Genomic DNA, 57,371 nt, shown 5'->3' with positions numbered 1-57,371 from the left:
CTCCAAAAGGCCAAGGGGGTGTTCGAGGACGCGGCGACGGAGCGGGACGAACTCGTGCAGGATCTGGAAGCGCTCGACCGTGACCTGCTGCCCACCTCCATGACGAAAAGTCTCGAATCCAGCTGGCAGGCCTCGGCCGACGCCGATCGTGCCTACGCGCGGCTGGCCGGCGAAATGATGAGCGGCTGCACGCCCAAGGCCGTGCTGTCCTCGTCGCAGTGGCAGGAGGCATCCCATGCGAACACACAGGCGACGCGCGCAAAGAAGGATTTCGTCTCCGCCTGGAACCCGATGGCTGAGGAGCATGGGCTGACCACGATGTCCTGGGACGAGTTGTGACCGCGCCCTGTACTGTCCGACGGCTCTCGACCGGCGCCGCGCCGCCAGGCACCTGCTAATACCCGGAGCTGCTCAGCCGTTTCAGTTCATCCGGCCGGTCGATAGTCAGCTTGTTGCGTCCCGTCGTCACCCATCCGCGCCCACGCCACTGCTCAAAGACACGGCTGACCGTCCGCCGGGAGCTGAGGACGAGTCCGGCGAAGTCGTCCTGGGACAGCGGCAGGGTGATGAGGACGGATCCATTCCCCTCGGGGCGCCCGTACTCCCCACCGAGCTCCAGCAGCAGTGCGGCAAGCCTGGCCTGGACGGCTTCGGAACCGGCGGCGGCCCGGTGTCCGTCCGCCTCGCGCAGGCGCTCGGAGAGCACCTGCTGGAGCGCGAACGCGATGACAGGCGTGGACCGGGCGGCGGCACGGAACAGGGACGAGGGGATCATCAGGGCCTCGACCCGAGTCAGCGAGGTGAGTGTGGCGGAGCGCGGTCCGCCGTCCAGTGCGGCCTGCTCGCCCAGCAGGTCCCCGGCGTTGCGGATGGCGAGCACAGCCTGGTAGCCCCCGGCGGAGTTGGCGGCAACCTTGGCGCAGCCGCGCCGGACAACGAGCAAATGGTCAGTGAGGTCGTACTGCCGCAGCAGGGTGTCCTTGGGCGGGAAGGCAACCATGCTGCCGATGTCGCGCAGTTGGACCCTGGCGGCGTCGTCAAGCAGCGACCAGAAGGGCATCCGGCGCGGGCGGTGGTGGGGTGCGCTGTCCACAAAGGCCGTTTCAGGCGAGAGCGACAACGACGGCGACCGACAGACTACCGATGACGGCCAGCAGCAGCGATTGCTGGACACGCCTGTGCTTCGTCCAGGCGATCGCGCTCATGACAACGAGCTGGCGGCTGAGGGTGGGCAAAGGATCGGCGCGGGCGAGCCGCTGGGCGAGGTCGTCGGGGGTCCAGTGGCGCAGATGGCCGTAGAAGAGGAACTCGTCCTCGCCAGGGTTGGGCGAGCGGCCCTGGCCGTTGTGGCGAGGGATGACGACGAGAACGGCGAGGACCGCAGAGAGCCCGATGAGGGCTACTCCCAGCCAGAGGATGACCTCGGCGACGCCGGTCACGCGGTCGAGGGAGCGGCCACTGCCGGACAGCGCGGCAATTCCGGCGAGGGCGGCGGACTCCATGGCCAGGGCGAAGGACGCCTTGGCATCCACCGTGCGGGTCGACTCGTGGAGCGAGGCGTGGATCTGCCAGGCGATCTTCGCCGCCTCAGCCCGGGACTCTTCCCGCGACACTGGAGCACCCCCCGATTCTCGACACCCCCGCCACTATAGCCACGGCCAGGCCGGGCCAGCATTCCATCCACCATGTCAATTGCCGCTGGTCCAGACGGAATTGAAGTGAAACGTCCGGGGATTGACCAAGACTCCGGACTGTCCCGACCGAACCCGGAACGATTCAGCGGCCGGCATGTGACGGTCCCCGCCCACCGAGGGCCTGCTCATCTCGCTCTCCCACCGGCCGTACGTGCGCGAGCCGCGGCTGTCCCGGCCGGCCCGCCGCACGCCGAGCGCGGTGGGGCTTCAGGGGGGCTATTGCCTTGAACATCCGCCCCCTCCACGTCGGACGTGCTCCGCCGGGTCCGGGAGAGAGCCCATGTGCGATGCAGGTCCTGTCCGGCGGATCACTCGAATATTGAGATGCGGGCCTGCCGGGGCGGACATAGGGTCGATGCCCGTGGAACCGCTCAGCGAGAAACAGATCCGCTCATCCTTCGTGAATTGCACCAAGGGTGAGGCGGCGCGGCTGCGGCTGCCGCTCGACTTCGCCGAACTGCCCTGGGAGGACCTGGACTTCTTGGGATGGGTGGATCCGGGAGCGCCGCTGCGGGCACACCTCGTGGTGCCACGGGCACAGGGTCCGCTGGGGATATCTCTGCGCGTACCCTCCGTGAGGCGAACCAGCGCCGTGAAGTCCAGCATGTGCCAGATCTGTCTGACAAATCACGCCTCCTCCGGGGTCACCCTGCTCGCTGCCCCCTTGGCGGGCGCCCGGGGCCGCGAGGGCAACACGGTCGGTATATACATCTGCGCGGACCTCGCCTGCCCCCTGTATCTGCGGGGCAAGCGGCAGCCGAAGCTGCGTTCCGGGCGGTACGAGGAGTCCCTGACGCTGGACGAGCGCCTCGAGCGCATGGCGGGCAACCTGGATGCCTTCACGGCCAAGGTCACCGACACGTGAGCCTGGCGAGCACAGCCTGTCACCCCGTAAGGAAGCGGAAACGTCCGACGGGGGGTGGAAGGCTGTCGACCTCACCGGAGCACCCGGCGGACCCAGCAGAGCCTGCGCGAGGCCCTCTCCATCCCCGACGCCGCCGCGGAACGCCTGTCTCCGCTCCGGCCGGTACACCCAGGGTCGCCGCCCACCCTCGTCATGCACGGCACCGAGGACCGCGTCGTACCCATCGACCGGGGACGCCGCTTCCGCGACCGGATGACCGCCGAGGGTAACCACTGCGGCCTCATGGAGTACGTCCCTGCCGCCTGCGTCGGCATAAGCACGCTCGACAGCGAGAGCCCGAGATGCACCTTTAGCACGCAAATGCGAATCTGGTACTGGCCCATCGTCCGGTATCCGCTACAGGAGGCACGATCGTGGGCAAGAAGCAGAGTCGGCAGAACCGAGGTGCCCGCACCGGCGGCCACGAACGCAGCGCTGCTCCGGAGACGAAGGAACAGCCGACGCAGCCAACGGCTGCCCGGGACACGGTGCACTCGATCTCAGAACAGGTCTCCCACCGGAAGCAGCGGAGGTTCGGCCACAACTGACCCTCGTCGATCTACGACAACCGCCCTCTGTGGTGGCAACCCCGACGCGGGGTTGCCACCACAGAGGGCGGTTGTCGTCAGGGCCTACGGTCGGCCGTCCGCCGGCCCGGAGCGGTCCCGGAACAGTTCTTGATGGCTTCTTCATAGGTCCTTCATGGGCGCGGTCCTACATTCGTCGCCGTCCGGCCGGAGCGGGAGCCGGGCGACGGCCAATGTGCGAGGAGCCCACGAGCATGAGTTCGCGTCGGTGGTACGGGGGAAGGCTGCTGATCGGGGTGGTGTCGGTGGCGACGTTGACCGTGACCGGCTGCGGAGGCGGCGGAAACAGCGGGAACGAGGTCGCCTCGGCGTCGAACGGCAAGAGCCGCGCTACGGCCTCCAAGAGCAGTTCCAGCGAGCTGGCCGACTATGTCGAGGGGCAGCGGAAGTGGGTCGAATGCCTGCGCCACGAGGGGTTCGACATCTCCGATCCCGACTCCAAGGGCAAGGTCGAGTTCGGCGAAAATTCCAAGTGGAAGCGGATCCGAAAGCCCTCAAGGCTCAGGAGAAGTGCGCCGGCCTCAGTCTGCCCATCCCTGAGAGCGTCCTCGAGGAGCAGCGGCCCGAACTCTCCGAGGAGGAGATCGGGAAGAACCGGCAGTACGCGAAGTGCATGCAGGAGCACGGGGCGCCCGACTTCCCCGACACCGGTGCCGACGGCCACTTCCAGGAATCCCCCTGGGACTCGGCGTCGGCGGGTGCCGAGCGGGCCGCGCGCGCGTGCGCCCCGATCATCGGTATCCCGGACGACGCACCCTCACCCAAGGGCTGATGGAACCGGGCGCCGTGAACGTCGTGAAGGGCATGGGCAATCAGCCGACAGCAGTGGGGGCAGACGTGACGGAGAGGGGCGCGGACGACCGGGGGGTCGGACGGCGCGGGCGCGGACCCGTCATCCTGGGGTCCGGGATTCTGTTGGTCGCCGCGGTCGGCGTGGTCGGAGCCCTGGGGCTGGGCGGGGGCGGCGCGGGTGCTGACGGTGCGGGCGGTCGGGGGACCGGCGGCCAGGCCGTGCGGGTCGCTCGGGGCACGCTGACCGACCAGACCGAGATCGATGGCCGCCTCGGGCACGGGCCTGAGGTTCCGTTCCAGATCAAGGCGAGCGGAACGGTGACCTGGCTGCCCGAATCGGACAAGATCGTGCGGCGCGGCGAGACGGTGCTGCGTGTCGACGACCGCCCGGTGGTGCTGCTGTACGACAGCCTGCCCATGTATCGCGGCCTGGGCATGACGGAAGCTGAAGGTGCGGCCGCCGGAAGCACCGCCGGCTCGGTGCGCCCGGCCGCCTTCGACCGGCGCAGCAGCGCCCTGACCCGAGCTGTCAGCTCCCTGGGGCTGTACGGCTTGGCCATGTAGTCGTCGGCTCCCAGGTCCAGCCCCAGGAGCATGTCCTCCTCCGTGGTGCGTGCCGTGAGCAGCAGGATGGGGACCTGGGATTCGGCACGCAGGATCCGGCATACGTCGAGGCCGTCGACGTTCGGCATCATCACATCGAGCACGATGAGGTCGGGCCGGGAGGACCTTGCCCGGTCGATCGCCGAGCGGCCGTCGGCGACGATCTGGACCTCGTTCCCCTCACGCTCCAGATAGATGCCTATCAACCGCGCCTGCTTCACGTCGTCCTCGGCAACCAGTATGCGTGCGCTCAACGAGACTCCTCGTCCGGGCTCCGTCGTGACATGGGCACCAGTATCCGTATGAGCCGCTGCCGCGGAGCCGGACTCCGGCAGCAGATACCGGATCGCCCCCTACGTCTGATGGCCTGTCATGCGCCACCTCTCGCTGGCCCGTTCAGGCACCTACGACCAGTCGCGCGGGGGCCGGGCCCCGCACCACAGGGGCCGTGGCACGGGGCCCCACCGCCACCCGAACACACAGGTCTCGCACCGAGATTCAGGCACCCCGAGAGGTTTATCTACGCGCGGAGCTATCGCGACCGAACGATCATTCAGGCATATCAGACCAGTTCTCACGCAGCTATTACCGGCGAGTACCAACAGCTGCTAGAAACGTGGCGCTCACTCAACCCCCCACCCACCCCCCACACTTCGGAGGGCTGACAGCCATGTCAGTACGGAGATTCTGGACGTCCGCATCCACTCTGGTCCTCGCCGCCGTGGCCGCTCTGGGCGTCGCCCAGCCGGCCTCGGCATCCTCGGCCGCCGCCGGCGGGTACGTCGCACTCGGCGACTCGTACTCGTCCGGCGTCGGCGCGGGGAGCTATCTCTCCGACAGCGGCGACTGCCGCCGCAGCACCAAGGCCTACCCCTACCTCTGGGCAGCTGCGAACTCACCTTCCTCTTTCGCCTTCGTCGCCTGTTCGGGCGCCACGACGAGTTCGGTGGCCGGCAGCCAGCTGGGCGCACTGAGCTCGTCCACCGGCCTGGTCAGCGTCACGGCGGGCGGCAACGACGCCGGCTTCGCCGATGTCATGCAGGACTGCGTGCTGTCCAGCGAGGCCACCTGCCTGAGCAGCGTGAGCTCGGCCGTGTCGCAGATGCAGAACTCACTTCCGTCCGGCCTGCGTTCGCTCTACGGATCCATCCGGTCACGGGCCCCGCAGGCACATGTCGTGGTGCTGGGATACCCGCGCTTCTACCAGCTGAGCGGCAGCTGCATCGCCGGGCTCTCGGAGAAGGAGCGGGCGGCCATCAACAACGCGTCCGACGTCCTGAACGGTGTCATCGCCAAGCAGGCGGCCGACGCCGGGTTCACGTTCTCCAGCGTGGTGGACGAGTTCACCGGGCATGAGCTGTGCTCCGGTGACGCATGGCTCAACAGTGTGACGCTCCCCGTCTACAACTCGTACCACCCCAAGGCCGCCGGACAGTCGGGCGGCTATCTTCCGGCCTTCCGCTCGGCCGCGTAGGACGCGGACGACGGAGGTACAGAAGCGCGGCGGGCCGCCGGGGTGTTCCGGCCGCCCACCGCGCTTCTGTTGCGTTCAGGCACGGGCATATTGCCTCAGGCGCGGGCGACGTCGCTTCAGACGCGGGCGTGTCGCTTCAGGCGCGGGCAGCGGCGGGCCGCCGGTGCAGGGCGAGGGCGGTCGCAGCGGCGACTACGGCGGTGGCTGCGGCCACCCACCAGCCGTGCCGGAATGCGTCGAGCGCCTCGGCCGGTCCGTCAGGGGCGCCGAGCAGCGTGACCATCAGGGCGACACCCAACACCGAACCGGTCTGGCGTGCCATCGTGGTGACCGCTGATCCGGTGGCGAAACGGGTGGGCGGGAGAGCCGCAGCGGCCGCGCCGACCAGGGTGGGGAGGGCGAAGCCGACGCCGATGCCGGTGATCATCATGCCGGGGAGGAAACCGCTCGCGTAGTGCGGAGCCGTATCGAGCGCGACGGCCCACCAGGCCAGCCCGACAGCGAACAGCAGGCAGCCGAGTGCGGCGGTGCGGCCCGCTCCGATGCGGCTGACGACCGGACCCGAGAGGACGGCGAGCGCGGGTACGACCAACGGCCCCGGTGCGATGGCGAGTCCGGTACGGATCGCCGAATACCCCCACACCTGCTGGCACCAGAGCACCGACGTCAGCAGCATCGCCGCGAACGCGGCGGTGAAGAGCAGAGCTGCGAGGGTGGCCGTCGCGAAGGCCCGGGTACGCAGCATCGGCAGTTCGACGACCGGGGCCGGGTGCCGGGCGGAGCGCAGCCAGAAGCCCGCGGTGAGGACGGCGGTCGCAACCAGCGTGCCAAGGACACCCGGCGAACTCCAGCCCCAGGCATCGGCCTTGACCAGGGCGAGCGCCAGTGCGCCGATGGCGAGGGTGAGCAGAACGGCACCGAAGAGGTCCGGGAAGGGACCCGCGCGGTGTGGGCGGGCATCGGGCAGCCACCGGGCGCCCGCGATCAGGCCGATCGCACCGACCGGCACATTGACGAGGAAGACCCAGCGCCAGTCCGCTTCCACGAGTACGCCACCGACCACCGGCCCCAGACCGGCCGCGATGCCGCCGATCGCCGCCCAACTGCGGATGGCCCGGGGGCGGCGCTCTGCCGGAGTGTTGACGAGCAGCAGGGCGAGCGACGTCGGCATGAGGGCGGCGGCTCCGACGGCCTGCAGGACGCGGGCGGCCACCAGCCAGCCGACGTCGGGGGCGACTGCGCAGAGCGCGGAGGCGGCGGTGAAGACCGCAAGACCGAGAAGGAAGCCTCGGCGGTGTCCGTACCGGTCGGCGAGCCGGCCCGCGACGACGAGCAGAGCGGCGAAGACGATCGCGTACGCGTTGAGCACCCAGGACAGCGAGGCGAGCGAGCTGCCGTCGAAGGCGTCGCCGAGGGCGGGGACCGCGACATTGACGATGAACAGGTCGAGATTCACGACGAAGACACCGGCCGAAATGATCCAGACGGTGGCACGGGAGGAGGCCGGGGCAGCCGCGCGGTCAGTCGCGGAGGCAACCACAGAAGGGGGTGAGTTTGATTCTCCAACTCTCATGACGGCAAGGTAGCGCCAGTGAGTTTGAGATGGCAACCTTGTAGTGATGAGTACTGCACAGGAACCCCACGCCCCCACCGTCCCGGCGTTCTCGCTGCCCGGCCGGCCGTGCTCGGCCGCCGCCGCACTGCATGTGGTGGGTGAGAAATGGGCGCTGCTCGCGGTGCGCGAGATCTTCTTCGGCAACCACCGGTTCGAGGCGATCGCCCGCAACACCGGCGCGCCCCGGGACCGCCTCGCGGCCCGGCTGCGCTCACTGGAGCAGGCAGGGGTGGTCGAGCGACGGCCCTACAACGAACGGCCGCCGCGCTACGAGTACCACCTGACCGAGTCCGGTCGTGATCTCGCTCCGGTGATCCGGGCCCTGCTGGACTGGGGCGACCGGTGGGTGCTGGAGGAGCAGCCGGTGGTCATGATCCATGAACCGGCGGCGGAGGCCGGTCGCGAGGACTCGCACGCGCACGATCTCGATGCGACGTGGATCTGCCGCACGTGCGGCGAAGAGGTCGTGATGAACACGCTGACGATCGATGTCCGCGCCCCCGGGTGGGACCGCGAGGGGCCCAAGGAATCACGCCCGACCGGCGATTGAGGGCGAGGGGGCCGAAAGCAAGGGTGAGGCAAGGACGAAGGCAGAGGCGACGGGGCGACCGGAGGACCCGCGGCCCGGCTGACGCCCACCGCCGCCATCACGTCCCCCGTACCCCGTTCGTCCCCCGCCCCCGTCCGATCGGTCTCAGTACCGCTCGACGAGGTGCTCCCGGCCCGCCGGGGGCTCGTACGGCTCGGGCCGGAAGTCGGTGATCTCGCTGATCCGCCCCTCCGCGTCGAACGTGAAGAAGTGGATGGCGTGCAACTCCTGCGGGCCGACCGTGAAAAGCGTCCGGACAGCGACCTGCCGCCCCTCCTGGTCGGCCACGACCCGTTCGACGCGGACGTGCCGGTCCCCCGGGTACTCACGGTTGAACCGCACGTACCGCTCCTTCCCGCGGACGCGTTCGCGAGTCTGCGGCAGGTCGTACAGCACCTCGTCGGCGAGCGTCGTGGCGAAGGTGTCCCAGTCGCGGTTGTCGGCCGCGGTCCAGTACGTCTTCACCGCGGTGCGCAGATCAGCAGTCGTGGTCATGGTTCGAGTCTGAACCTCACCACTGACAATGGGCCTCGGGTGTCGGCCTTCGGTCAGGAGCCGGCCGGGCGCGACGCCTTGACCGAGTACATCAGCGGGATGCGTGGACGGTCGGCGGGGAAGCGGTAGAAGCCGTCGCCGTGCCGCTCCAGCGCCGGGAAACGGGCGAAGAGCGAGACGTCGTGCTCGTGCAGGAAATCGATCCGCAGCCCGGCGGCGGCCAGCGCCGACACCACGTCGCCGATCGGGTGCTGCCATTCGACGCTGCGGTTGTGGACGGTCGGAGCGTCGAAGTCCGCGTACGTGCCCGGCGTCTCGTCCACCCATGCGTCGCGGCTGAAGTAGTCGTGGACGACCTTCGCGCCGGTCGAGTCGTCGAGGCAGTCCGTGAGCGGATGGAACTCCGCGAGGTAGAGGAAGCCGCCGGGCGCCACGAGCGATGCGGCGGTCTCGGCCCAGCGCCGGGTGTCGGGCAGCCAGTTCAGCGCGCCGACGCCGGTGTAGACGATGTCGTACGACGAGTCCGGGACGGCCTGCGCGGCGTCATGGACATCGGCGGCGACGAACGCCGCCCGGTCCTGGGTGAACCCCAGCTCGCGGGCCAGGCCGCGCGCGGTCTCCACGGCCGGTTCGGAGAAGTCCAGACCGACGACGTGTGCGGCGCCGTGCCGGGCCCAGGAGAGGGTGTCGACCCCGATGTGGCACTGCAGATGCAGCAACGACTTGCCCGTGACGTCCCCGACCTCGGCGAGTTCGAAGTCGCGCAGGGCGTCCTTGCCGGCGCGGAAGGAATCCAGGTCGTAGAAGTCGCTCCCGGCGTGGATGGGAACCCGCTCGTCCCAGTGCGCGCGGTTGGCCTCGTGCCAGTCGGCAGGGGTCGGTGCATTCATGCCCGGGAGGTTATCCACAGGCTGTGGGCGATGCGAACGAATTGTCGGCGTTCCGGCGCAGAATGGGGGGCATGACTGAGATCACTGGCTCGACGGCCCCCACCGCACCGGCGGCGACCGATTCCGCTCCGGCGACCGCTTCCGTACCGGAGTGGGAGCAGCGTTTCCGGGCGCCGCGGGTGTCATTGCCCGACTGGGCGGAGGATGCGCCGGACCACGCGCTGTTCGTCTCCAATGCCACGGGGACGTACGAGCTGTACGCATGGGACCGCGCGACCGGCAAGCAGCGCCAGGTGACCGACCGGCCGAACGGGACGACTGACGGCGTGCTGACACCGGACGGCGAGTCGATCTGGTGGTTCAGCGACACCGACGGGGACGAGTTCGGCGTGTGGATGCGCCAGCCGTTCCACGGCGGCGAGGGCGAGGAGGCGGTGGACCAGCCGGCGGCACCCGGTCTCGGTGCCTCGTACCCGGCCGGGCTCGCGATCGGGCGTGACGGTACGGCGGTGGTCGGCCGTTCGACCGACGAGGACGGGACGACGATCCATGTCGTACGGCCCGGGGCCGCGCCCGTCGAGATCTACCGCCACCGCGAGTCGGCGGGCGTCGGTGACCTGTCGTACGACGGGACGCTGATCGCCCTGGAGCACACCGAGCACGGCGATGCGATGCACTCCGCGCTGCGCGTGGTGCGGCCCGACGGGTCGACGGTCGCCGAGCTGGACGACACCGAGGGCGGTACGAAGGAGCTGGGCCTGTCCGTGCTGGGCTTCGCCCCCGTCGCGGGGGACACGAGGCTGCTGGTCGGGCATCAGCGGCGGGGCCGCTGGGAGCCGATGATCTGGGATCCGATGACGGGCACGGAGACGGACCTCGCGATCGACCTGCCCGGTGATGTGGGCGCCGAGTGGTATCCGGACGCCTCCGCGCTGCTGATCGTGCATGGCTTCGAGGCCCGCAGCGACCTGTGGCGGTACGAGCCGGGGGCGGGCAGCGCTCCCGTCCGGGTGGATACCCCCGCGGGTTCGGTGTCGGGAGCCACGGCCCGGCCCGACGGCACGGTGGAGTACCTGTGGTCGTCGGCCGCGCAGCCGCCCGTCATCCGGTCCACCTCGGGTGCGGTGGTGCTCGATCCGCCCGGCTTGAAGGCGCCGGCGTCCGTGCCGGTGGAGGACGTGTGGGTGGACGGGCCCGGGGGCCGCGTCCACGCTCTCGTGCAGCGGCCGGCCGCCCCGGCGGAGGGCCCGTTTCCCACCGTCTTCGAGATCCACGGCGGCCCGACCTGGCACGACAGCGACGCCTTCGCCTCCGGCCCCGCCGCCTGGGTGGACCACGGCTACGCGGTCGTCCGGGTCAACTACCGGGGCTCCACCGGATACGGCCGCGCCTGGACGGACGCGCTCAAGCACCGGGTTGGTCTGATCGAGCTGGAGGACATCGCCGCGGTACGGGAGTGGGCGGTGAAGTCGGGGCTCGCGGACCCGGCGAAGCTGGTCCTGGCCGGTGGCTCCTGGGGCGGCTATCTGACTCTGCTCGGCCTCGGTACGCAGCCGGACGACTGGGCCCTGGGCCTGGCGGCGGTCCCGGTCGCCGACTACGTCACGGCGTATCACGACGAGATGGAGGACCTGAAGGCGATGGACCGCACACTGCTGGGCGGCACGCCGGAGGAGGTTCCCGAGCGCTTCGAGGCCTCGTCCCCGCTGACGTACGTCGACGCCGTGCGGGCGCCGGTCTACATCTCGGCGGGCGTCAACGACCCGCGCTGCCCGATCCGCCAGGTCGAGAATTACGTGGACCGGCTGAAGGGCCGTGACGCGGTGCACGAGGTCTACCAGTACGACGCGGGACACGGTTCGCTCGTCGTGGAGGAGCGGATCAAGCAGATCCGGCTGGAACTCGACTTCGCCCAGCGCCACCTGGCCCCGGGCAGCGCCCCCGCCTCTTCGAGCCTGTCCGGCGAATAGGGGCGTCTGTCCCCACCTGCACGGATCCCGCATGAAACCGCCGGACCCACGGTCATCGTGAACCCCATCGTGAACCCGTCCGGAGACCGAGGACGAATAGGTGACCGAGGACGAAGAAGTGACCGGCGAGCAACGCGGCGGGGCGCCGAGCCGGACGCCGCCGACGGCCGGCAGCCCCGTCGGCACCGAGGCCGTGCCCCACCTGGCTTCGTTCGCTTTCAGGAGCAGCCTTTGTCCACCAGTTCGGGAGGTGAGGGCAAGCCGGAGCGTCCGCGATGTTCACGAGAAATGGTTCTGCACACATTCCGTGACGCGGGCACTGTGCGTGACGGTCGGGGGCCGTGTCGGCTTTCGGGTCGTCCGCCCCGGCCGCCGTCCGTGGGCCGTGCGGGTCATCGAGTGCCGCCGTTCGACGGACGCGGCGGTCGGGTCCGATGGGGCGGTCGTCCGGCTGGGACACCTTCCTTGCGGGCGTGCCGGGGGATACGCCCCGGCACGAAGAGGAACCCGGTGTCGTGCGGGTTCCGAACCGCTTGCCCGTCGTTCACCCGGGTGGTTTCAGGAAGGACCCTCGACGTGTCTGGTCCCGTTGTCCTAATCACGGGCGCGCTTACCGGTATCGGCCGCGCCACCGCCTTCGCTTACGCCCGTCAAGGCGCGAACCTTGTGGTCTCCGGCCGCCACGAGGACGTGGGTGAGCAGCTTGCCGTGGAGCTCTCCGACCTCGGCGCCCCGGCCGAGTTCGTGCGTGCCGACGTCCGCTTCGACGCCGAGGTGAAGGACCTCGTCGACCGTGCGGTGGCACGGTTCGGGCGGATCGATGTCGCCTTCAACAACGCCGGCACCGAGGGAACACCCGGCCCTGTCACCGAAGTGACCGACGAGGCTTACCAGGCCACCTTCGATACCAACGTCAAGGGAACGCTGCTGTGCCTGAAGCACGAGTTCCGGGTCATGAGGGAACAGGCCGGCGGCAGCATCGTCAACGTCAGCTCCAGCTTCGGCCTGATGGGTTATCCCGGGGCGACCTTGTACGTGGGGAGCAAACACGCCGTCGTCGGCATCACCAAGGCGGCCGCACTCGAAGGCGCCGCCCACGGTATCCGGGTCAACGCGGTTGCGCCCGGCTACACCCGGACCGCTATGTACGAGCGGTTCACCGGCGACGACACGGCTCGTGCCGAGGTCGATTCGGTGCTGCCCATGCACCGGGCGGGTGCCCCTGAGGAGATCGCCGAGGCCGTCCAGTTCCTGGGTTCGGACAAGGCGAGCTACGTCACCGGGCACATCCTCCTTGTCGACGGCGGCCTCATGGCGGGCGGGCCCCTGTTCCCGAGCTCGTGAATCGCGAGGTCGGCGCAGGCCGTGTCGGCCTCGGTGGCGCGGTGCCCGCTTGACGGGATGTTCCGGGGCAGTGTGAGCCGGCGATGACTGCACCGCGGCGCCGCCCGACGCCGAACCGGGTGTCCGAGGGCGCGTCGTGCGCAACCCCTCTACAGCTGACTTCACGACTCGTGAACAAGCCACCCACCCGCACCCCGCTCCGAGCGACCGGAGCGGGGACCGTACCGTGGAGGGGTGTACCGGTTCCTGCTGACCCCGCGATGGTGGGGAATCAACCTCTTCGTCGTGCTGGCCATCCCGTTCTGCATCTTCATGGGCACCTGGCAGCTCGGCCGCTTCGAGGACCGCGTGCAGACGCACGACGCCGCCGAGAAGCAGCCCGCCCCGGGCACGAGGGCCGCCAAGCCGATCGACGACCTCCTGCCCGTCGACACCGTGACCTCGGGCCGCCCCGCCACCGCCACCGGCCGGTACGCCGACCAGTTCCTGGTACCCGGCCGGGAGTTGGACGACAAGAGCGGCTTCTATGTCCTGAACATGCTCCGCACGGACAGCGGCAAGGCCCTGCCGGTGGTACGCGGCTGGCTCCCCGGCAAGCCCGGCCACACCGCCGTGCCCGCCGCACCGACCGGCGAGGTCACTGTGACCGGCGACCTCCAGGCGTCCGAGAACGCCGGCACCGCGGGCGTCGACGCGGCGGGCGGGCTCCCGGACGGTCAGCTAGGCATGATCAGCGCCGCGTCCCTGGTCAACCTCGTCCCGTACGACGTCTACGACGCATGGGTGACGCTCCAGGACGCCGGCTCCAGCGGCGCGCTGCGTCCCGTACCGGCCGCCGTACCGCAGGGCACCGGGCTCGATCTGAAAGCCTTCCAGAACCTCGGCTACACCGGCGAGTGGTTCGTCTTCGCCGGGTTCGTGCTCTTCATGTGGTTCCGGCTGGTCCGCCGCGAGGCCGAAGCGACGCGGGACCTGAAACTGGGCCTCGTCGACGGCGCGGATTCGAATGCGGACACGGATGCAGATGCAGATGCAGATGCAGATACGGGCAAGGATGCGGGCACGAACACCGGCTCCACCGATCCCGCCGACTCCAACGTGAGCGCCGGCACGGCCTGAGACAGACACCTGAGACACACATGCGTGAGGGGGCCCGCCGAATCGACCGGCGGGCCCCCTCGCGCATGCGTCGTACGCCGCCGCCCCTGCGTCACGTCGCGGGGGCCAGCACCCCGGTCCGGTAGATCGTGCCCGCGCAGGCGTTGGGGATCTTCGTCTCCGCGACCGGCGCCCCCGCCTCCGGCGTGTGCGTCACGGCAACGCTGCCGTCCAGCGCCCCGCCGCCGTCCTCGCTGCCGAGCTGCGCAGCCGTATCCGAAGTCCCGTCAGTGGCACCCGTACTGGTACCGGCGGCAGCGGCGCCGCCCGCGCCGTCCGTCGGTGTCGGGCTCGGTGAACCTCCGGAGGCCGGGCATGTGTCCTTCGGCACCCAGGCGAACTTCACCTCGTACGCCATGGACGGTTTCAGCAGCACCGTCCCCTGTTCCTGCGAGGGGTCGGGCAGTCCGGCCGCCGCATCACCCGCGGTGTGCTGGACGACCGTGATCTTGGCCGGGTCGGCCGCGCCCATCGCCTGGAAGCCCACGCTGCCGCTGCTGCTCACCGAACAGTTCGTGCCGGAGACATTGGCGATCCGGAACGTGCCGTACACCGTGCCGTCGGCCCCCGCCGCGCCCGTCTCGGCCGAGGCGACACCGAGCTGCCCCGGGTCGCAGGTCGGCATGGAGGCCGGCGCGGAGTTGGCCGGGTCGGCGACCCCGCCGACCAGGTTGCCGTCGGCGCCCTGGCCACGGCTGTCGGACGGACTGCTCGTGCTCGCCGGCTGGTTCCCGGAGCCGTCCCCCTGCCCGTCGGTGCCGCCGCCGCTGCTCTTCCCGCCGGCTCCGGAGTCGTTGTCGGTGCCGCTGCCGCCCTGCGCCTGCTCGCCGTGTCCGGCTATCGCGGGGTCGGCGGTGCTCGAACCGTCGGAGTTCGCGACATGGACGAAGGCGGGGACCGCCGTGCCGATGAGCAGCGCCGCTGCCGCCATGCCGACGACGGCCTGCCGACGCCTGGCGCGCCGGGCGGGCACCGCGCGGTACAGATGGTCGAGGGTGCCGTCGCGGGGTTCGATGTGCTGGACGGCCCCGCGCAGCATGCTGCGCAGCACGACCTCGTCCATGTCCGGGCCGCCACCGCCCCCCGAACCGGAACCCGCGCCCGGGCCCTCGCCGAAGAGGCTGCTCAGCCCCCCGAGCTCGGCCGTCCCAGCGGCTGTGTCGCCCTCACAGAGGCCACCCGCACCTCCCACGGACGCGAGGTCCCGACCCGCGTGATCCGTATCCGCGTGATCCGTATCCGACTTCGCGTCCGACTTCACGTCCGGGTTCACATGCGAGGCGCTCTCCGGCCCGTCGTTCACAATTCCGTTTCCAGTCCGGTCAATCCGATGCTCACGCTCGTGGCTGTTCTCGTTCCTGCGGTAGCGCCGACTCATGCCTGCGCCTCCATCACGACGCGCAGCGCCGCGATCCCACGGGAGCCGTAGGCCTTGACCGAGCCCAGGGATATACCCAGCGTCTCGGCCACCTGGGCCTCCGTCATATCCGCGAAGTAACGCAGCACCAGCACCTCCCGCTGGCGCCGTTGCAGCCCCCGCATCGCTTTGATCAGCGCGTCCCGCTCCAGCTGGTCGTACGCGCCCTCTTCCGCGCTCGCCATGTCCGGCATCGGCTTGGACAGCAGCTTCAGCCCGAGGATGCGGCGGCGCAGCGCGGAGCGCGACAGATTGACGACGGTCTGGCGCAGATACGCGAGTGTCTTCTCGGGGTCCCGTACCCGGCTGCGCGCCGAGTGCACGCGGATGAACGCCTCCTGCACGACGTCCTCACATGAGGCGGTGTCGTCCAGGAGCAGCGCCGCGAGGCCCAGCAGCGAACGGTAGTGGGCCCGATAGGTCTCGGTGAGATGGTCGACCGTGGTTCCGGCAGCCACGCCCTCCTCAGCGCCCTCGCGCTGTGACGGCAGCCGTGTGGGACGTGCAGCGGGCATGGGCGCAATCACCGGCATACCGCCGGGTGCGCGGGGCCGTCTGAGCGGACGCACCGAAGCGCCGCGCAAGGGGCCCACCACTGTGATATCGAGAACCTCTGCCACGCCAGTTGGACACGTTTCCCCCCGTCAGGGTTGTACGCGCGCGGCACCGCGTTCGTCGCAGTGCGACATGCCCTCATACGTACCTGCTCTTCCACAAATGCCCCGAATATGCGCCCCGCCGCGCAAGAGGTGACCGCATAGACGCGTGCTCTCCAGCCGACGGTTGCACCAGGCCGAAAGGTCATCGTCGGATACCCCGACACCCCAGCTCAAGAGGTTCAGACCTTCAACTTGCTCACAGGGCATTCACAGAGAGTACAAAACAGGTTCGAATCAGACCTGGGGAAATTCGGCAGCCACCGATTCGGCGATCTGCGCCACGTTCAACGCCGCTCCCTTGCGGAGGTTGTCGCCGCAGACGAACAGTTCCAGGCCCCGGGGATCGTCCAGCGACCTGCGCACCCGTCCGACCCAGGTCGGATCGGTGCCGACGACGTCGGACGGTGTCGGGAAGTCCCCCGCCGCCGGGCTGTCGTAGAGCACCACGCCCGGTGCCGTCGCCAGGATCTCGTGGGCCCGGTCGACCGCGATCTCGTTCTCGAACCGTGCGTGCACGGACATCGAGTGCGTCGCGATGACGGGTACGTAGACACAGGTCGCCGCCACCCGCAGGCTCGGCAGGTCCAGGACCTTGCGGCACTCCTCGCGGATCGCCAGCTCCTCCGACGACCAGCCGTCCCCGGCCTCGGTCCCGGCCCAGGGCACCACATTGAGGGCCACCGGCGCGGCAAAGGGGCTGCCTTCCGTGTCCCCCAGGGCCCGGCGCACGTCCCCGGGCTTCGTGCCCAGTTCCGTACCGGCCACCATCGACAGTTGTTCGCGCAGCGCCGCGACACCGTCCCGGCCCGCCCCGCTCACCGCCTGGTACGAGGAGACGACCAGTTCCCGTACCCCGAATTCGGCGTGCAGCGCGCCGACCGCGACGATCAGCGAGAGTGTCGTGCAGTTCGGGCTCGCGACGATGCCGCGCGGCCTGATCCGCACGGCATGCGGATTGATCTCGGGCACGACCAGCGGAACGTCCGGGTCCAGCCGGAACGCGGCGGAGTCGTCGATGACGACCGTGCCCTTGGCGGCGGCGATCGGCGCCCACTGCGCGGCGACGGCCTCGGGCACCAGGAACAGCGCCACGTCGACGTCGTCGAAGACGTCCTCGGTGAGTTCGAGGACTTCGCTCTCCTCGCCGCGCACGACCAGCTTGCGGCCGGCCGAACGCGGCGAGGCGATCAGTTTCACCTCGCCCCAGACATCCGCGTGCTGCGAAAGGATCTGGAGCATGACTCCGCCGATCGCCCCGGTCGCCCCGACGACCGCGAGCGAAGGACGGCGGGCGGTCATCGGCCGGTGCCCCCGTAGACGACGGCCTCGTCGGAATCGCTGTCGAGACCGAAGGCGGTGTGCACGGCGCGCACGGCCTCGTTGACGTCGTCGGCGCGGGTGACCACCGAGATACGGATCTCGGACGTCGAGATGAGCTCGATGTTCACACCGGCGTCCGACAGCGCCTCGAAGAAGCCCGCCGTAACACCCGGGTTGGTCTTCATGCCGGCGCCGACCAGGGAGATCTTCGCGATCTGGTCGTCGTAGCGCAGCGACTCGAAGCCGATGGTGCCGCGGTTGCGCTCCAGGGCGTCGATGGCCTTGCGGCCCTCGGACTTCGGCAGCGTGAACGAGATGTCGGTCAGACCGGTCGACGCGGCGGAGACGTTCTGCACCACCATGTCGATGTTGACTTCCGCGTTCGCAATGGCGCGGAAGATCGCGGCGGCCTCGCCCGGCTTGTCGGGCACACCGACGACGGTGATCTTGGCCTCGGAGACGTCATGGGCGACTCCGGAGATGATCGCGTGCTCCACCTTCTGGTCCCCTTGCGGCTCGTTGCTGACCCAGGTTCCGCGCAGTCCGGAGAAGGACGAGCGGACGTGGATCGGGATGTTGTAGCGGCGTGCGTACTCCACGCACCGGTGCAGCAGCACCTTGGAGCCGGACGCGGCCAGCTCCAGCATGTCCTCGAAGGAGATCCAGTCGATCTTCCGGGCCTTCTTCACGACCCGCGGGTCGGCGGTGAAGACACCGTCCACATCGGTGTAGATCTCACAGACCTCGGCATCCAGCGCGGCCGCGAGCGCGACCGCGGTGGTGTCGGACCCGCCGCGGCCGAGGGTGGTGATGTCCTTCTTGTCCTGGGACACACCCTGGAACCCCGCGACGATCGCGATGTTCCCCTCGTCCAGCGCCGTACGGATACGGCCCGGCGTCACATCGATGATGCGCGCTTTGTTGTGGACCGAGTCGGTGATGACGCCTGCCTGGCTACCTGTGAACGACTGGGCCTCGTGACCCAGGTTCTTGATCGCCATCGCCAGCAGGGCCATGGAGATCCGCTCTCCGGCGGTCAGCAGCATGTCGAACTCACGCCCGGCAGGGATCGGGGATACCTGCTCGGCGAGATCGATCAACTCGTCCGTCGTGTCGCCCATCGCTGACACCACGACAACCACCTGGTTGCCGTTCTTCTTGGCATCGACGATTCGCTTGGCGACGCGCTTGATGCCTTCGGCATCGGCTACGGAGGAGCCTCCGTACTTCTGCACGACAAGGCCCACGTGCGCTCCTCGCTCAGTCCATTACTGCGGTCGACTCAGTTTAACGAGCAGTCCGGAAACGCCCCGCCGATATCACATGGTGAGATGTCCCGCTCAGCACGTGATCACCGGCGTGTCGCCCCGAACTGCTCGTACGGGGCTGCTGCCCGCCGATCGGGCCCTTACTCCCGTATGTGGCCTGGCCCACACGCACGGTGAGCCGGGTCCACGATTCATGAGCCACCCACCTCCAGCGTGGACCGGAACCTTACGGTCCGCTCTTCGGAGGCCCCTGCGGCAACTCAGCCGCGAGCGACGGCGAAGCCGACGAAAGGAGTTCCAGCCGCTCCCGCCGGAGGTTGTGCGGGTGGTTGTCCGGATCGCGCCCGCGCGCGGTGGCGCTGCCACAGACCGGACAACGTGACACTCGGACGTCGAGTGCCACGTTGCTGTGAAGGGTGGATGGGCGCCGGGCGTTACTGCACCGGCCGCAGCCCCAGCGGGCCCGCGATCTCCTCGGCCATCACCCGGCCCGCCTCCTCGGCCAGCTCGTCGTCGGCGGTCTCCGAGTCCGTGTCCAGGCCGTCCAGCTCCTGGAGGGGCTGGTTGAGGCGGATGTGGGCGATGAGGGACTGGAGGGCGCGCAGAGTGGCGGACGCGGTGGAGCCCCAGTTGGAGAAGTAGGAGAACTGCCACCACCACAGGGCCTCGGTCGTGCGGTCCGCTTCGTAGTGGGCCAGACCGTGGCGCAGATCGGTGACCAGGTCGGCCAGGTCGTCGGAGATACGGGCCGGCACCGGGGCCTTGCGGGGCTCGTACGGGTCGAAGACTTCGGAGTAGACGTCGATCGGCTCCAGCAGGGCGGCGAACCGCTCGCGCAGGCCGTCGGCGTCCGGCTCGGCGCCCAGATCCGGCTCGTATCGCTCGTCGGGGACGATGTCCTCGTACGCACCGAGCCTGCCGCCCGCCAGCAGCAGCTGGGAGATCTGGAGCAGCAGTACGGGGACGGCCTCCTCCGGCTCCTCGACCTTGGACACCTCGGTGACCGCGACGATGAACGTCTTGATCTGGTCGGCGATCTGGACGGCGAAGTCGTCCGGGTCCTGCGTGACGGAGTTCAGCGTGGCGTCAGACATCGAGGGGACCTCCCGTGGGCACGGTCGCGAACGGTGAGTAGAACATAGCGTCGCTGAACGTAAAGCCGTCGTGAGCCGATGCAAGAACATCGGACGTCGTCATCGTGAAGGCATCAGACATCGAGCAGGCGCCTCCCCTCGAAGGCGCGGCCCAGGGTGACCTCGTCCGCGTACTCCAGGTCGCCGCCCACCGGCAGGCCGCTGGCCAGCCTGGTGACCCGCAGGCCCATCGGCTTGACCATCCGCGCCAGGTACGTCGCGGTGGCCTCGCCCTCCAGGTTGGGGTCGGTCGCCAGGATCAGCTCCGTGATCGAGCCGTCGGCGAGACGGGCGAGCAGCTCGCGGATGCGCAGATCGTCGGGGCCGACGCCCTCGATCGGGCTGATCGCGCCGCCGAGCACGTGGTACCGGCCCCGGAACTCACGGGTCCGCTCGATCGCGACGACATCCTTCGGCTCCTCGACCACACAGATGACCGTCTGGTCGCGGCGCGCGTCGCGGCAGATGTTGCACTGTTCCTGCTGGGCGACATTGCCGCAGACCGAACAGAACCGGACCTTGTCCTTGACCTCCAGGAGGGCATGGGCAAGGCGGCGTACATCGGTCGGCTCGGCCTGCAGGATGTGGAAAGCGATCCGCTGCGCGCTCTTGGGACCGACGCCGGGCAGCCTGCCCAACTCGTCGATGAGGTCCTGAACCACGCCTTCGTACAACGGAACGCCTTCCTGGAATGAGCTATGAATACAACTTACGAGTTCGGATCGCAGGTCAGAAGAGACCTGAAGGATCAGAAGCGTCAGAAGGGGAGGCCCGGCATGCCGCCCAGACCCTGGGCCAGCGGGCCCAGCTTCTGCTGCTGGAGCTGCTGCGCGTTCTCGTTCGCTGCCTGGACTGCGGCGACGACGAGGTCGGCGAGCGTCTCGGTGTCCTCCGGGTCGACGGCCTTGGGGTCGATCACCAGAGCACGGAGCTCGCCGGAGCCGGTCACGGTCGCCTTCACCAGACCGCCACCCGCCTGACCGTCGACCTCGGTCCTGGCCAATTCCTCCTGGGCCGCGGCGAGATCCTGCTGCATCTTCTGGGCCTGCTGCAGCAGCTGCTGCATATTGGGCTGACCACCACCGGGAATCACGGTCACTCCTGGCAATTCGACGACAAAATGTTTCGGTACGCCGAGCCTACGTGGTCACCGCGCAGCGCGCCCCACCCACTGGCGAGCAACTCTTTCGAGTGAGTTCCGGGCAACGTCGGCGAAACTCCTATACCTGATCACAGACCCTGTACACCCGGGAATACCGCGATTTCGACCCCACGGCCCACCATTCGGCGGTAGGAAGGGCATGCGCTCAGGACACACGGGCACACCGCTCGTCACGCAAGGTTACGTACGCGGGACAGTCGGCCACGCCTGAGAGCAGTGATCAGCCCATCGTCGAACACACCGCCACACATCAGGCGTCGCTACGCAGAATGCAGAGGAGTACCCCGGTGAGTCAGCCGGAGATGCAGCCCGAAGGGCCGCCCCGCAACGAGCCCGGTTCGACCGGCTCGGGCTCCGGCGCACGCGGCCGGGACGCGCGGGGCCGGGATCTGACCGGCACGCCGTTCCCGCTCGGCGACTGGGGCGAACCCGCCGAACGCCTCGACGAGCTGTACCGCTGGGTCGAGGCCGATGCGCTGCACACCGCCGGCTGGTATCTGCGCGACCGGGTGTGGAAGCGGCGCGGGGCCAGGGCGCTGCGGATCGGTACGGCGGCCGGGGCGGTGGCGGGCGCCGCGCTGCCGTTGCTCGATCTCACCGGGGCGCTGGGCGGGGCGGCGGGCTGGGGCTATCTGTCGCTGCTGCTGGGCGCCGCCTGCATGGCCTGCGACCGGTACTTCGGCCTGACCTCGGGCTGGATAAGAAACCTCGCCACCGCCCAGGCCGTGCAGCGGCGCCTTCAGGTGCTGCAGTTCGACTGGGCATCGGAGTGCGTACGGGAGGTGCTCGGCCCGACCGAAGGGACGGCCAGCGAGGCCGCCGAGCGGTGTCTGGGGGTGCTGCGGCGGTTCTCGGAGGACATCACGGAGCTCGTACGGACCGAGACCGCGGACTGGATGGTGGAGTTCCGGGCCGGGCCCGCGCCGATGGGGATGCAGGCGCTGTCGTCGGGCAGCGGGGGCGGCGGCCGTACGGACCAGGGGGCGCCGCCGGGACGGTTCCCGATGCAGACGATGGCCCGGCCGAACATGCCGCGGCAGCGGCCCCCGGAGTCCCCCCGGTGATCCCACCGCGGTGACACCGAAGGCGCGTGGCCGCCCCGGTACCCGTACCGGTAACTGCCCCGGCTGTCTGCTTCAGCTGAAGATGATCATGGAGCCTTGGGCGAGGCTGCGGGTGGCCGCCGCGTGCAGGCCCAGCCAGACGTGCCGCTCACGGGCGAACGGACTGCCGTCGTACGGAATCGGGCCCGCCGGCTCCTCCAGAGAGGTCGGTGCGGCGGGCGGCAGCGGGGCGGCCGGCGGGTTCGCCGGGTCGATGCCGATGGACCAGGCGACGAACTCCAGCTCCCGCAGCAGCCCGTGCGCGGAGCCGAGCGGGCCGCCGCCCTCCAGCAGGTCGTCGTTGGAGAGCGGGACGGCGAAGTCCAGCGGAACGTACGCCCCCGCATGGTCGTAGTGCCAGACCAGGTGGGATTGCCGGGCCGTCGCCTCGAACATCTCCAGCAACTGCTCGTAGTCCCCGCCCAGTTCGTCGACGGGCGTGACGGCGAGACCGCTGAGCTGGAGCAGATAGGCGCGGCGCAGGAAGTGCAGTGCGTCGTAGTCGAAGCCCGCGACCGGGGCGACCTCGCCGGTCAGGCCCGGCATGTAGGCGTACACGGGGACGGGCGGCAGTCCGGCCTCGCCCAGTGCCTTGTCGTAGACGGCTATCTCTTCGGCGAACGGGTTGTCGGGGCTGTGGCACAGCACATCGACGAGGGGGACCAGCCACAGGTCACAGGCCACGAAGTCTCGCTCTCCCACGGGTGCGCATCGGAATATTCACAACGGTCGGGACAGCGTAATGCGGCGGACTCGTCGCGCACAGTGGCCCAGGGTTGCGGGTAGGGGCCGGTCGTGGCCCGTGGCCCCGGCCGACATGGTCGGTGCGTGGGGGCCATGGCTCCTGACGTGCGGTCATCGCGTCGGAGGCTCCAGCTCCGACGACCCGGGGGGCGGTGCCTGCCCGGCCGGTTGCGGGCCGTGGCCCGGGTGCGGGAGGTTTCCGGCCGCGAGCCGGTCCGCCCAGTTCAGCGCGTGTGCGTTGAAGTCGTCGATCACCGCGCGCACCGCGTCGTGGCTGCCGAGCGTGACCGCCGCGACCAGTTCCGGATGGCCGTGCCAGAGCCAGTCCCGGGCGCCCGCGTCGTGGCGCAGATACGGCACCGCGAACACCCAGGCCTGGACACGCAGCCGGTGCAGGAAATCGTTGATGTACGTGTTGCCCACGAGCGCGCCCAGTTCTCGCCAGAAACGCAGGTCGTAGCCGATGAGGATGTCGAGGTCGCCACCCTGCGCCGCCCGTGCGGCCTCCTGGGCCCTGCGGCGCACGGAGACCAGGCAGTCCGGGTGCCTCGCCGTCTGCGCGGACGACAGCGTGGGCCCGTGGAAGATGCCGCGGATGACTCCGTCCATGACCAGGACGCGGGCCTCGACCATCGACCGGTAGTCGGCGACGGTGAACTCACGTACCCGGAAACCGCGGTGCTGATCCGATTCGAGCAGGCCCTGCGCGGAGAGATCGAAGAGCGCCTCGCGTACCGGAGTCGCCGAGACTCCGTACTGCTCGGCGATCTGCTTGACGGTGAACTCCCGTCCCGGCTGCAAACGCCCGGCAAGCACTTCGTCACGCAGCGCGTCCGCGATCTGCTGCCGCAGCGTACTGCGGGTTACAGCTCCGCTCGCGCCCATGGCGCCCCTTCCCCTTTTTCGGCTTGGGTCACCTTAAGCCAGGGCCGCCGTGCCCGGATCCGGGCAGGGGAGGGGCGCCGTACTGCTGGGCTGCGCGGGCCCGCCGCTACACGGTGTACTCGTCCGCGACCGACAGCGCCGTGTCGAGAGCCGCGAGGCCCTCCTTGGCCTCGGCCTCGGTGACGTTGCAGGCCGGAACGGCATGGGTGCGGTTCATGTTGATGAAGGGCCACAGGCCGTTCTTCTTCGCCGCCGCGCCGAAGGCCGCCATGGCCGCGTTGGCCTCGCCCGCCGCGTTGTACGGGACCAGCGGCTCGCGGGTCTCCTTGTTTCGGACCAGGTCCAGCGCCCAGAACGCGCCGAGGCCGCGGACCTCCCCGACCGACGGGTGTCGTTCGGCGAGCTCGCGCAGGCCGGGGCCGAGGACCGTCTCGCCGATGTGGGCGGCGTTCTCGATGACCTTCTCGTCCTCCATCACATGAATGGTGGCGACAGCGGCGGCGCAGGCCAGCGGGTGACCGGAGTAGGTCAGTCCGCCCGGGTAGGGGCGGGTCTCGAAGGTGGCGGCGATCTCGGCGGAGATGGCGACGCCGCCGAGCGGTACGTAACCGGAGTTGACGCCCTTGGCGAACGTCATCAGGTCCGGCACCACGTCGAAGTGGTCGGCGGCGAACCACTTGCCGGTGCGCCCGAAGCCGGCCATCACCTCGTCGAGGATGAAGACGATTCCGTACCGGTCGCAGATCTCGCGTACGCCCGCGAGGTAGCCGGGCGGCGGCGTCATGATGCCCGCCGTGCCGGGGATCGTCTCCAGAATGATCGCGGCGATGGTGGCGGGGCCCTCGAAGGCGAGGGTGTCCTCCAGGTGCTGGAGCGCGCGGGCGCACTCCTCGGCCTCGGTCTCGGCGTGGAACGGCGAGCGGTAGAGGAACGGGGCCCAGAAGCGGACGACGCCCGCCGAGCCGTTGTCGGACGGCCAGCGGCGCGGGTCGCCGGTCAGGTTGATCGCGGTGGAGGTGGCGCCGTGGTACGAGCGGTAGGCGGAGAGCACCTTCGTACGGCCGGTGTGCAGCCGGGCCATCCGGACGGCGTTCTCGACGGCCTCCGCGCCGCCGTTGGTGAAGAAGATCTTGTCCAGGTCACCGGGGGTGCGCTCGGCGATGAGGCGTGCGGCCTCGGAACGCGCCTCGATCGCGAACGCGGGGGCGAACGTGGCGAGCTTGCCCGCCTGCTCCTGGATCGCGGCGACGACGGTGGGGTGCTGGTAGCCGATGTTGGTGTAGACGAGGCCGCTGGTGAAGTCCAGGTAGCGGTTGCCGTCGTAGTCCCAGAAGTACGCCCCCTCGGCGCCGGCGACGGCGAGCGGGTCGATCAGGCCCTGGGCGGACCAGGAGTGGAACACGTGCGCGCGGTCGGCGGCCTTCACGGCCGCACCGGCAGCGGGGTCGACATGCGGGGCATGCGGGGCATGAGGGGTCATGCGGTGAGCGTAGGTCGCGCCGGGAGCGGCTCGACATGGCCACCTTGTATGGCGTGGGGCGCTTTGGTCGGCAGGGTGTCGGGTCGGTGCGGTGGCCGGGGACGCGCGGGAACCGAGGGCCGTCCGGTGGCCGTCTCTGTGACGGGCACGGAATCCGGACCGTCCGGCGATTGAGGACAGAGCAGGAGGCAGGACCGGGGGCGCCCGACGGACGGGCCTGAAAACCACGCCCGCCGGGGGCACAGCGCGCGCCGCTATTCTCAACGCGTTCCGGCGTATCGCCGCACGGGGGAGGACGCACACCATGGAAAGGCTCGGGTCCACCGACCCACAACGCATCGGCGCCTACCGCCTGCTGGGCCGACTCGGCGCAGGCGGCATGGGCCAGGTCTATCTGGCCCGCTCCGACCGCGGCCGCACCGTGGCGATCAAGCTGGTACGCGGCGAGCTCGCCGAGCAGCAGGAGTTCCGCGACCGCTTCCGCCAGGAAGTGCACGCCGCCCGCCGGGTCGGCTCCGCCTGGACCGCCCCCGTGCTGGACGCCGACACCGAGGCCGCCGTGCCCTGGGTCGCGACCGGATACGTCGCCGGGCCCTCCCTCCAGGCCACCGTCTCCGGCCGCGCGGGCGCCCCCGTGGGACCGGCTTCCGGTGCGTACGGCCCCCTGCCCGAGCGTTCGGTCCACATCCTGGGTGCCGGTCTCACCCACGCCCTCCAGGCCATCCACGCCGCCGGACTCATCCACCGCGACCCCAAGCCCTCCAACATCCTGCTGACGATCGACGGACCGCGCGTCATCGACTTCGGTATAGCCCGGGCACTCGACACCGTCGCCGAAGGCGGCAGCCCCACCCGCACCGGGGCCCTGGTCGGTTCGCCCGGCTTCATGGCGCCCGAGCAGGTGCGGGGCGAGCGGGTGACCCCGGCGTGCGACGTGTTCTGTCTCGGCTCGGTACTGGCGTACGCGTCGACCGGCCGACTTCCGTTCGGGCCGTCCGACAGCGGCGCGCACGCGCAGATGTTCCGGATCGCGCAGGAGGACCCGGACCTGACCGGCGTCCCGGTGGACCTCGTCGAACTGGTCAGGGACTGCCTGCACAAGGAACCGGCCGCCCGCCCGACGACGGACGCGATCCTGGAACGCCTGGCCGACGGCGACACGACGGAGCCCTGGCTCCCGGGCGCACTCATCGCCCAACTCGGCCGCCACGCCGTGGAACTGCTGGACTCCGAGGACCCGGAGGAAACTGCCGAGGCCGCGGACGCGACACCGGCAATACCCGCGGCGCCCCCAGCTCCCACGGCGCCCGAAGCACCCACGGACCGCCCCGCCCCGCAGACGCCCGGCGCCGGCCACACGCCCCCCACGACGGCCGGCCCCCCGACGACACCCGCCCCCGCGCCCGCCCCGCCCCACGGGCCGCCCTCCCCCGCGTACGGCTATCCGCAGCCGCCCGCCCAGCCGCACCCCGGCCAGGCCTTCGGCACCCAGCAGAACTACGCCGGGTACGGCTATCCGCAGCAGCAACAACCCGGCTTCGGCGCCACACCCCCGTACGACCCCGGCTACCCCGTCGTCCCGCAGCCCGGCCCCGAACCCGCCCGCCGCGGAAGAGGTTCGACGATCGCCCTCGTCGCGATCGCCGTGCTCGTCGCCATCGGCGCGGGCGGCTCCGTCTACGCGCTCATGAGCGACACGGGGCCGACGCCCAACCCGTCCCCCACCGCCTCGGACTCCCCCGTCACCGACGATCCGTCGTCCCCGGAGGCGGATCCCTCCCCCTCCGACGAGAAGAAGAACAGCGACGGCCCCATACCCGCCGGCTACCTGGGCACCTGGTCGGGCTCTATCGACAACCCCTCGGGCCACTCCACCCGTGAACTCGTGGTCGAGCAGGGCACGGTGGGCCAGACCGTCCTCACCCTCACCGCCGACGGCCCGCTCGACGGTGGCGGCTCCTACCACTGCGTCTTCCAGGCGGACCTGACCGCGGAACCGTCCCCGAGCGGCCCGGTGGAGGTCGGCCCCTCCACGGTCGTCGTCGGCGAACCCATGACGTCCTGCACCGCGGGCAAACCCACCACGCTCACCCTGCTCCCGGACGGCTCTCTGCGCCGCGAGAAAACGGACACCGGCGAGAAGCTCACGTATACCAAGGCCGACTGATCAGCCCAGCAGGGCGGACGCCGCGTTCAGCAGCAGCAGGGTGTGGACGAACCGGTCCGGCGCGGTCGGCGGGAAGTACCACGTCAGCGGCCATGTGCGGCCGGTCAGGGCGGGGATCGGTACGTAACTGATCCGGCCCACCGCCGCGTTCAACGGAGTCGCCCCGGCCGGCCAGGACTTGCTCAAGGTGCTTCCGGCCGGAACCAGGAAGTAAACCGCCCGCCGCCCGTTCGCCTCGGTGACGACGGGCCCCGGCTCGCCGCCGGTGATCGCCTCCATCAAGAAGGCGATCCGCCTCCCTTCGTCGCCGTCCACGCGCACGGCGTCGAATTGCACGCCCGCCTTGCGGAGTTGAAATCCGGAAGCCGGAATCCATTCAAGTTTCAGTTCACTTTTCGGCGCATTCACGGGACCAGTCTGTCCCCGGACGGCTAGCGTTTCCCTTGACTGACGAGGGGCGTCGCACACCCGTTGACCTGCGCGAACTCCCCTGAACCTCAGTTGAGTTCAGCGGGGCCGGGTAGTGACCGGTTGAGACCGGTTGAGTCGAAAAGGGATCGCAATGGCGCGAGCGGAAAACAAGGAAACGGCGAGTCCGACGGCGCAGATGGTGTCCGAGGTGGCCCGCACGATGCGCACCAAAAGGAAGTTGACCCAGGAACAGCTGGGCGCGGAAATCGGCTACTCGGCGGCGGCTGTCAGCGCGATGGAGACCTGCGCGCAGCCCGCGAGTGACGACATGTTGGCGGCGTTGGAGCGGGCGCTCGGTGACAGCACCGGCATCTTCGAGGCAGCGCGGAAGTACATCCGGATGGAGAAGTATCCGGATGAGTTCAAGAACTATGTGCCCTTGGAGCAGACGGCAGTAAGAATCGAGCTGTACGCGATGGACTTCGTCCACGGCCTATTCCAGACGGCGGCATACGCTCGTGCGCTGATCGGCGGCGGATACCCTCCGCTTCCCGACGCACGAGTGGAGGAACTCGTCGAAGCGCGGCTGGCTCGCAAGGCGCTCTTCGAACGGGATCCGGTGGCGCTCATCGAGCTGGTCCTGGAGGAGTCCGTGCTCACCCGAGTATTCGGCGACAAGCAGATCATGAGGGAGCAGATGCTGTACCTCGCCGAGTGCGCCCGGCGTCGCAATGTCACGCTTCAGGTGCTGCCCTTGGACCCCGGCCCAGGTGGCGAGTACGCCGGAGGACACGGCAGCTTGAACGTGCTGGAGACCCCGGACCACCAGCACCTCGCCTACCTGGAAGTGCAGGAGGAAAGCTGGCTGCTCAGCGACCCGGCAAAGGTAAGCAAGTATGCCCAGCGCTGTGCGAAGATCCGGGCACAGGCCCTGGGTCCTCGTAAATCGCTGGACCTCATCGAGCGGTTGGCAGGAGATCAGCAATGAGCAACGCACTCCGTTGGTTCAAGTCCAGCTACAGCGCCGCCAACGGCGGCGACTGCATCGAGGTCGCCTTCGACTGGCACAAGTCCTCGTACAGCGCGGCCAACGGCGGTGACTGCATCGAGGTCGCCACCTGCCCCCACGCCGTCCACGTCCGGGACTCCAAGGTGCCCGAGGGGCCCACCTTCGCGGTCGCCCCTGACGCCTGGTCGACGTTCCTCACCTGGGCGAACTGACGGTTGGCGGGGTCGGGGACGCCCCGGCCCCGCAAATGTGTACGAGATGTGGACGCCATGCCATACCCTGCGTTCCTGGGCCGCACCCCTTTCTCATCTTCGGGTGCCACGCGGCCCTCTTACCGTGGGGGTAGACATCATTTTGCGTACGCGCAGAATCTCGGCCGCGACCTCGCTCGCGGTCCTCTTCAGTTCCGTGGTTCTGGTCGGCGGTGCGGCGAATCCGGCCGCTGCCGACTCCAGCAAGATCCTTCCCGCCGCATCGGTCGGCGACATCGTCGCGGACGGTGTGCACCAGCGGGTCTTCATCAGTGACCCGACCGGCGGCAAGGTCCTCGTCGCCGACTACAACGGCTCGGTCGTCGCCACGATCTCGTCCCTGCCGGGCGTGACCGGTCTCGAACTCTCCGCCGACTCAGGCACGTTGTACGCGGCCGTGCCGGGCGTCGACGCCATCGTGACGATCGACACGGCGGCTCTCAAGGAGTCCGCGCGGTACGCGACCGGCACCGGCACCGACCCGAAGTTCCCGGCGCTGGCGGGCGGGAAGCTCTGGTTCGGGTACGGCGGGGGCGGTTCGGGCCACATCGGTTCGCTCGACCTGTCCGGCGCCGAGCCGGTCGTCACCCTGGACCACGAGACGAACGGCACCTGGTACGCGGCCCCGACCCTGGCATCGACGCCCGGTGCGCCGGACACGCTGGCCGCCGGTATCGAGACCCAGAGTCCGACCTATCTGGCCATGTACGACGTGTCCTCGGGCACGGCCACACGCACCGCTTTCCGGTCCACGGACGGGGGCAATCTGCGCGACCTCGCGCTGACGCCGGACGGCAAGCAGGTCGTGGTGGCCAGCGCCGCTCCGTACCTTCACCAGGCGTACAGCGCGACGGACCTCACGCCGGGGATCGCGTATCCGTCCACCTCGTACCCCAATGCGGTCGACATCGCTCCGAACGGCATGGTCGCCGCCGGATCGTTCGCCTGGTACGACCCGGACGTGTACGTCTACAAGCCTGGTGTCACCAGCAAGCCGGTCCGGACGTACGACTTCCCCAACACCGGGAACAGCAGCGGCTCGGACACCCTGGAGGACGCGGGCCTGGCCTGGGCGCCGGACACCAGCCGTCTGTTCGCCGTCACCGTGAACGACAACGGCGTCCGCTCGCTGCGGGTGCTCACCGACGCCGTCAAGTCCGCGACCACCGTCACGGTCAACGCCCCGGCGAAGTCGGAGCGCGGCAAGAAGCTCACCGTCACCGGCCGGGTGAAGTCCGAGGGCGCGTTCCCGGCGGGCGCCAGGGCCACGGTGACGCGCACCGACATCGAGTCGCCCAAGGGCAAGACACTTCCCGCGGTGACGCTGAAGTCGGACGGCAGCTTCTCCTTCACCGACACCCCGACCGCGGGCGGCCAGGTCACCTACAAGGTGTCGTACGCGGGCGACGCCACCCACTCCGCGGCGTCGGGTTCCGACAAGGTCGCCGTCTCCCGGGCGGCCACCTCGCTGACCCTGAACCACAACAAGGCGCTGTACTCCTACGGCGCCAAGGTGTCGTTCACCGCGCACCTCGGCAAGACGTACAAGAACCGCACCGTCGAGCTCTGGGTGGACCCGTTCGGTCCGGACAAGCCCAAGAAGCTGGTGAAGACCGGCAAGGTCAACTCCAAGGGCGATCTGTCCACCACGGTCGCCATGACCCGGGACACCACCGTCACCGCCGTCTTCAAGGGTGACGGCCGGTACGCGTCCAAGACGGTCACGTCCACGGCGTACGCCAAGGTGAGGGTCTCGACCTCCATCTCCAAGCAGTACAAGACGGCCAAGATCGGCTCCACGTCGTACGCGTACTTCCACAAGAAGACCAACCCGGTCTTCACGACGACGATGAGCTACTACAAGAACCGGTCCCACAAGCTGTCCCTGCAGTTCTACTACCAGGGCACGTGGTACGACGCGGGCTCGCAGTACTTCAAGCTCGGCACCAACGGCAAGTCCATCGTGACGCTCACCGGCACCCATGACACGGGCTACCGGATGCGCGTCCGTGCCTCGTACGTGAACGGCACCTCGGGCGACTCCGTGAACTCGAACACCAACGGCTCCTGGAAGTACTTCATCTTCACGAAGTAACCGGCAGGCAGGTGGACGAGCGAGCGGGAAGGGTGCGGGGCCGGGCGGATCGCCCGGCCCCGCACCCCTGTCAGGGCGCAGACCGCCCTCGCACCGCTGATCGCGCTGCCCGCCCTCGGCTGGGTTCTTCTGCGCACCCTGAACGAGCCCGAGATGCTTGAAACAGCCACCGACCGCCCATCGGCCACGGCACGTCCGGCACCCACCGCCGACAGCGCGTCCTAGATCAGCGGCCTCGCCGACATCAGCAGGTGCTGGTGAGCGGGGTGCGATGCATCGTCGGCCGCGTCCTCCCGGGACGACCGACCGGTGACCATCGCGCGCTGGCCGGGGCCCATCAGGTCGAACCGGACCACTGGTGCGTCGAACGAGGCCAGGGCGTCCATCAGGTACGAGGGGTTGAAGGCGACCGTCAGTTCATCGGTGCCGTCGAGGACGGCAGGCAGACGCTGGGAGGCGATGTCGTCCTCGTAACCCGCCTGCAGCAGCACCGAGTCACCGCAGAACGTCAGTTGGAGCGGGCTGCCGCCCTCCGCGACCACGGCGACGCGCTTGACGGCCTCGACCAGGGGTGCCCGGTCCGTCACCGCAGAGACGGGGTCCACCATGGCGAACAGCTTGTCGTGGCGCGGCAGTCGGCCGTCGAGCAGACGCACCGTGGTGCGCATCCCGGCCAGTTCGAAACCGGCCGAACCACCGTCCAGTGCGAGTTGGACCATTCCGGCCCGGCCGAAGGAGCGGGCGATCTCGGTCAGCCTGCGGGCGGAGACCACGACATCGGCAAAGACGCCGTCCTTCCCGGGCTTCCAGAGGAGCGTGCGTACCGCGAACCGGTAGCGGTCCGTGGCGGCGAGCGTCATCGTGTCGCCGTCGAGCGCCAGCCGGATACCGGTCAGGGTCGGCAGCGTGTCGTCCCGGCCCGCCGCCACCGTCACATGGGCGACGGCCGCGGCGAACTCCTCCGCGTCCACCGCACCGAGCACCTCCGGCAGCGACGGCAGCGCCGGATAGTCGTCGAACGGCAGCACCGAGAGTCCGAACCGGGCACTGTCACTCGTCAGCGAGAACCGTGAACCCTCGACCGCGCACTGCACCGCCCCCTCGGGCAGCACCCGGCAGACATCGAGCAGCCGGCGGCCCATGACCAGCACCTTCCCGGCCCGTACGGTCTCCGCCTCCACCTCGATGCACGCGGACGCCTCGTAATCGAGGCCCGAGATACGCAGCCGTCCGTCGGAAGCCTCCAACAGCAGCCCGCCCAGCACGGGAACGGGCGAGCGCGTGGGCAGCACCCGGGCCGCCCAGGCCACGGCATCGGTCAGTGCGCTGCGCTCAATGCGGAACTCCATGGCGGCGGCCTCTCCCGGTCGTCTCTGATCGTGGTCGTGATCGTGAGCCGACACTAGGGGCCACCACTGACAACGGGAGCAGAAGAAGACGGTCGCGGCCGACGACAGCGGCCACCCCCGTGAGCCGCGGCCGTCGTCCCCGTGCCCCTCCCCCGAAGGACCCCGCAACCGTGTTCGGACTCTAGGACTTCGGGTACGCGACAGAAAGATTCAGTTCGCACTGTGTGGGCCGCCAGAGGTATCAGTCCGCACAGCCAAACCGGTACGCTGCACTCCGGTTTTTTTGGCATGAGCGCAAAAACACAGGGACACAGAAGCGGAGGACGCGTGCACGCGCGGGAACGGGCCGACGACGTACTGCGGATGTACCGGCTGGCCCGATCCGGCGGATCGCAGGAGCTCCTGCGCTGGGTGGCCGGCCGGGCGGAGGGCTGGGCCGGACTGCTCGACGGTGACGGCACCGTTCTGCACGGCGTGACCCGGACGCCGGACCGTACGGGCGTCGAGGCCGCCGCGCTGGCCACCGAGGGCGTGAGAGAACTGGCGTCACTCGGCGCACACTCCTTCTCGTTCGACAGGGGACCGCACACCGCGTTGCTGTTCCCGCTGGACGGCCCGCCGAGCGTCTCTCCCCCGGTCCTGGCCGTCGTCGCACCGAGCCCGCTGCCGGACGGACTCGTCACGCTTCTCTCCGACGTGGCGTTGCCCCTCGCCATGTGCTGGGCCGCGGAGACCGTGGAACGCAAGCGCCGCCGCGTGGACCTCGCGGAGTCCCGCAGCCGGGAAGCGGTGCTGCATCTGCTCATGACCGGCCAGCTGTCCATCGCGCATCAGGTGGCGGGTGCTCTGAAGCCCACGCTGCCCGACCCCGTCCGGGTGTGCGTCGTGGAGTGCCCGGGCGGGCGCCGGGACGAGGTGGCACGGATCTGCGCGAAACTCTCCGGCGGCCGGTCCTGGATCGTGCGGTGTCCGGTGTACGCACGCCATCTGATCCTCGTCGTGCCGGCGGGCCCGGACGCGGCCGAACAGCAGCTCGGTATCCGGGTCGCCGACGTGGTGGACGAGTGTGCCGTGGGGGCGAGCGAGGATGTACCGCTGTCCGACACGGCGACCGGATACCGCCAGGCGTTCCATGCCCTGGCCGTGGCCCGCGGGCTGCCCGCCCGGCATGCCCGCTTCGGCTCGGCGCCGGAGGCCGCCCTGGTCGTCGGTGCGGCCGGCGCTCAGTGGGCGGATGCGCTGCTGAACCCGTTGCTCACACATCTGCCGCGGCGCAGCCATGACCCGGGCAGCCAGGAGCTCGTGGCAACCCTCTCCTCCTGGCTCGCGTTCTCCTCGCACGCGACCCAGCATCTGAAGATCCACCGGAACACGCTGGCCGCACGGCTCCGGCTGATCGGCGAGCTGCTCGGCCTCGACCTGAACCGGGTCGCCGACCAGGCCGCCCTCGACCTGGCCCTGCGTATCCGCGCCACGCCCACCGTGCCCCGGGCGGTCGGCCCGGCCGGGGTAACGCCTGGGCCGCCCCACCGGCTGGACGACATCCTGCGTGGCCCGGCCGTCCAGGAATGGGCGGCCCAGCAGCTGCGCCCGCTCATCGCGTCCCGCTCTTCCCGGCCCGCCGCCGACCCTCGGGCAACGCTCCGTACCTGGCTGGAGTGCGAGGCCCACCTTGGTCCGATGGCCGCCGCGTTGGGCATTTCGGTGCCAGGGGCCCGAAAACGCCTCGCGCGGCTTGAGTCGATTCTTCAGCGCTCGCTGCTGCAGACGCCGAGTGCCCGTTACGACCTGTGGCTGGCCTTCCGGGCCCTGGACGTCGCGGGAGCGGACGCCGTCCGGTGAACCGGAACGGCGGGCGCGCACCGAAGGAGCGTCCACGGGCGGGCCCGCAACACATTCGCGCCGCCGGACCCGCTCTCAACAGGAGGAATTCCGGAAGGAATTCATCCGGATCACGCGCCGCAACACGGACGGGCCCGAAGGTAAAACCTTCGGGCCCGTCCGGCATGCGAAACGTCGGACCGGTCGGCCGGTTCAGCGGCCGGCGGCACCTGGGCCCGGCCGGCCGCGTCAGGTCAACGTGTCGAGCCAGCCGACGAGGCGGGCACCCTCGCGGGTCATGATCTCCGGATCGCGCAGAGCGCTGGAGAGCAGCGACATGCCCTGGTAGGCGCCGACGAACGTAACCGAGAGACCCTCGGGGTCGGCCACCCCCATCTCACGGAACTGCTGCTCCACCCAGCCCAGCAGCCGGCGGATGACCTGGCCCACCGACAGATCGAGACCGCCCTCGGCGCGCTTGTCGAGTTCGACGGCGAGGGTGCCGGTGGGGCAGCCGTAGCGGGCCGCGGTGTCGCGCTGCCCGACCCACGCATCCACGAGGCCCTTCAGGCGTTCGCGCGGATCGGCGAGCTGATCGAGGCGGCCGGTGAGGGCTTCCAGGTGCCTGGTGTGTTCGGAGAGGGCGGCCTCGACCAGCTCGCCCTTGGTCTTGAAGTAGTAGTACACGTTGCCCGCCGGGACGTCGGCGGCCTGGGCGATGTCCGCGATGGTCGTGCGTTCCACGCCCTGCTCGTGCAGGACCCGGGCGGCGGCCGCCATCAGCCGCTGCCGCTTGTCGGCGGCCTTCGCCCGAGGGCGCCGGGAATCCATTGAGTCAGTCACCCGACTAACTATAGACAGCGACCGGTCCGACTGTGCTAGCGTCTCGCCAACGAAGTAAGTGAGCCGACTAACTAACTCGACTCACCGACTCATTCTCAACGAGGGAGACCGGCATGATCGTGGTGACAGGTGCGACCGGGAACGTCGGGCGGGCGCTGGTGCAGATGCTTACCGATGCCCGGGTGCCGGTGACGGCCGTGGCCCGGCACATCACCGACGCCGATGTGCCGCCGGGGGTTCGGGCGACGGCTGCCGACCTGGCCGAGCCGGCCGGTCTGCGGGCCGCGTTCGACGGGGCGCAGGCGCTGTTCCTGCTGGTGGCGGGCGACGACCCGCACGGCATTCTCGAGGTGGCGAAAACCGCCGGGGTGCGCAAGGTGGTGCTGCTGTCCTCGCAGGGTGCGGGAACCCGCCCCGAGGCGTACCGGCATCCCCTTCTGTTCGAGACGGCCGTACGGGAGTCCGGGCTCGACTGGACGGTCCTGCGGTCGGGCGGGATGGACACCAATGCCCTCGCGTGGGCCGAGTCGATCCGTACCAGGCGGGAGGCCGCAGCACCGTTCGGTGACGTCGGTCTGCCCTTCATCGACCCGGCCGACGTGGCCGCGGTCGCCGCCGCCGTCCTGCGCGAGGACGCTCACGCGGGTGCCACGTACACCCTGACCGGTCCCGCGCCGACCACCCCGCGCGAGCGGGCGGCGGCGATCGCGGCCGCGCTGGGCGAACCGGTGCGGTTCACCGAGCAGACCCGCGAGGAGGCCCACACGCTGATGGCGCGGTTCATGCCGCTTCCCGTGGTCGAGGGCACGCTGGCCATCCTGGGCGAACCCACCGAGGAGGAGCAGCGGGTGAGCCCCGATGCCGAGCGCGTCCTGAACCGGACGGCGGGCACCTTCGCCGCGTGGGCCGAACGCAATGCCGCGGCCTTCCGCTGAGCACTCCGGACCGCACCACCGGGCCGGGCAGGCCCAAGTCGTCCACGGCGCCGCGGCATCCGGCCGTCAGCAGTACAGCCGGGAGCCCGGCGGCGTGCCGCGGATGCCGGTGATCCGCTCGTACGTGGCGACCCGGGCGTACCCGTACCGGGAGATCGAGTACGCCAACGCCTACGGCCGGCCGCCCGCCGACTCGCCGGCCTCCAGTTTCCTGGGCTGTCTGAGCCGGGGGAACGGCCAGGACGTGATCCGTGCGCACGGTCATCTGCCGTGCACGACGCCGAAGGGGCTGCGGGTCCGCGGCGAGGACTGACAGGACGCCAGGAGGGCCGGGACGCACCGTCCCGGCCCTCCTGGCGCGTTCGCCGCTCCTGCGGAAACTCCTACAGGTTCGCCGCTCCTGCGGAAACTCCTACAGGAAGGAGTTGATCTCGATGGTCTCGGTGCGGCCGGGGCCGACACCGATCGCGGAGATCGGGGCGCCGGACATCTCCTCCAGCGTCTTCACGTACGCCTGCGCGTTCTTCGGCAGATCAGCGAAGGTCTTGGCCTTCGTGATGTCCTCGGACCAGCCCGGCAGCATCTCGTAGACCGGCTTCGCGTGGTGGAAGTCGGTCTGGCTGTACGGGAGCTCCTCGACGCGCCTGCCGTCGATCTCGTACGCGACGCACACCGGGATCTGCTCCCAGCCGGTCAGCACGTCCAGCTTGGTGAGGAAGAAGTCGGTGAGGCCGTTGACCCGGGTCGCGTACCGCGCGATCACCGCGTCGAACCAGCCGCAGCGACGATCGCGGCCGGTGGTGACACCGCGCTCGCCACCGATCCGGCGCAGCGCCTCGCCGTCCTCGTCGAGCAGCTCCGTCGGGAACGGGCCGGCGCCGACGCGGGTGGTGTACGCCTTGAGGATGCCGATGACCCGGCTGATCTTCGTCGGGCCCACGCCGGAACCGGTGCAGGCGCCGCCCGCGGTCGGGTTCGACGAGGTGACGAAGGGGTACGTGCCGTGGTCGACGTCGAGCAGCGTGCCCTGACCGCCCTCGAAGAGGACGACCTTGCCCGCGTCGATGGCGTTGTTCAGGACCAGCGTCGTGTCGGCGACGTACGGCTTGATCTGCTCCGCGTACTGGAGCATCTCCTCGACGATCTTGCCCGACTCGATGGCACGGCGGTTGAAGACCTTGGCGAGGAGCTGGTTCTTCTGCTCCAGGGCCGCTTCGACCTTCTGCTCCAGGATCGACTCGTCGTAGAGGTCCTGGACGCGGATGCCCACACGGTTGATCTTGTCGGCGTACGTCGGGCCGATACCCCGACCGGTCGTACCGATCTTGCGCTTGCCGAGGAACCGTTCCGTCACCTTGTCGACCGTGACGTTGTACGGGGTGATCAAATGGGCATTACCGCTGATCAGCAGCTTGGACGTGTCCACGCCGCGATCGTTCAGCCCACTCAGCTCGGAGAGCAGGACGGCCGGGTCGACGACGACACCGTTTCCGATGACCGGGGTACACCCCGGCGAAAGGATTCCGGAGGGGAGGAGATGAAGTGCGTACTTCTGGTCACCGACGACCACCGTGTGGCCGGCATTGTTGCCGCCTTGGTAGCGCACCACATAGTCCACGGATCCACCGAGGAGGTCGGTGGCCTTTCCCTTGCCCTCGTCACCCCACTGAGCACCGAGCAGCACAAGTGCGGGCACAGGCGTACACCCCTTCCGGGCGGGGCATGTCCAAGGTCAGGGGGCGTACGTAAACGTCGTACATGCCGTACGACGATGTACGACAAGGCCTGAACCGTCGAACCGGGTGCCCCGGAATAGACGAAGCCCCTGGCGCAATAGCGCAAGGGGCTCTTGCACCAAGATGCTACCCGAGGAAGGACCGAGGTGTCGGCTGCCCAGCCCCCCGGCGACGGTGCGCACCAGCTGCTGGTGGTCATCGACCCGGTAGCCCGCCGGACCGACGGCGAGTCCGTCCGTATCGCGAAGGACGTGCTCAGCGCCGGTTCGCACGCCAAGATCTGTCTGCCCGACGGGCCAGAGGAGTTCGCGCGGGCCTTGTCCCGCCGGGGCAGTCGGCGGCCGGTTGTGGTCGGCGACGACCGGGCGCTGCGGCGGGCTGTTTCGCTGCTGCACCGGGAGCGGGAGCCGGCCCAGGCCGCGCTCTCGCTGATCCCGGTCGGCGCCGCGGCCGCGCTGGAACTCGCCCATTCGCTCGGCGTGCCCCTGGGCGCGGTGGCGGCGGCGCGCACCGCGCTGGACGGCGCCGTGCGCAGGCTCGACCTGCTGGTCGACGACAGCGACGGCATCGTCCTGGGCGCGCTGCACATCCCGGCCCTGAGCACTCTGCCGGGCGCGGTGGCCGCCCATACGGGGGTCACGGCGGTCTGGGACACCTGCCGCACCCTGGTCCGCACTCTGGTGCACCCCACCCCGCCGGCGCCTCCCGCCCCGCCGCGCACGCACCGGCTGCGGGTCGAGGCGGACGGCGTCCTGCTGAATGATCTGGACCGCCCGGTCGAGTCGGTGACGGTGACCTCGCAGGGCGGCGACGGGGGCCTCGCGGAGGTCGTGATCCGCACCCCTGCGTCCGAACCGGTCACGGCGGAGGCGAAGGCCGTCACTGTCTCGGGCGCGGACTTCCGCTACCGCGCGGACATACAGGTCGGCGGCCCGGTCCGGACGAGGACCTGGACGGTACGGGCGGGGGCCTGGGGGCTGATGCTGCCGGTGGGCGAGGGGTAGCCTCCGGGCGGGGAGCCTCCGGCGCGGGGCGGTAGGGGTGGGGGGCGGGGTATGTCGGACGATGCGGACAGACCGGGAGCGGGCACCGGCGCGGGAGCGGCGGTGCCCGCTCCGGGGGCCGTGGGAGCGACGCCCGTCGCGCTCGATCTGCCGGAGACGGCGGAGGCGCTGGAGCGGTACCGGGCCTCGGTCCGGCGCTGGTTCGGTGGCGGCGCGGCGGTTGTGTGCTCGACCGTGATCATCGCGGTGTTCGTCAGCGGGTGGTCCCCGCTTCCGACGCTCGGCGGATTCGGCGGGGCGCTGCTGCTGGGCGGGGTTGTTGTGAGGTCCCGGGCCCGGCGTATGCGCCGTGTGCTCGGTGCCGGACCGTGGGTGGCCCATACCTCGGTCACGCTGCAGAGCGGGACGAGCGGAGCCGTCGTGGTGCTGAGCGGGCCGGGACCGGGTGAGCTGCTTCCCCTGGCACCGTCCACCGCTCAGTGGCGCTTCCAACTGCTGAACGGACCTGGCGGGGTGCTGTGGTGGTGCGGCGATGCCCGCACGGGGGGTGTGCTGGCTCCACCGGGCGGTACGGAACTGATCTGGGCCAAGCCGGTACGAGGCCGTCGGGCCCGCTCGGTCGCGGCCCGTCCGCAGGTCGTCGGCGCGCAAGCGCGCCCTCTCCCGAGCCAGCCACAGATCACCGTGCACGGCACGAGCGGCGAGAGCGCGGATTCGGCAGCCCCTGCAACGGAAAGCGGGGTACGGACGCGGCGCCCCTGGTGGCGGGGCATCTTCCGCTGGGTGCTCTTCGTCGGCTGCCTCCTGGTGGCGCTCGCCACCGGCTGGTCCGAGGCGTCCGACCACGATCCGCTGGTCGACCTGACAGTGATCGGTGAGCGCAGTGACGGCCGCTGTGTGGTCCGGTGGACCGATCCGTTCGACGGGCGCAAACGCACGGGGCTCTTCCACTGCGCCCCTTACCGCGGCTCGGTCGAGGGCTACGAGAGCGGTTTCGTCGTCTCGTACCCACCCTTCAAGGGCGATCTGTACGACTCGGAGCTGCGCGGCACCTCGGCCTTCGCCGCCATGGACATCGTCGGGGTCGGCGGGCTGGCGCTCGTCGCGGCCGGGGCCGTAGGCGGCGCGGGGCGGTTTGTCGTGCGGATCAGGAGACGGCGGGCGGAGCGGGTGCCGCGGCACCCGCTGCCGGGCCGTCCGTCGGCGGCAGCGGGGCGTGACGGGCGGCCGCACAGGGAGCCCTCGGCAGGCACCTACGTCGCGTACGCCGCCGTGGCGGAACGGCAGAGCCGACTGCGCGGCCCCGACCCCGTGAAACCGCAGGCAATCGGCGACGTGCGGGTGGGGCAGGAGGTGCGTTGGTGGCGGGTGCCGGCGCTGCGACGCATCGCCGGAGTCGGGGCGCCTGTGTTCTCGCTGGGCTATTCGGGTGTCATCGCTGCGCTGTCCTGGGTTCCGGACTCCGACGAGGTCCCGGCGGTGGCGCAGGGGGCCGCCGCGCTGAGTGCGGTCTTCGGGCTGCTCATGACCTGGCAGGCGATCGGCTCGGGCGTCCCGGCCGCGCGCCGGCTGGCCCGTGCCGTGGTCGCTCCGGAACCCCGGGTCCGGCGGTACGCCCTGCTGTACGCCGGGTCCGGTGCGGCTGATGGGCCGCTGCTCGTGCTCTTCCCGGCCGAGGGCGTCGGTGAGGGGACGGGCGAAGCGTTCAGCGAGAAGCAGACCGCAGGATCCGTCGAAATACCCGGCAAGAGCGGCGAGGCCGGCGAGGACACTCCGCCGGAGGGCCTGCTGCGGCTCCTGCCGCCGGGGCCGGACAAATACCCCTGGGCAGGACTGCCCGCACCCACCGGCACAGTCGAACTGCGAGGGTGGCTCGACGGGAAGCCGTTGGTCGTCGCGTGGATCGAAGGCCGCCCGTACTGGCCGGCGGACCCGTACCGGAACGTCGATCCGTCCGACCCCGGCGCCCTGGAATCCCTGGCGGACATGGTGCCCGGTCCGGTGTGACGGGCGCCGCGCCGGGCCGTCAGGCGTGGCCGCGGCCGTCGGCCACCGGGAGGTCGAGCGACTTGCGGTGCTCGCGCCAGCGTTCCATCACGCCGCCCAGCTCGGACTGGATGAACTCGAAGAACGCCACTGTTTCGGCGAGGCGGGCGCCGGCCGGGGTGTGCTCGCCCAGGGTGCGGGCGCCGTCCTTGAGGGTGCTCTCCCAGCGGGTGAGCACCCGGTCGCGCTGAGTGAAGGTGGTGTACCAGACCTCGTCGTGCACGCGGTAGCGGTCCCGGCGCGAGCCGGGGTCGCGTTCGCGGCCGACCATGCCGACCTGCGTGAGGTAGTTGACCGCGCCGGACACGGCCGCCGGGCTGATCCGCAAGGCCATGGCAAGCTCGGCGGAGGTCATCGAGCCGTCGTCGTCCGCGAGGAGCGCGGCGAAGACGCGGGACGCCATTCGCTGCATCCCCGCCTCGCTCATGTCGGACGCGAACCGCTCCACGAACCGCGACACGGCCTCCGCGTCACGCCCGTCGCCCACGTTCTGTTCGGTTTCGCTGGTCATGACCCGATCGTCTCCCCTGATTCCCCGGCCCCCGCCGTGGCTCCAACTTTATACGCTTCCTTAACTTCACAATTTTGTGAAAGTAGCGTACCTTCAAAAACATGACGAAGGCAATCACGGTGGCCGGGCTGCACAAGTCGTTCGGTCGGACGCACGCGCTGGATGGCCTCGACCTCACGGTCGAGACCGGTGAGGTCCACGGCTTCCTGGGGCCCAACGGGTCCGGGAAGTCCACCACCATCCGGGTGCTGCTGGGGCTGCTGCGGGCCGATTCCGGCGCCGCCCAGCTGCTCGGCCGCGACCCGTGGAACGACGCGGTCGAGCTCCACCGGCGGGTGGCGTACGTCCCGGGTGACGTCACGCTGTGGCGCAACCTCTCCGGCGGCGAGGTGATCGATCTGTACGGACGACTGCGCGGCGGCCTCGACCGGACCCGGCGCGCCGACCTCGTCGAACGGTTCGAGCTCGACCCGACGAAGAAGGGGCGTACGTACTCCAAGGGAAACCGGCAGAAGGTCGCCCTCGTCGCCGCGTTCGCCTCCGATGTGGATCTGCTGATCCTGGACGAGCCGACGAGCGGTCTCGATCCGCTGATGGAGGAGGTCTTCCAGGACTGCGTCGCCGAGGAGCGTGCGCGCGGGCGGACGATCCTGCTGTCCAGCCACATCCTCAGCGAGGTCGAATCGCTCTGCGACCGGGTCAGCATCATCCGACAGGGGCAGACGGTGGAGACGGGTTCGCTGGCGGACATGCGCCATCTGACCCGTACGAACATCAGCGCCGAGCTGGCCGGCGCCCCCAACGGGCTCGCGCATCTGCCCGGCGTCCATGACCTCGACGTCCAGGGCCTGCGGGTCACGCTCCAGGTCGACACGGACAAGCTGGACGCGGTTCTCAAGTCGCTCTCCGCATCGGGGGTACGGACGCTGACCAGCACCCCGCCCACGCTGGAGGAGCTCTTCCTGCGTCACTACGCGACCGACGCGACGGGCACGACGGACAGCGGCGAGGGTGTGGGGGTGGCGGCGCGATGACTGCCGTGACCATGACCGCACCGGCCGGCGCGGGACGCCGGACCGGGTCCGCTGCCGGGCAGCTCGCCGGCACCCGGCCCCTGCTGAGGCTCGCGCTGCGGCGCGACCGGATCATGATGCCGATCTGGGTGATCGTGCTCGGCGCTTCCTTCTCCTCGGTCGGGAAGTCCTTCGCCTCGCTGTACGAAACGGCCGCCCAGCGCGCCGAGCTCGCCGCGTCGATGAACGCCAACAGCTCGCTCCGGGCGCTGTACGGACCGGTCTTCAACGACTCCGTCGGCGGGCTCGTCAGCTGGCGGATGGTCGGCTTCGGCGGAGCGCTGGCAGCCGTGATGAGCCTGATCGTCGTCATCCGGCACACCCGGGAGGAAGAGGAGACCGGCCGTCAGGAGATGCTCTCCTCCGCCATGGTGGGCCGCCGTGCCCCGCTGACCGCCGCACTCCTCGCCGCGCTGATCGCCAACGCCGCGCTGGCGCTGATGATCACGATCGGCATGGCCGGCTCCGGCGGGGGCGGCGCCGGAGCGGTGGCGCTCGCGCTGGCGATCGCCGGGATCGGCATGCTGTTCGCCTGCACCGCCGCGATCGCCGCACAGTTCACCGAGAGCGCACGGCTCGCGAAGGGACTCACGGCGGTGGTGATCGGTGCCGCGTTCGTACTGAAGGCAGCGGGCGACTCGGCGACGGACGACGGCTCGTCCGTACTGACCTGGCTCTCCCCCATCGGCTGGGCGGAGAACGTGCGCGCGTACGCGGACGAGCGCTGGTGGGTGCTGCTTGTCATCGCGGCGGCCGTCGCGGTCCAGGCCGTCCTCGCGTACACCCTGGCGGGGCGGCGCGATGTCGGCATGAGCTTCCTGGCGACCCGGCCCGGGCCCGCGCAGGGGCGGATCTCCACGGCGTTCGGTCTTGCGCTGCGGCTCCAGCGCGGTTCGCTGATCGGGTGGACGCTGTCCTTCGCCGTGGTCGGGGTCGTCTTCGGCGGGCTGACCGGCGGGGCGGCGGATCTCGTCGGCGACAACGCGAAGACGCAGGAGATCTTCGAGCGGATGGGCGGACAGTCCGGGCTGACCGACGCGTTCCTCGCGGCGATGGTCTCGATGCTCGGGATGGTCGCGGCGCTGTACATCATCGCGACGGTGCTGCGGCTGCACGGCGAGGAGACCGCCGGGCGCGCCGAACCGGTGCTGGCGGGCGGGGTGGGCCGAATCGGGTGGGCGGCCGGTCATCTGGCCATCGCCTTCGGCGGCGCCGCCCTGATCATGGCGGTCGGCGGCCTCGGCCTGGCCGTCGGCTACGGCCACGAACTCCCGGCCGTGCTGGGTGCGTCACTGGTGCAGCTTCCGGCGATCTGGCTGCTGGGCGGAGTGGCGGTCCTGCTGTACGGGGCGCTCCCGAAGGCGGCGGTGGCGTCCTGGGGAGTGGCCGGGATCTGCCTGGCGCTGGGGTGGATCGGGCCCGCCATCGATCTGCCGCAGCCGGTGATGGACGTATCACCGTTCACGCATCTGCCGAAGCTGCCGGGGGGCACGGGGATGGAGTGGGGGCCGGTGCTGGCACTCACCGCGGCTGCGGTGGTGCTGGTGGGGGCAGGTATGACGGCGCTGCGGAGACGCGACGTCCTCACGTGACGGGGCGGGGAGGGCGGCCTCGGGATGAGGACGGGACTGCCTCGGAAGTGCAACCTTCCCGTGGTGCGCACGCGTCCCCCAGACCATGGAGAACCGAGGCGAAGCCGTCCGGGCAGTCGCTGGATGCGTGGTCGCCGCCGCCGGTGGGGCTGCGGGGATGCTGGCCTGGGCCCCCTACGGTCGGCGCGGCATCTTCGGCGGCTTCGAGGGCGAGTCGGAGTGGAATGTGCTCTGGTTCGGGCTGCCGGTCATGACTCTCGGCGGCATCGCTGCCGGAATCACCCTCTTCGCCCTCGTCCAGGGAAAGTGGCGGCGAGCGCTCGGGGCGGGGGTGCTCCTCACGGCCCTCGTCGGCTTCGGGGTCGCGTTCGACGTACTGGCGGGCCCGCCGCTGAACTGTGATCCGGGGTCGCCGTGCTGAGTCCCGGCCCCGCCCCCGCCTCGCCCTCCCCCGTCCGCCATCACCCTCCGCCCTCCACCGTTCGCTCACCCCGTCACAGCTCGACGCGCAGTTCCTTCAGACCCCTGATCACATAGCCCGGGTTCCACTCCGGCTCGGCCGCCAGTCGCAGGTTCGGGGCGCGGCGCAGCAATTCACCGAAGGAAGCGGCCAGTTCGACCCGGGCCAGCGGGGCACCCAGGCAGAAGTGGATGCCGGCGCCGAAGGTGATGTGGGGGTTCTCCCGGCGGGCCAGGTCCAGGGTGTCCGGGGCCGGGAAGCGGGCCGGGTCGCGGTTGGCGGAGCCGAAGAGCAGGGCCACCTCGGAGCCGCGCGGAATGACTGTGCCGTCGATCTCGATGTCGTCGAGGACCCAGCGCTCGAACATCTGCAGTGGAGTGTCGTACCGCATCAGTTCCTCGATCGCCGTCGGCAGCAGCCCGTGGTCGGTGCGCAGGGCGGCCAGCTGCTCGGGGTGGCGCAGCAGCGTCCACCAGCCGTTCACCGTGGTGTTGACGGTCGCCTCGTGGCCCGCGTTGAGCAGCAGCACACAGGTGGAGATCATCTCCTGCTCGCTCAGCCGCTCCCCCTCGTCGTGGGCGGCGATGAGCGCGGAGATCAGATCCGTACCGGGGTTCTTGCGCCGCTCCTTGATCAGCTCGCGCAGATACGCGGAGAAGTCGAGCGAGGCGCGGACGGCGGCACGGGCGGTGTCGTCGGACGGATTCAGTTCAAACATTCCGCAGATCGCCGCCGACCAGGGCCGCAGCGGGGCACGGTCGGACTCAGGGATGCCGAGCATCTCGGCGATGACGGCCACGGGCAGCGGTTCGGCGACGGCCGTCAGCAGATCGCCGCCGCCCGCCTCGACGAACGAGTCGACCAGCCCGGCGGCCAGCCGCCGCACAGTCGGGACGAGCTGCTCGACCGTACGCGGAGTGAACGCCTTGGAGACCAGGCGCCGGATCCGGGTGTGGTCGGGGGCCTCCAGGTCGAGGAGCCCCTGGCCGTTGAGGGTGTGGAAGGGCTCGTGCTCCGCGGGCGGCGGCGTGCGGCCGAACTCCTCGTGGGTGAAGCGGTGCAGATACGTACGGCCCAGGCGGCGATCGCGCAGCAGCGCGGACACATCAAAGTGGTGCGGGACGAGCCACTGGTCGGTCGGCTCGAAGTAGTGCACCCGGCCGGCTGCTCGCAGCGCGGCGTAGGCCGGGTACGGGTCGGCGACGAACGCCGCGGACCAGGGGTCGAAGAGGGTGAAGGGGGCGTCGGCCGCGGAACGTGAGGTCGGGTGCATATACGGACGCTAACCGGACCCGACGGCCGCCGACCACCCACCCCGGGTCCCGTCAGCCACCCACCCCGGGTCCCGCCGACCACCCACCCCGGGTCCCGTCAGCCGCCCACCCCGGGCCCGTCGCCGACCAGCGACGCCGAACTCCGCGGACTCCTCAGGACGGCGTGACCAGCCGGGCCTCGTACGCGAAGACCGCCGCCTGCGTGCGGTCGCGCAGCCCCAGCTTCACCAGGATGCGGCTCACATGCGTCTTGATGGTGGACTCGGCCACCACCAGATGCGAGGCGATCTCGGCGTTGGACCGGCCCTGCGCGATGAGGACGAGCACCTCCGTCTCGCGCTCCGTGAGGTCGCCGATCCGGGCGAAGGCGGGCAGGCGCGGGGTCTCGGCGAGCTTCGAGAACTCATTGATCAGCCGCTTGGTGACGGTCGGGGCGAGCAACGCCTCACCGGCAGCCACCACCCGTACCCCGTCCGCGAGTTGGCGGGCGGAGGCGTCCTTGAGGAGGAAGCCGGACGCCCCGGCGCGCAGCGCCTGGTACACGTACTCGTCGAGGTCGAAGGTGGTCAGTACCAGGACCTTGGCGTCCGCGTCGGCGGCGACGATCTCGCGGGTGGCCTCGATTCCGTTGAGTTCCGGCATCCGGATGTCCATCAGCACCACGTCGGGGCGCAGCGCCGCGACCTGCTCGACGGCCTGCCGGCCGTCGACGGCCTCGCCGACCACCTCGATCCCCGGCATGGCGTTGAGCAGCACCGAGAAGCCCTCGCGGACCATCATCTGGTCGTCGACGATCAGCACCCGGATGGCCGGGGTGGTGGGGATGGTCATGCCTTCGCCCCCTGTTCCGCCTGCGCCTCGTGCGACGTGTGCGTCCCGTTCGGCTCGTCCGTGTCCCAGGTGGGTTGGACGGGGATGAACGCGACGATCTCGTAACCGCCCTCCTCCGTCGCCGCGGCCGTCATGTCGCCGTTCAGCATCGCGACCCGCTCCCGCATCCCCGTGATCCCGTGACCGGCCCCCGGCGAGGGCTTCACCGGACCGGTCGGCGCCCCGTTGACGACGCGCAGACCGAGTCCGCCCAGCACATAACCGATCTCCACCTTGGCAGTGGCGCCCGGTGCGTGCCGCAGCGTGTTGCTGAGGGCCTCCTGAATGATCCGGTACGCCGACAGCTCGACGCCCTGCGGCAGTTCACGTACCGCGCCGGTGACGGTCTTCTCCGTCTCCAGACCGGCCTCGCGCACATTGGCGAGGAGCCCGTCGAGCTGGGCGAGGGTGGGCTGCGGGGCATCCGGCGCCTGGTAGTCCTCGGCCCGCACGACGCCGAGGACCCGGCGCAGTTCAGTGAGGGCGGCGACAGCGTTCTCCCTGATAGTGACGAAGGCCTGCTCCAGCTCGGGCGGCGGATTCTCCACCCGGTACGGGGCGGCCTCGGCCTGGATCGCGACGACCGACATGTGGTGGGCGACCACGTCGTGCAGCTCCCGGGCGATGGTGGTGCGCTCCTCGAGCAGTGTGCGCCGGTCTCGTTCGACGGCGGTCACCGTGCGCTGCACGGTGACCTCGCGCTCCGCGTCGCGACGGATCTGCACCACGGCCACCACCAGCAGCGCGAACGCGGAGGCCATGGCGAAGGTGGAGGTGGTCGAGGAGCGGTACCAGCCGCCGAAGTTCTCCAGCACGGCGCCGAACACCACGGTGAAGCCCCACATCCAGGCGGCGGTACGGGGCCGGGTCCGGGCCGCGACCACGACCAGCACCGTCAGATGCGAGAGGAAGGTGCTCGGCGCCCATGGCCAGTAGCTGCCGCTGACGACCGCCGCGAACGGGGTGAGTGCCATCGAAATCCAGAACGCGCCGACCGGCCTGACCAGCGTCATCAGTACGGAGCCCACAGGGAGCAGCACGATCAGGACGAGCTCGACCACGGAACGCAGACCGAAGGAGTCCGCCGAGACGAGGCCTATGAAGGCCGTGAGCAGTGCGGCGGCCCCGACCAGCGCGTGGGGTGTCCAGGCGGCACGCTCACGCATCCGCTCCGGCAGCTGTCGCAGCAGCGGCCCGTCGGTCCGCATCCGCTCCAGCGGACGGTACTCGAAGGCGTTGCGGAAAAGGTCCTGCCGCAGGCCGCCCAACGCCCCTGCGGCCAGTCTGATCTCGGGGCTTCTGCTCTTGGTCTTGGTCACGTTTCCAAGGTAGGGGCCGGATTGGCCCGGGTCGTCAGCAGCGATACGGATCCTGCGCCGTCCGTCGCAAGTACTACGGGGCCGCACCGGCGCCGGACCACCCGCTCACCAGGCGAGCTGGGTGAGCTCCTCCGCCACCACCGCGCACGCGTCGCTGGCCGGGTCGATCAGCGGGTAGTGACCGACATCGGGCAGCAGGGTCAGGCCCACCGTCTCCCCCGCCGTCGCCGCCGCGTCGACGAACGCCTCCGAGACGGCCTGCGGCACATCGACGTCGGTGGTGCCCTGCACCACCGTGGTCGCGATCCCGGTGGGCAGCAGCACGGCCGGGTCGGCGTGCGGGGCCCGCTCCTCGAAGTCCTCCTCGCGGCCGAGGAATTGACCGACCGCCCCCGAGCACACATTCAGCTCGACGGCCGTGGCGAAGTCGGCGATCGGCGCGAGGGCGACGACGCCCCGCAGCGGCGGAGGCGCCGGCAGCCGCCACGGCGAGCCCTCGGGCAGTACGTGCCGGGCGGCGGCCCACAGGGCGAGCTGCCCGCCGGCGGAGTGCCCGGTGACGACGATCCGCCGGGCGTCGGCCTGCGGAAGTTCCCTGGCCAGCAGGGCCGGCAGTGCGTCCATCGCCGCGGCGACGTCGTCGAAGGTCTCCGGCCAACGGCCCGCGACCGGACCGGAACCCCGCTGCTGCGGGATCTCGCTGCCGCGCCGGTACTCGACGCTGGCGACGGCGAAACCGCGCCGGGCCAGGAAGTCCGCGAACGGCGACACATGCTGCCGGTCGTACGGCGCTCGCCACGCCCCGCCGTGCAGGACGACCACGACGGGCGCACCGGTCCGGCCGTCGCGCGGGGCGTAGAAGTCGATCACCTGGTCGGGGTGGTTGCCGTAGGGGGCCGATGCATCGGGGGCGACCGGTGGATGCGAGAGTGCCGACTCGGTCTCGGCTGCGTCACGATCACGCGCGGCAGAATCCGACATGCTGCTCCAACCGTCCTGTATCTGAGCCCAACAGCTCAACAACCCAACAGCCCAACTGGCCTGACCTGCGGGGACGGTACCAGTACGGAACGTTCCCGTCCCCGCCGACAGATTCATGCAGGGGCCCCCGGGCCCCAGTTGCTAGGGCTTCAGCACCTCACCCAGTACTCGCGCCGCCCGCTCCACGTCCGCGAACCCCACGTACAGCGGCGTGAACCCGAACCGCAGCACGTCCGGCCGCCGCAGATCCCCGACGACGCCCCGCGCGATGAGCGCGCTCATCACCGGTTCCGCCTCCTCGCACCGCAGCGCGACCTGGCTGCCGCGCTCCGCGTGCGCGGCCGGGGTGACGGAGGTGACCCGGCCCTCTGGCACATACGCGGCGACGCACTCCAGGAAGAAGTCCGTCAGCGCCAGGGACTTGGCCCGTACCGCCTCGATCGACACCCCGTTCCACACGTCCAACGACGCTTCGAGCGCCAGCATGGAGAGGATGTCGGGGGTGCCGACCCGGCCCCGTACGGCACCGTCCGCCGGGGCGTACCCCGGTGTCATGCCGAACGGGTCGGCGTGCGACGTCCACCCCGGCAGGGGCGAGTCGAAGGCTGTCTGGTGGCGCTCGGCGACGTACAGGTAGGCGGGCGAACCGGGGCCGCCGTTCAGGTACTTGTACGTGCAGCCGACCGCGAGGTCCACGCCGTGCGCGTCGAGGCCGACGGGCAGGGCGCCCGCGCTGTGGCACAGGTCCCAGACGGCGAGACCGCCAGCCGCGTGCACGGCCGCGGTGAGTCCGGGCAGGTCGTGGAGCCTGCCGGTGCGGTAGTCGACATGGTTGAGCAGGACGGCCGCGGTACGGGGGCCGAGGGCGTCCGGCACCTCGGCGGGGGCGACCGGGACGAGCCGGTGGCCGGTCATCCGGGCCGCGGATGCGGCGATGTATCCGTCCGTGGGAAATGTCGTCGCGTCGACGAGGATCTCGTCGCGGCCCTCCGGCGCCAGCCGGCTCGCGGCGACGACGGCCTTGAAGACGTTCACACTGGTCGAATCGCCGACGACGATCTGCCCGGCGGCGGCCCCGACGAGCGGGGCGATGCGGTCGCCGATCCGCTCGGGCGCGGTCCACCAGCCGCTCTCGTCCCAGGACCGGATGCGCAGCTCGCCCCACTCGCGGGTGAGGACCTCCTGCACCCGGGCGGGTACGTGAGCGGGCAGCGCACCGAGCGAGTTGCCGTCGAGGTAGACGGTGTCGTCGAGGGTGAACAGCTTGCGCAGATCGGCGAGCCGGTCGGCGGCATCGAGTGCCGCGGCCCGCGCGGCGAAGGTCTCAGACATGGCTGCGCGCCGTCCACAGCTCGGGGAAGACGTTCTTCGTGGCCCGTTTCTCCAGCCACGCGACCCCCGCGGAACCGCCGGTACCGGTCTTCGAACCCATCGCGCGACGGGTGGCGACGAGATGGTCGTTGCGCCAGCGCCACACCAGTTCACCGACGTCGGTGAGCGCCTCGCCGAGCCGGACCAGCTCGTCGTGCTGGTCGGGGTTGGCGTAGATCTCCGCCCAGACGGCCTCGACCTCGGGGGACGGCTCGTACTTCTGCGTCAGGTCCCGGCCGAGCACGGCCTGCGGTACGGCGTGGCCGCGCCGGGCGAGCAGGGCGAGCGTCTCGTCGTACAGACTCGGTTCGCCGAGCGCCTTCTCCAGCTCGGCGTGGACGCGGGGCGCGCCCCGGTGCGGCACCAGCATGGACGCGGACTTGTCGCCGAGCAGGAACTCCATCCGCCGGTACATCGCCGACTGGAAGCCGGATCCCTCACCGAGGGCGGCGCGGTAGGAGTTGAACTGGGCGGGGGTGAGCTGGGCGAGCGGCGTCCAGGAGGCGTTGAGCGCCTCCAGTTCCCGCACCGACCGCTTGAGCGCGTCGCGTGCGACGGGCAGCCGGTCCTCGCGCAGGGCGTGCGCGGCGGTCTCCCACTCGTGGACGATGACGGTGAACCACAGTTCCATGACCTGGGTGGTGACCAGGAAGACCATTTCGCCCGGATCGTCGGAGCGAAGGTGCTGGAGATGGGTCAGGACATCCGCCTGGACATAGTCCTCGTACGGAGTCGTTCCCGCGAAGTCGAGGTGCGGGGTCTGCGCACCGGTGGCTTCGGGGTCGGGGTGGATCGTCGACATTGCTGTCTCCTCGACACGAGCTTCCGGGTAGCGGTCCGCCCCTTCCGTGAGGTGGTGGAGCTCCGGTCCCCTGCCCGCATCCTAAACGGAGCCCTCAGGAGCGCGCAGACCCCGCAGATACCGGTACATCTGCGGGGTCCGGAACGTCACAAGGTGTACGTGTACGTCTGGCCGAGGAGCTCGGTCGCCCCCGGCCGAGAGGTTCGGTCGCCTCTAGCCGAGGGTCTCGGCGGCGGTCGGCGAGGAGTCGCGCAGGAACGTCGAGCAGCGCTCGTACTCCTCCTGCTCACCGATCGCCTGGGCGGCCCGCGCCAGGGCGTGCAGGGCGCGCAGGAAGCCGCGGTTCGGCTCGTGCTCGAACGGTACGGGGCCGTGGCCCTTCCAGCCGGCCCTGCGCAGCGCGTCGAGGCCGCGGTGGTAGCCGGTGCGGGCGTAGGCGTACGACTCGATGACGCGGCCGCCCTCGAACGCCTCGTCGGCGAGCTGTGCCCAGGCCAGGGAGGAGGTCGGGTACTTCGCGGCGACGTCGGCGGGGGCCGTGCCGCTCGCGAGCAGCTCGCGCGGCTCCGGGTCGTCGGGCAGGTGGGTCGGGGGAGGCCCCCCGAGCAGGTTCTCGTGGATCGACATGGGTTCAAGTGTGCCTGGCAGATGCGCTCCGGGGGTACCCGGGCGCCGTGCGGTGGGTCAGTTCGCGCCGGGAGTATCCGGGCGCCCCGGGGAGGGCCGGTCCGCGCCCGGCTTCCCCGCCTCCTCGTGCGTGGGTTCCAGGGGCGGGGCGACGACGCCGCAGTGCACCGTGCACTCGGGGTGCGCCTTCTCCTTCCCGTCCACCGTGACGGGGGGCTTGCGTACGGTCGCCCAGGCGATCAATGAACCCAGCACGAGCAGCCCGGCACACATCGGCATGGCCCGCCGGAACGTCGCGGCGAACTCGTCGGCGTTCCGGTAGGCCTCCGGGCCCATCCCGGCGAGCAGCGGTAGCGCGGCCACCGCGATCAGCCCGGCGGCGCGGGCGGCCGCGTTGTTGATCCCGCTGGCGAGGCCGGCCCGTGCGGTGTCCACGGAGGCCAGGACGGTCGCGGTGAGCGGTGCCACCAGGGTGACGAGTCCGACGCCGAGCACACCGACTGCGGGAAACACATCGGCGAAGTAGGCGGAGACGGAGTTCGACCCCGGCCCGACCCGCAGCATCAGGAGCATTCCGGTGGCGGCGACCAGGGGGCCGACGGTGAGCGGAATGCGAGGCCCGATGCGCTGCCCCAGTTCGCCCGAGGAGGCCGAGAAGAGCAGCATCAGCACGGTCGTGGGCAGCAGGGCCGTGCCGGCGCCGAGAGCCGAGTACCCGGCCACGACCTGGAGCTGGATCGCGGAGAGGAAGAAGTAGCCGCCGAACGCCGCGTACACACAGAGAGTGATGATGTTGACGACGGTGAACTGCCGGGACGCGAACACCGACGACGGCAGCATCGGGTCCGCCCGCCGCCGCTCCACCTGCACGAACACCGCCCCGAGGACGATCCCGCCGACGGCCGCCCCGATCACCACCGCGGACGCCCCCTGTCCCGGCGCCTCGATCAGCGCATAGGTCACCAGGGCGAGGGCGAGCGCGCCGAGCACGGCGCCCAGCACGTCGAAGCGCCCGTGTGCGTCGGGGTCGCGCGATTCCGGTACGTGGCGCAGCGCCACCGGCAGACAGACCGCGGCGAGCGGCACGTTGAGCAGGAACACCCATCGCCAGCCGGGCCCGTCGACGAGCCAGCCACCGACGAACGGCCCGATGGCGGCGCCGACCCCGCCGAGCCCCGACCACACTCCGACCGCGCGGGCCCGGTCGTCCGGATGGAAGCTCGCCTGGATCAGTGCCAGCGAACCGGGTGTGAGGAGAGCCCCGCCGATGCCCTGGAGGGCGCGGGCGGCGATCAGGACGGCGGCGTTCGGCGAGATACCGCACATCACGGACGCGGCGGCGAACCAGACGACTCCGATGGCGAAGACCCGCCGCCGGCCGTACCGGTCGCCGAGGGCGCCACCGAGGAGGATCAGCCCGGCGAGGGTCAGCATGTAGGCGTTGACGGTCCACTGGAGGGCGGCCAGATCGGTGCCGAGGTCCTTGCCGATGCGGGGCAGGGCGACGTTGATGACGGTGGAGTCGAGCAGGGCCATGCTGGAGCCGAGGACGGTGGTGAGGATGACCCAGCGTCCGGTGGGGGAAGCGACGCGGATGGCTCCCGTCTCTGCGTCAGGCATACGAGCAGCATCGCCGCTCCCCGCCGGGAGGGCCATAGGGGCGAAGACGGCTCGGCGAGGTTCTGTCAGCCGGTCAGGGCGACGGAGGGGCGGCTGTCTCCCGTGCCGTTCCGGTCCACGTGGAATCCGGCCGCGCGGAACGCCCGGACGACGATCCCGCCGGCGTGTTCCATCGTCCGGGTGCTGCCGTCCGGGGCACCCCGGAACGCCAGGGTGAGACGGCCCGTGTCCCGCGCACGTTCGGCGTCCTGCCGCGTGTAGTAGCAGAACCCGACGAGGCCGGCGAGGCTGCCGCCGCGCGCGTGGGCGGCTTCGGTGCAGTCGTCGAAGCCGTCGGACTGGGTGGTGCCCACGCCGGCGAGCGCGACGAACCCCGCCGTGTTCAGCCCGTCCAGAACCTCGCCGACCCGCTTAAAAGGCCCATGCCCCGGGCGGGGTGCCCGGGGTGGCCACGGTCGGCACCCGACCCTACGACGCGCCTTGCGCCACGGCCCGTACGCCCCGGATCAGTGCCTCCACGCCCGCCTCCGCCTTGGACCGCGGACAACCGACGTTCAGCCGCACGAAGCCCTCCGCCCCGTACACCGCCCCCGGCATCACCGCGACCTTTTCGCGCTCGATCAGCACCCGCTGCAACGCCTCGTCGTCGCCGATTCCCGCCGGGCGCAGATCGATCCACGCCAGATAGCCGGCCTGTGGCGGCTGCCATCCCAGTTCCGGGAACGCCTCGTTCAGCCGCTCCGCGACCAGCGCCAGATTCCCGGCGACATACGCGCGGACCTCGTCCAGCCACGCCCCGGCCTCCCGGTATGCGGCGATGTGCGCGGTCAGTGACAGCACCGCCGGGGAGGCGAGCCCCTCTGCCGTCTCCATCCGGCGCAGGAACTCCGCCCGGTCGGCCGGATCGCCGATCAGCCCGTACGAGCCGGTCAGCGCCGGGAAGTTGAACGCCTTCGACGCGGAGGAGATCACCGCCCAGCGCCCGTCGCCCCCGACCCGCGTCCACGGCACATGCACATGCCCCTCGTGCACGAAGTCCGCATGGATCTCGTCGCTGATCACCGCGACCCCGTGCCGCGCGGCGAGCGCCGACATCTCGCCCAGTTCGGCCTCCGTCCATACCCGGCCCGTCGGGTTGTGCGGCGAGCACACGAGAAGGACCTTGCTGTCGGGGCGGGCGAGCTCACGTTCCAGTGCGGCCGTGTCCCCCACCGGCACGCCCCGCAGCTCGCGCCCGAGCCCGGTGATCGCCTTACGGAAACCGTCGTACGTCGGGGCGTGGACGACCACGCCCTCGCCCTCGGCCGTCCACATCTGCAGCAGCTGCGAGAGCTGGCTGAGCACGGACGGCCCGTACACCAGCTGCCCGGTGTCGATCCGTGTCCCGTACCGGGTCCCGTACCAGTGGGCTATCGCCGAGCGGAAGTCGTCCTGCTGCCAGGTCGTGTAGCCGAACACCCCGTGATCGAGACGGGTCCGCAGCGCGCTCAGCACCTCCGGTGCGGTCTCGAAGTCCATGTCGGAGATGGTGAACGGCAGCAGTCCGTCCACCCCGAACCGGTCCGCGACCCCGTCCCACTGGACGCACCAGGTGCCCCGGCGGTCGACGACGGTGTCGAAGTCATAGCGGGCGCTGGAACTCACAGGGATCCCTCACTTCTTCTCTCGGACATGCCGTGGGCCCGGCACCCAAGGGGTACCGGGCCCACGGCCACACTTCGTACCGGCTGCTACTTCAGCTTGGTGCCGGTGGAACGCAGGTTGGCGCAGGCCTCCGTGACGCGCTTGGCCATGCCCGCCTCGGCGGACTTGCCCCAGCTGCGCGGGTCGTAGACCTTCTTGTTGCCGACCTCGCCGTCGACCTTCAGCACACCGTCGTAGTTACGGAACACGTGGTCCACGATCGGGCGGGTGAAGGCGTACTGGGTGTCGGTGTCGAGGTTCATCTTCACGACGCCGTTCTCCAGCGCGGTGGCGATCTCCTGCTCGGTGGAGCCGGAGCCGCCGTGGAAGACGAAATCGAAGGGGTGGCTACCAGCGGCCTTGCCGTACTTGGCGGCGACGCCCTCCTGGAGGTCCTTCAGCAGCTCGGGACGGAGCACGACGTTGCCCGGCTTGTAGACGCCGTGGACGTTGCCGAAGGAGGCGGCCAGCAGGTAGCGGCCCTTCTCGCCCAGGCCGAGCGCCTCGGCGGTACGCAGCGCGTCGTCGACGGTCGTGTACAGCTCGTCGTTGATCTCGTGCGTGACGCCGTCCTCCTCGCCACCGGTCGGGGTGATCTCGACCTCAAGAATGATCTTGGCGGCGGCGGCCTTGGCGAGCAGCTCCTGGCCGATGGCCAGGTTGTCGGCGAGGGTCTCGGCCGAGCCGTCCCACATGTGGGACTGGAACAGCGGGTTCTGGCCCTTGGCTACGCGCTCGGCGGAGATGTCGAGCAGCGGACGTACATAACCGTCCAGCTTGTCCTTGGGGCAGTGGTCGGTGTGCAGCGCGACCGTGACGTCGTACTTGGCGGCGACGATGTGCGCGAACTCGGCGAGGGCGACGGCGCCCGTCACCATGTCCTTGTTGTGCTGGCCGCCCAGGAACTCCGCCCCACCGGTGGAGATCTGGACGATGCCGTCGCTCTCCGCCTCCGCGAAGCCGCGCAGTGCAGCGTGCAGGGTCTGGGTCGACGTCACATTGATGGCCGGGTAGGCGAACTTGCCTGCCTTCGCCCGGTCGAGCATCTCGGCGTAGACCTCGGGGGTTGCGATGGGCATCTGTCCGCTCCTTGGGATGTGCGGGTGTGCGTTGCTGGTTCCCTGACCTGGGGGCGACGTCATCGTCGCCCCCATCTTCCCAGACTCTCGCTCCGGCTCCACCCGGCCTGGCCCCCCACCGCTCGGGCGGGCGGTTCATGGGCATACGACAAGGGCGGGCTGTTTCACGTGAAACAGCCCGCCCTTATCAAAAACCGCAGGTCAACCCCAGCGTCAGGCCAGGTCGAGGTCCGCCACCATGTAGGCGTGGACATACGGGAGACCGGCCTCGGCAATGGCCGGAGCCGCACCCCGCTCCACGATCGTGGCGACGGCGACGACCTCGCCACCGGCCTCGCGCACCGCCTCGACGGCCGTCAGCGGCGAACCGCCGGTCGTCGAGGTGTCCTCGACGACCAGGCAACGGCGGCCCTTCACGTCCGCGCCCTCGATGCGGCGCTGCATCCCGTGCGCCTTCTGCGCCTTGCGGACGACGAACGCGTCCAGCTCCTGCCCGCGGGCGGCGGAGGCGTGCAGCATCGAGGTGGCGACCGGGTCGGCGCCCAGCGTCAGCCCACCCACGCAGTCGTAGTCCAGCTCGGCGGTGGCATCGAGCATGACCTGACCGACCATCGGAGCAGCCTTGCCGTCCAGCGTGATGCGGCGCAGGTCGATGTACCAGTCGGCCTCAAGACCCGAGGAGAGGGTCACCTTGCCGTGTACCACGGCCTTGTCCTTGATCTGCTGGAGCAGCTCAGCACGTACGTCAGTCATGGCTACGAGCTTAGACCGACCGGCAAATGGGGGGTGGGAGAAGGGAGTGGGGCTGGGTGCGTGCAGCTGCAAGGCGGAGGATTGAGGCATGGCGGAGCCATGGTGATGCACGCACTCCCTCAAGGCCTTAAGGGCCAGGGGGACCCCCTCAGCCCCGCGACGCCGCCCCTGTTTTCCGGTCGGCCTTGAGGCGCCCGTCTCACGGCCCGCGCCCACGCGGTCAGAGCCTGCGCCAGCTCCAGGTCGTCGCGATCTCCAGCGGCTCGATCGGGGTGACATACCGGGGCGCGGTGTTCAGCCCGTTCGGCGGGCCGGACTGCGGCTCCACACAGACCGCCTCGGCCTGCTCGTCGTAGATCACGACCCATTCGGCCCGGCTCTTCACGGTCAGTTGCAGCTGCTC

General features: G+C 70.3%; 54 protein-coding genes and 2 pseudogenes (2 of these 56 cut by a window edge). 22 read left to right on the top strand and 34 right to left on the bottom strand.

From position 1 onward, the window contains the following. A protein-coding gene (locus tag OG609_RS22200; protein WP_327274415.1) for a hypothetical protein crosses the window boundary here: on the top strand, positions 1-339 show its end. The gene continues 1,314 nt to the left of window position 1, outside the view; 339 of the gene's 1,653 nt are visible here — the last part of the coding sequence; its start codon lies beyond the left edge, outside the window; the stop codon is at positions 337-339. A gap of 55 nt (positions 340-394) precedes the next feature. Here the strand turns inward: OG609_RS22200 and OG609_RS22195 are convergent, their stop codons facing one another. Next, a complete protein-coding gene (locus OG609_RS22195) occupies positions 395-1,093 on the bottom strand; it encodes a Crp/Fnr family transcriptional regulator (protein ID WP_327274414.1) in 699 nt (232 codons plus the stop codon). A 10-nt stretch (positions 1,094-1,103) separates the two neighbouring features. After that, positions 1,104-1,613 (bottom strand): Pycsar system effector family protein, encoded by a 510-nt coding sequence (locus OG609_RS22190; RefSeq protein ID WP_327274413.1) that lies wholly within the window; start codon positions 1,611-1,613, stop codon positions 1,104-1,106. 442 nt (positions 1,614-2,055) lie between these two features. Here OG609_RS22190 and OG609_RS22185 point away from each other — a divergent pair, with 442 nt between their 5' ends. The 3 genes from OG609_RS22185 to OG609_RS22175 all read left to right on the top strand — a co-directional run bounded on the left by OG609_RS22185 (position 2,056) and on the right by OG609_RS22175 (position 4,541). After that, a complete protein-coding gene (locus OG609_RS22185) occupies positions 2,056-2,559 on the top strand; it encodes an FBP domain-containing protein (RefSeq protein WP_327274412.1) in 504 nt (167 codons plus the stop codon). Between the two features lie 1,098 nt (positions 2,560-3,657). Then, complete coding sequence (locus OG609_RS22180) at positions 3,658-3,957, top strand: hypothetical protein (RefSeq protein ID WP_327274411.1); 300 nt, start codon at positions 3,658-3,660, stop codon at positions 3,955-3,957. Positions 3,958-3,971: 14 nt separating this feature from the next. After that, positions 3,972-4,541 carry a hypothetical protein gene (locus OG609_RS22175; protein ID WP_327278415.1) on the top strand — a complete coding sequence of 190 codons (570 nt, stop codon included), beginning with the start codon at positions 3,972-3,974 and terminating at the stop codon, positions 4,539-4,541. Here OG609_RS22175 and OG609_RS22170 read toward each other — a convergent pair. Then, a pseudogene (locus tag OG609_RS22170) lies at positions 4,442-4,834 on the bottom strand (response regulator transcription factor); the annotation flags it as partial. The gene OG609_RS22175 and the pseudogene OG609_RS22170 overlap by 100 nt on opposite strands. Before the next feature lie 416 nt (positions 4,835-5,250). On the opposite strand from OG609_RS22170, the gene OG609_RS22165 reads away from it, so the two are divergent. After that, positions 5,251-6,054 carry an SGNH/GDSL hydrolase family protein gene (locus tag OG609_RS22165; RefSeq protein WP_327274410.1) on the top strand — a complete coding sequence of 268 codons (804 nt, stop codon included), beginning with the start codon at positions 5,251-5,253 and terminating at the stop codon, positions 6,052-6,054. 136 nt (positions 6,055-6,190) lie between these two features. On the opposite strand, the gene OG609_RS22160 is transcribed toward OG609_RS22165, so the two are convergent. Further along, entirely contained in the window at positions 6,191-7,627 is a 1,437-nt protein-coding gene (locus OG609_RS22160; protein ID WP_327274409.1) for an MFS transporter, read from the bottom strand. 46 nt (positions 7,628-7,673) lie between these two features. Between OG609_RS22160 and OG609_RS22155 the strand changes: the two genes are divergently transcribed. After that, positions 7,674-8,219: a winged helix-turn-helix transcriptional regulator gene (locus tag OG609_RS22155; RefSeq protein WP_327274408.1), complete on the top strand. Its 546-nt coding sequence runs from the start codon at positions 7,674-7,676 to the stop codon at positions 8,217-8,219. 144 nt (positions 8,220-8,363) lie between these two features. On the opposite strand, the gene OG609_RS22150 is transcribed toward OG609_RS22155, so the two are convergent. Together OG609_RS22150 and OG609_RS22145 are read right to left on the bottom strand one after the other, a co-directional pair. Then, on the bottom strand, positions 8,364-8,753 hold the full coding sequence (locus OG609_RS22150) for a nuclear transport factor 2 family protein (protein WP_327274407.1): 390 nt from the start codon (positions 8,751-8,753) through the stop codon (positions 8,364-8,366). A 53-nt stretch (positions 8,754-8,806) separates the two neighbouring features. Beyond that, the gene (locus tag OG609_RS22145; RefSeq protein ID WP_327274406.1) at positions 8,807-9,643 is read right to left on the bottom strand and encodes a class I SAM-dependent methyltransferase; all 837 of its coding nucleotides are present in this window, start codon (positions 9,641-9,643) and stop codon (positions 8,807-8,809) included. Positions 9,644-9,714: 71 nt separating this feature from the next. Here OG609_RS22145 and OG609_RS22140 point away from each other — a divergent pair, with 71 nt between their 5' ends. The 3 genes from OG609_RS22140 to OG609_RS22130 all read left to right on the top strand — a co-directional run bounded on the left by OG609_RS22140 (position 9,715) and on the right by OG609_RS22130 (position 14,076). Then, positions 9,715-11,613: a S9 family peptidase gene (locus OG609_RS22140; RefSeq protein ID WP_442817991.1), complete on the top strand. Its 1,899-nt coding sequence runs from the start codon at positions 9,715-9,717 to the stop codon at positions 11,611-11,613. Between the two features lie 576 nt (positions 11,614-12,189). After that, the gene (locus tag OG609_RS22135; RefSeq protein ID WP_327274404.1) at positions 12,190-12,957 is read left to right on the top strand and encodes an SDR family NAD(P)-dependent oxidoreductase; all 768 of its coding nucleotides are present in this window, start codon (positions 12,190-12,192) and stop codon (positions 12,955-12,957) included. Positions 12,958-13,191: 234 nt separating this feature from the next. Then, positions 13,192-14,076, top strand: a complete 885-nt coding sequence (locus OG609_RS22130) for an SURF1 family protein (protein WP_327274403.1) — start codon at positions 13,192-13,194, stop codon at positions 14,074-14,076. Positions 14,077-14,167: 91 nt separating this feature from the next. Here OG609_RS22130 and OG609_RS22125 read toward each other — a convergent pair whose 3' ends face one another. The 7 genes from OG609_RS22125 to OG609_RS22095 all read right to left on the bottom strand — a co-directional run bounded on the left by OG609_RS22125 (position 14,168) and on the right by OG609_RS22095 (position 21,005). Continuing rightward, positions 14,168-15,418, bottom strand: coding sequence for a hypothetical protein (locus OG609_RS22125; protein WP_327274402.1), 1,251 nt, complete (start codon positions 15,416-15,418; stop codon positions 14,168-14,170). A gap of 71 nt (positions 15,419-15,489) precedes the next feature. Continuing rightward, a complete protein-coding gene (locus OG609_RS22120; protein ID WP_327274401.1) occupies positions 15,490-16,065 on the bottom strand; it encodes a SigE family RNA polymerase sigma factor in 576 nt (191 codons plus the stop codon). Between the two features lie 360 nt (positions 16,066-16,425). Further along, entirely contained in the window at positions 16,426-17,490 is a 1,065-nt protein-coding gene (locus OG609_RS22115) for an aspartate-semialdehyde dehydrogenase (RefSeq protein WP_327274400.1), read from the bottom strand. Further along, positions 17,487-18,758 carry an aspartate kinase gene (locus OG609_RS22110; protein WP_266360279.1) on the bottom strand — a complete coding sequence of 424 codons (1,272 nt, stop codon included), beginning with the start codon at positions 18,756-18,758 and terminating at the stop codon, positions 17,487-17,489. The genes OG609_RS22115 and OG609_RS22110 overlap by 4 nt, the downstream gene beginning before the upstream one ends. 455 nt (positions 18,759-19,213) lie before the next feature. After that, on the bottom strand, positions 19,214-19,873 hold the full coding sequence (locus OG609_RS22105) for a DUF5063 domain-containing protein (RefSeq protein WP_327274399.1): 660 nt from the start codon (positions 19,871-19,873) through the stop codon (positions 19,214-19,216). Positions 19,874-19,986: 113 nt separating this feature from the next. Beyond that, on the bottom strand, positions 19,987-20,586 hold the full coding sequence (recR, locus tag OG609_RS22100) for a recombination mediator RecR (protein WP_093899342.1): 600 nt from the start codon (positions 20,584-20,586) through the stop codon (positions 19,987-19,989). A gap of 83 nt (positions 20,587-20,669) precedes the next feature. Then, positions 20,670-21,005, bottom strand: a complete 336-nt coding sequence (locus OG609_RS22095) for a YbaB/EbfC family nucleoid-associated protein (RefSeq protein WP_150489003.1) — start codon at positions 21,003-21,005, stop codon at positions 20,670-20,672. 356 nt (positions 21,006-21,361) lie between these two features. Between OG609_RS22095 and OG609_RS22090 the strand changes: the two genes are divergently transcribed. Next, positions 21,362-22,138, top strand: a complete 777-nt coding sequence (locus OG609_RS22090; RefSeq protein ID WP_327274398.1) for an SLATT domain-containing protein — start codon at positions 21,362-21,364, stop codon at positions 22,136-22,138. Positions 22,139-22,210: 72 nt separating this feature from the next. On the opposite strand, the gene OG609_RS22085 is transcribed toward OG609_RS22090, so the two are convergent. The 3 genes from OG609_RS22085 to OG609_RS22075 all read right to left on the bottom strand — a co-directional run bounded on the left by OG609_RS22085 (position 22,211) and on the right by OG609_RS22075 (position 25,286). Continuing rightward, on the bottom strand, positions 22,211-22,861 hold the full coding sequence (locus tag OG609_RS22085) for a hypothetical protein (protein ID WP_327278136.1): 651 nt from the start codon (positions 22,859-22,861) through the stop codon (positions 22,211-22,213). A 171-nt stretch (positions 22,862-23,032) separates the two neighbouring features. After that, positions 23,033-23,806, bottom strand: coding sequence for a GntR family transcriptional regulator (locus OG609_RS22080; protein ID WP_327274397.1), 774 nt, complete (start codon positions 23,804-23,806; stop codon positions 23,033-23,035). A gap of 106 nt (positions 23,807-23,912) precedes the next feature. After that, complete coding sequence (locus OG609_RS22075; protein WP_327274396.1) at positions 23,913-25,286, bottom strand: aspartate aminotransferase family protein; 1,374 nt, start codon at positions 25,284-25,286, stop codon at positions 23,913-23,915. A gap of 304 nt (positions 25,287-25,590) precedes the next feature. Here OG609_RS22075 and OG609_RS22070 point away from each other — a divergent pair, with 304 nt between their 5' ends. Further along, on the top strand, positions 25,591-27,453 hold the full coding sequence (locus OG609_RS22070) for a serine/threonine-protein kinase (protein ID WP_327274395.1): 1,863 nt from the start codon (positions 25,591-25,593) through the stop codon (positions 27,451-27,453). Here OG609_RS22070 and OG609_RS22065 read toward each other — a convergent pair whose 3' ends face one another. Beyond that, on the bottom strand, positions 27,454-27,840 hold the full coding sequence (locus tag OG609_RS22065) for a hypothetical protein (RefSeq protein ID WP_327278135.1): 387 nt from the start codon (positions 27,838-27,840) through the stop codon (positions 27,454-27,456). A 175-nt stretch (positions 27,841-28,015) separates the two neighbouring features. Here OG609_RS22065 and OG609_RS22060 point away from each other — a divergent pair, with 175 nt between their 5' ends. The 3 genes from OG609_RS22060 to OG609_RS22050 all read left to right on the top strand — a co-directional run bounded on the left by OG609_RS22060 (position 28,016) and on the right by OG609_RS22050 (position 31,219). Beyond that, positions 28,016-28,852 (top strand): helix-turn-helix domain-containing protein, encoded by an 837-nt coding sequence (locus tag OG609_RS22060; protein ID WP_327274394.1) that lies wholly within the window; start codon positions 28,016-28,018, stop codon positions 28,850-28,852. Next, positions 28,849-29,085, top strand: a complete 237-nt coding sequence (locus OG609_RS22055) for a DUF397 domain-containing protein (RefSeq protein ID WP_327274393.1) — start codon at positions 28,849-28,851, stop codon at positions 29,083-29,085. The genes OG609_RS22060 and OG609_RS22055 overlap by 4 nt, the downstream gene beginning before the upstream one ends. A 142-nt stretch (positions 29,086-29,227) precedes the next feature. Further along, the gene (locus OG609_RS22050) at positions 29,228-31,219 is read left to right on the top strand and encodes an Ig-like domain repeat protein (RefSeq protein ID WP_327274392.1); all 1,992 of its coding nucleotides are present in this window, start codon (positions 29,228-29,230) and stop codon (positions 31,217-31,219) included. A 221-nt stretch (positions 31,220-31,440) separates the two neighbouring features. Here the strand turns inward: OG609_RS22050 and dnaN are convergent, their stop codons facing one another. Beyond that, positions 31,441-32,568 carry a DNA polymerase III subunit beta gene (dnaN, locus tag OG609_RS22045; RefSeq protein ID WP_327274391.1) on the bottom strand — a complete coding sequence of 376 codons (1,128 nt, stop codon included), beginning with the start codon at positions 32,566-32,568 and terminating at the stop codon, positions 31,441-31,443. A gap of 363 nt (positions 32,569-32,931) precedes the next feature. Here dnaN and OG609_RS22040 point away from each other — a divergent pair, with 363 nt between their 5' ends. Further along, positions 32,932-34,410 (top strand): helix-turn-helix domain-containing protein, encoded by a 1,479-nt coding sequence (locus tag OG609_RS22040; protein ID WP_327278134.1) that lies wholly within the window; start codon positions 32,932-32,934, stop codon positions 34,408-34,410. Between the two features lie 228 nt (positions 34,411-34,638). On the opposite strand, the gene OG609_RS22035 is transcribed toward OG609_RS22040, so the two are convergent. Beyond that, the gene (locus tag OG609_RS22035; RefSeq protein WP_327274390.1) at positions 34,639-35,232 is read right to left on the bottom strand and encodes a TetR/AcrR family transcriptional regulator; all 594 of its coding nucleotides are present in this window, start codon (positions 35,230-35,232) and stop codon (positions 34,639-34,641) included. Positions 35,233-35,345: 113 nt separating this feature from the next. Here OG609_RS22035 and OG609_RS22030 point away from each other — a divergent pair, with 113 nt between their 5' ends. Together OG609_RS22030 and OG609_RS22025 are read left to right on the top strand one after the other, a co-directional pair. Then, a complete protein-coding gene (locus tag OG609_RS22030) occupies positions 35,346-36,167 on the top strand; it encodes an SDR family oxidoreductase (protein ID WP_327274389.1) in 822 nt (273 codons plus the stop codon). 130 nt (positions 36,168-36,297) lie between these two features. Continuing rightward, positions 36,298-36,480: pseudogene (locus OG609_RS22025) on the top strand (phosphate ABC transporter substrate-binding protein); the annotation flags it as partial. 99 nt (positions 36,481-36,579) lie between these two features. On the opposite strand, the gene OG609_RS22020 reads toward OG609_RS22025, so the two are convergent. After that, positions 36,580-37,863, bottom strand: coding sequence for an adenylosuccinate synthase (locus tag OG609_RS22020; protein ID WP_327274388.1), 1,284 nt, complete (start codon positions 37,861-37,863; stop codon positions 36,580-36,582). Positions 37,864-38,049: 186 nt separating this feature from the next. On the opposite strand from OG609_RS22020, the gene OG609_RS22015 reads away from it, so the two are divergent. Both OG609_RS22015 and OG609_RS22010 read left to right on the top strand, forming a co-directional pair. Then, the gene (locus OG609_RS22015; protein WP_327274387.1) at positions 38,050-38,907 is read left to right on the top strand and encodes a diacylglycerol kinase; all 858 of its coding nucleotides are present in this window, start codon (positions 38,050-38,052) and stop codon (positions 38,905-38,907) included. Between the two features lie 51 nt (positions 38,908-38,958). Then, positions 38,959-40,914, top strand: coding sequence for a hypothetical protein (locus OG609_RS22010; protein WP_327274386.1), 1,956 nt, complete (start codon positions 38,959-38,961; stop codon positions 40,912-40,914). A gap of 19 nt (positions 40,915-40,933) precedes the next feature. On the opposite strand, the gene OG609_RS22005 is transcribed toward OG609_RS22010, so the two are convergent. After that, positions 40,934-41,464 carry a GbsR/MarR family transcriptional regulator gene (locus tag OG609_RS22005; RefSeq protein WP_327274385.1) on the bottom strand — a complete coding sequence of 177 codons (531 nt, stop codon included), beginning with the start codon at positions 41,462-41,464 and terminating at the stop codon, positions 40,934-40,936. A gap of 101 nt (positions 41,465-41,565) precedes the next feature. Between OG609_RS22005 and OG609_RS22000 the strand changes: the two genes are divergently transcribed. The 3 genes from OG609_RS22000 to OG609_RS21990 all read left to right on the top strand — a co-directional run bounded on the left by OG609_RS22000 (position 41,566) and on the right by OG609_RS21990 (position 44,550). Then, on the top strand, positions 41,566-42,498 hold the full coding sequence (locus OG609_RS22000) for an ABC transporter ATP-binding protein (protein WP_327274384.1): 933 nt from the start codon (positions 41,566-41,568) through the stop codon (positions 42,496-42,498). Continuing rightward, a complete protein-coding gene (locus tag OG609_RS21995; RefSeq protein WP_442817990.1) occupies positions 42,495-44,129 on the top strand; it encodes an ABC transporter permease in 1,635 nt (544 codons plus the stop codon). The genes OG609_RS22000 and OG609_RS21995 overlap by 4 nt, the downstream gene beginning before the upstream one ends. A gap of 127 nt (positions 44,130-44,256) precedes the next feature. Beyond that, positions 44,257-44,550, top strand: coding sequence for a hypothetical protein (locus tag OG609_RS21990; protein ID WP_327274383.1), 294 nt, complete (start codon positions 44,257-44,259; stop codon positions 44,548-44,550). 73 nt (positions 44,551-44,623) lie between these two features. Here the strand turns inward: OG609_RS21990 and OG609_RS21985 are convergent, their stop codons facing one another. The 13 genes from OG609_RS21985 to OG609_RS21925 all read right to left on the bottom strand — a co-directional run. Then, positions 44,624-45,862, bottom strand: coding sequence for a cytochrome P450 (locus OG609_RS21985; RefSeq protein ID WP_327274382.1), 1,239 nt, complete (start codon positions 45,860-45,862; stop codon positions 44,624-44,626). Between the two features lie 154 nt (positions 45,863-46,016). Then, positions 46,017-46,694, bottom strand: coding sequence for a response regulator transcription factor (locus OG609_RS21980; RefSeq protein ID WP_327274381.1), 678 nt, complete (start codon positions 46,692-46,694; stop codon positions 46,017-46,019). Beyond that, a complete protein-coding gene (locus OG609_RS21975; protein WP_327274380.1) occupies positions 46,691-48,052 on the bottom strand; it encodes a sensor histidine kinase in 1,362 nt (453 codons plus the stop codon). Before OG609_RS21975 ends, OG609_RS21980 begins: the two co-directional genes overlap by 4 nt. A 105-nt stretch (positions 48,053-48,157) precedes the next feature. Beyond that, positions 48,158-49,033 (bottom strand): alpha/beta hydrolase family protein, encoded by an 876-nt coding sequence (locus OG609_RS21970; RefSeq protein WP_327274379.1) that lies wholly within the window; start codon positions 49,031-49,033, stop codon positions 48,158-48,160. A 141-nt stretch (positions 49,034-49,174) separates the two neighbouring features. Beyond that, entirely contained in the window at positions 49,175-50,365 is a 1,191-nt protein-coding gene (gene kynU / locus OG609_RS21965) for a kynureninase (RefSeq protein WP_327274378.1), read from the bottom strand. Then, entirely contained in the window at positions 50,358-51,206 is an 849-nt protein-coding gene (locus OG609_RS21960; RefSeq protein ID WP_327274377.1) for a tryptophan 2,3-dioxygenase family protein, read from the bottom strand. Before OG609_RS21960 ends, kynU begins: the two co-directional genes overlap by 8 nt. Before the next feature lie 213 nt (positions 51,207-51,419). Further along, entirely contained in the window at positions 51,420-51,833 is a 414-nt protein-coding gene (locus OG609_RS21955) for a DUF3151 domain-containing protein (RefSeq protein ID WP_327274376.1), read from the bottom strand. 57 nt (positions 51,834-51,890) lie between these two features. Next, positions 51,891-53,453 carry an MFS transporter gene (locus OG609_RS21950; protein ID WP_327274375.1) on the bottom strand — a complete coding sequence of 521 codons (1,563 nt, stop codon included), beginning with the start codon at positions 53,451-53,453 and terminating at the stop codon, positions 51,891-51,893. Positions 53,454-53,518: 65 nt separating this feature from the next. Continuing rightward, positions 53,519-53,839, bottom strand: coding sequence for a DUF6891 domain-containing protein (locus tag OG609_RS21945; RefSeq protein WP_385654521.1), 321 nt, complete (start codon positions 53,837-53,839; stop codon positions 53,519-53,521). A gap of 82 nt (positions 53,840-53,921) precedes the next feature. Continuing rightward, complete coding sequence (locus OG609_RS21940; protein ID WP_327274373.1) at positions 53,922-55,097, bottom strand: MalY/PatB family protein; 1,176 nt, start codon at positions 55,095-55,097, stop codon at positions 53,922-53,924. Positions 55,098-55,183: 86 nt separating this feature from the next. Then, positions 55,184-56,215, bottom strand: a complete 1,032-nt coding sequence (gene fbaA / locus OG609_RS21935; protein ID WP_327274372.1) for a class II fructose-bisphosphate aldolase — start codon at positions 56,213-56,215, stop codon at positions 55,184-55,186. 213 nt (positions 56,216-56,428) lie between these two features. Continuing rightward, positions 56,429-56,968, bottom strand: coding sequence for an orotate phosphoribosyltransferase (pyrE, locus tag OG609_RS21930; RefSeq protein WP_327274371.1), 540 nt, complete (start codon positions 56,966-56,968; stop codon positions 56,429-56,431). A gap of 220 nt (positions 56,969-57,188) precedes the next feature. Then, positions 57,189-57,371 carry the 3' end of an aldose epimerase family protein gene (locus OG609_RS21925; protein WP_327274370.1) on the bottom strand. It continues 612 nt past the right edge of the window, so 183 of the gene's 795 nt are visible here — the last part of the coding sequence; its start codon lies beyond the right edge, outside the window; the stop codon is at positions 57,189-57,191.

It is taken from the genome of Streptomyces sp. NBC_01224 (assembly GCF_036002945.1).
Taxonomy (GTDB): domain Bacteria; phylum Actinomycetota; class Actinomycetes; order Streptomycetales; family Streptomycetaceae; genus Streptomyces.
Note: the sequence above shows the minus strand (reverse complement) of the source record. Positions and strands in the feature narration are given on the sequence as shown.

Coding starts and splice junctions, on each gene's coding strand:
- OG609_RS21980 (WP_327274381.1), bottom strand. CDS start 46,694: ATGACCATCCCCACCACCCCGGCCATCCGGGTGCTGATCGTCGACGAC.
- dnaN (WP_327274391.1), bottom strand. CDS start 32,568: ATGGAGTTCCGCATTGAGCGCAGCGCACTGACCGATGCCGTGGCCTGG.
- OG609_RS21960 (WP_327274377.1), bottom strand. CDS start 51,206: ATGTCGACGATCCACCCCGACCCCGAAGCCACCGGTGCGCAGACCCCG.
- OG609_RS22140 (WP_442817991.1), top strand. CDS start 9,715: ATGACTGAGATCACTGGCTCGACGGCCCCCACCGCACCGGCGGCGACC.
- OG609_RS22165 (WP_327274410.1), top strand. CDS start 5,251: ATGTCAGTACGGAGATTCTGGACGTCCGCATCCACTCTGGTCCTCGCC.
- OG609_RS22115 (WP_327274400.1), bottom strand. CDS start 17,490: ATGACCGCCCGCCGTCCTTCGCTCGCGGTCGTCGGGGCGACCGGGGCG.
- OG609_RS22000 (WP_327274384.1), top strand. CDS start 41,566: ATGACGAAGGCAATCACGGTGGCCGGGCTGCACAAGTCGTTCGGTCGG.
- OG609_RS22030 (WP_327274389.1), top strand. CDS start 35,346: ATGATCGTGGTGACAGGTGCGACCGGGAACGTCGGGCGGGCGCTGGTG.
- fbaA (WP_327274372.1), bottom strand. CDS start 56,215: ATGCCCATCGCAACCCCCGAGGTCTACGCCGAGATGCTCGACCGGGCG.
- OG609_RS22105 (WP_327274399.1), bottom strand. CDS start 19,873: ATGTCTGACGCCACGCTGAACTCCGTCACGCAGGACCCGGACGACTTC.
- OG609_RS22040 (WP_327278134.1), top strand. CDS start 32,932: ATGTACCGGCTGGCCCGATCCGGCGGATCGCAGGAGCTCCTGCGCTGG.
- OG609_RS22060 (WP_327274394.1), top strand. CDS start 28,016: ATGGCGCGAGCGGAAAACAAGGAAACGGCGAGTCCGACGGCGCAGATG.
- OG609_RS22055 (WP_327274393.1), top strand. CDS start 28,849: ATGAGCAACGCACTCCGTTGGTTCAAGTCCAGCTACAGCGCCGCCAAC.
- OG609_RS22075 (WP_327274396.1), bottom strand. CDS start 25,286: ATGACCCCTCATGCCCCGCATGCCCCGCATGTCGACCCCGCTGCCGGT.
- OG609_RS22070 (WP_327274395.1), top strand. CDS start 25,591: ATGGAAAGGCTCGGGTCCACCGACCCACAACGCATCGGCGCCTACCGC.
- OG609_RS21995 (WP_442817990.1), top strand. CDS start 42,495: ATGACTGCCGTGACCATGACCGCACCGGCCGGCGCGGGACGCCGGACC.
- OG609_RS22120 (WP_327274401.1), bottom strand. CDS start 16,065: ATGCCGGTGATTGCGCCCATGCCCGCTGCACGTCCCACACGGCTGCCG.
- OG609_RS21985 (WP_327274382.1), bottom strand. CDS start 45,862: ATGCACCCGACCTCACGTTCCGCGGCCGACGCCCCCTTCACCCTCTTC.
- OG609_RS21955 (WP_327274376.1), bottom strand. CDS start 51,833: ATGTCGATCCACGAGAACCTGCTCGGGGGGCCTCCCCCGACCCACCTG.
- kynU (WP_327274378.1), bottom strand. CDS start 50,365: ATGTCTGAGACCTTCGCCGCGCGGGCCGCGGCACTCGATGCCGCCGAC.
- OG609_RS22160 (WP_327274409.1), bottom strand. CDS start 7,627: ATGAGAGTTGGAGAATCAAACTCACCCCCTTCTGTGGTTGCCTCCGCG.
- OG609_RS21970 (WP_327274379.1), bottom strand. CDS start 49,033: ATGTCGGATTCTGCCGCGCGTGATCGTGACGCAGCCGAGACCGAGTCG.
- OG609_RS22145 (WP_327274406.1), bottom strand. CDS start 9,643: ATGAATGCACCGACCCCTGCCGACTGGCACGAGGCCAACCGCGCGCAC.
- OG609_RS22155 (WP_327274408.1), top strand. CDS start 7,674: ATGAGTACTGCACAGGAACCCCACGCCCCCACCGTCCCGGCGTTCTCG.
- OG609_RS22150 (WP_327274407.1), bottom strand. CDS start 8,753: ATGACCACGACTGCTGATCTGCGCACCGCGGTGAAGACGTACTGGACC.
- OG609_RS22010 (WP_327274386.1), top strand. CDS start 38,959: ATGTCGGACGATGCGGACAGACCGGGAGCGGGCACCGGCGCGGGAGCG.
- OG609_RS22080 (WP_327274397.1), bottom strand. CDS start 23,806: ATGGGCGCGAGCGGAGCTGTAACCCGCAGTACGCTGCGGCAGCAGATC.
- OG609_RS22005 (WP_327274385.1), bottom strand. CDS start 41,464: ATGACCAGCGAAACCGAACAGAACGTGGGCGACGGGCGTGACGCGGAG.
- OG609_RS21950 (WP_327274375.1), bottom strand. CDS start 53,453: ATGCCTGACGCAGAGACGGGAGCCATCCGCGTCGCTTCCCCCACCGGA.
- pyrE (WP_327274371.1), bottom strand. CDS start 56,968: ATGACTGACGTACGTGCTGAGCTGCTCCAGCAGATCAAGGACAAGGCC.